Raw genomic sequence first — 57,671 nt, forward strand, 5'->3', positions numbered from 1 at the left:
CAGCTAAGAAAGCTCAAGAATCTGAAAAAACTACTTTAGGTGATATCGGAGGATTAGCTGAATTAAAGAGAAAAATGGAAGGAAAATAATTCTTGATTCTATTTAATAAAATCAAAACCACTACAAAAATGTAGTGGTTTTTTGTTTTTGAAATGTATAACTTGGTTTAAATTATACTTTGGTACTATATTTGTCGTTAAGAGTATCAAATTTAAAAATCTAAAAAATGAAAAAAATTTTATGCATTGTTGCTTTCGTAGCTTTTGCTTTTAATGGATTAGCACAAGATGGAAAATTAAGGATAGGTGCAAATATTGGTTTTACAACTGGAGGAAATAACTCTGAATTCGTTATTGGAGCAGATGTAGATTATTTATTTAACACAGAAAACAAAAGATTTGAAATAGGTGCTGCATCAGGTTTATTTGTAACAACAGAATCTAATGGAATTGTTTTACCTTTAGCTTTTGCAGGTAGATTTAACGCTACAGACAAGATAAATTTAGGTGTTGATACAGGTTATGGTATTGGAATGAATAATGCTAACAACGGTTTTTATTTTAGACCTATTTTTGAATATAAATTTGCTAGTAACATGGCTTTAAGAGCTTCCTATACAGGTGTAGGAGGTGGAGGGTATTTAAATGCTGGAATTATGTTCAATTTATAAGTATAACCCTTATCAAAACAAATAAAAAAAACACTGTTTATTCAGTGTTTTTTTTTGCTTAGAATTTAGATGTTTATATTTGTTGAAAACTGGAAAACAAAATATGACATTAATCAAATCCATTTCAGGAATTAGAGGTACCATTGGGGGAAATACAGGAGATAATTTAACTCCTATAGATGCAGTAAAATTTGCTGCTGCCTACGGAACCTTTATAAAAAATAAGAATAAAGAAAAAAGAGATATAAAAATTATAATAGGTAGAGATGCAAGAATTTCTGGTAAAATGATCAGTGGTTTAGTATCAGATACTTTAATTGGTTTGGGAATAAATGTTGTTGATTTAGGCTTATCAACTACACCTACAGTAGAAATTGCTGTACCTATAGAAAAAGCTGATGGAGGAATTATTTTAACAGCTTCACATAATCCAAAACAATGGAATGCTTTAAAATTGTTAAATGAGAAAGGAGAGTTCCTTAATGGTGAAGATGGTAAACAAATTTTAGAAATAGCGGATAATGATGATTTTGATTTTGCTGATGTAGATGATTTAGGGATTTACAAGAAAAAGAAAAACTATATCAAAAAACATATTAAGGAAGTATTAAAACTTCCTTTAGTTGATAAAAAAGCGATTAAAAAAGCGAAATTTAAAGTTGTTGTAGACGGTGTAAATTCAACAGGAGGTATTGCAATTCCTGCTTTATTAAAAGAATTAAGAGTTAAGTGTATAGAATTATATTGTGAACCTAATGGAAAATTCCCTCATAATCCTGAACCTTTAAAAGAACACTTAACAGATATTTCTGAGTTAGTAGTAAAAAAGAAGGCTGATTTAGGTATTGTTGTTGATCCAGATGTAGATCGTTTAGCCTTAATTTGTGAGGATGGTTCAATGTTTGGAGAAGAATATACTTTAGTAGCTTGTGCCGATTATGTTTTAAGTAAAAATAAAGGTGGAAATACCGTTTCTAATTTATCTTCATCTAGAGCATTAAGAGATATTACAGAATTTCATGGAGGAGTTTATACAGCAAGTGCTGTAGGTGAAGTAAATGTAGTTCAAATGATGAAAGATACAAATACTATAATAGGAGGAGAAGGTAATGGAGGGATCATTTATCCAGATTCTCATTATGGTAGAGATTCATTAGTTGGTGTAGCCTTATTTTTATCTCATTTAGCTCATAAGAAAATTTCATGTAGAGCTTTACGTGATAGCTATCCTAATTATTTTATGAGTAAAAATAAAATCCAATTAACTCCTGAGATCGATGTAGATAAAATCTTAGTAACAATGGCCGATAAATATAAAAATGAAGATGTAAATACTATCGATGGAGTAAAAATAGATTTTCCTAAAGAATGGATACATTTAAGAAAATCTAATACTGAGCCAATTATTAGAATTTATACTGAAGCTATGTCTCAAGAAAAAGCAGATGATTTGGCAGAACGTTTTATAAAAGAAATAAAAGAAATAATTTAATTTGAATCCCGCATAAGTGCGGGATTTTTTATTACCATACAAATTTAGTAGGATTGTTAAATATTGAATAAGAAATTTAACAATTAAAAAAAAATGTAGAAATTCGTATTATGAAGAGTAATGAAACTTTGACTTTAGAGCAGTATTTTCAAAAATTTAGAGATAATATAATTGGTATAGATCAAAAGTTTATAACACCTTATGGTGAAAAAAAACTTTTATATACTGATTGGACTGCAAGCGGACGTTTGTATAGGCCAATTGAAAATAAATTAATTAATGAGTTTGGTCCTTTTGTAGCTAATACGCATACAGAAACATCTACTTCTGGTGCAGCAATGACTTTAGCTTATCACGAAGCTCGTAATATTATTAAACGCCATGTAAATGCTTCTTCAGAAGATGTTTTAATTACTGAAGGTTCAGGTATGACAGGTGTTGTAAATAAGTTTCAACGTATTTTAGGTTTAAAAGTTTCTGAAAACTTAAGAGAACACACTACAATTCCAGATGAGAAAAGACCTATAGTTTTTGTTAGTCATATGGAACATCACTCAAATCAAACTTCATGGATTGAGACTATTGCAGATGTAGAAGTCGTTCCTTGTAATAACGAAGGATTGGTTTGCCTTGAGATGTTTGAAAAAGTAATTCAAAAGTATGAAGACAGACCTATAAAAATTGCTTCAATTATTGGAGGCTCTAATGTTACAGGTATAAAAACAGATTATCATAAAGTAGCTGCTTTAATTCATAAGTATAATGGTTTATGTTTCGTAGATTTTGCTTGTTCTGCTCCTTATGTAGATATTAACATGCATCCTGAAAATGAAGATGAATATTTAGATGCAATTTTCTTTTCTCCGCATAAGTTTTTAGGTGGGCCAGGAAGTTCTGGTGTATTAATTTTTAATAAAAAATTATATAAAAATGTTATTCCGGATAATCCAGGAGGAGGAACAGTAACTTATACAAATCCTTGGGGAGAACATGATTATATTGATGATGTTGAAACTAGAGAAGATGGTGGAACTCCTGCATTTTTACAAACAATCCGTATTGCTTTGTCGATGCAACTTAAGGATCAAATGGGAACAGCCAATATAAAATCTAGAGAAGATGAAATTAATGAAGTAATGTTTAATTGCTTAGAAAAACTAGATGGAGTACATATTTTAGCACCTAACCATAAAGATAGATTAAGTATTTTTTCTTTCTATTTCGAAAAATATCATTTTAATTTAGTTGTAAAATTATTAAACGATCGTTTTGGAATTCAAACAAGAGGAGGGTGTTCTTGTGCTGGAACTTACGGACATTTTTTATTGAATGTAGATCGTGAAACTTCTAAATCTATTGAACATCAAATTTTAGAAGGATGTAATATAGAAAAACCAGGTTGGATTCGTCTATCTATTCACCCAACAATTACAACTCAAGAATTAGAATTCATTTGTAATTCATTACAAGAATTATCACAGAATATTGAAAATTGGTCTAAAGATTATACTTATGATCCTATCAAAAATGATTATGTACATAATTCTGTAGCACCAATTGAAAAAGAACTAGTTAAAAATTGGTTTTCAATTTAATATGAATACAAGTATTACGATATCTTTTTTAGAAGAAATTTATCCAAAAATAAAAGAAGATAAATTATTTGGTAAATGGATTACACTTTCTGATATAGAACCTTTAGTTTCCTCTTTAAATAAAAATCTTTTTCAATTAGATTTACTAGGAAAATCTGAACAGAATAGAAATATTTTTAAATTGAAATTAGGCAATGGAAGAAAAAAAATAATGATTTGGAGTCAAATGCATGGTAACGAAAGTACCGGCACCAAAGCACTATTTGATTTATTTAATTTTTTTGAATCTTATTCCGAACATAATATAGCTAAATCAATTTTAGATAATTGTACTATTACATTTATACCGATGCTAAACCCAGATGGAGCTTTAGCATATACAAGAGTTAATGCTAAAAATATAGATTTAAATCGTGATGCTGTTGATTTACTAGCTTGTGAAAGTAAATTACTTCGTAATACATTAGATATAATTAATCCTAAGTTTTGTTTCAATTTACATGATCAAAGAACTATATTTGGAGTAGAAGGAAAAAACCAACCAGCAACAATTTCCTTTTTGGCTCCATCAGAAGAGGAATCTAGAAAAATTACTTCTGGAAGAAAAGAAACTATGAACGTTATTATCGCAATGAATAATTTATTGCAAAGTATTATACCTAATCAAGTAGGAAGATATACAGATGAGTTTTACCCAACAGCAACTGGTGATAATTTTCAGAAATTAGGTCACAATACAATTCTTATTGAGGCAGGGCACTATAAAGATGATTACAATAGGGAAGAAGTTCGTAAGTTTAATTTCTACTCATTATTGAAGGGATTATTACATATTTCTACATCAGATAATTTTTCTACTTACAAATCTTATTTTGATATACCGAACAATAATAAACAGTTTTTTGACGTAATTCATAGGTATAAAAACAAAGAGGATATAGCTTATCAATATGAAGATAAAATAATAGATAATCAATTCGTTTCTACGTTAAAAAAGCATCAAGAAGGAAATTTAAAAGAGCATATCGGACATAACGAAATCGTTTTCGAATATTAAAATTTTATTAAATGTTTAATTTTTCAAACACAATAGTTCTTGTTTGTTAAAAATAATTCATATTTTTGCCCGATACTATGAATAAAATTAAAAAATGAAGAAATTTGTATTAGACGAAATCGATCATCAAATATTAGATATTTTAATCGAAAATGCTAGAACTCCATTCACTGATATCGCAAAAAAATTATTAGTATCTGCTGGTACTATACATGTTCGTGTTAAGAAAATGGAAGATGAAGGAATTATACAAGGATCTACTTTAACATTAGATTACGAGAAAATGGGTTATGCTTTTATAGCTCATGTAGGTGTTTTCTTAGAAAAAACATCAATGACTCAGCACGTTATCGATAATTTACGTTTAATACCGAATGTAACCGTAGCTTATGTTACAGCAGGAAAATATAATATTTTCTGTAAAGTAAGAGCAAAAGACACTAATGATGCAAAAGATATTATTTACAAAATAGATGAAATTCATGGTGTAAACAGAACAGAAACAATGATTTCTTTAGAAGAAAGTATAAATGATAAAAAGCGTATGATGCATGCTATTTTTCAAGACTTCTAAATAAAACAACAATATAAAATTAAAGCCATCTATGAACTTGTTTTTTAGATGGTTTTTTGTTTTCAGTAGGTATAAAATTGTAAATTTGTCAATGAATTATTAAAAATAATCATGAGGAAATTTCCAGGTTTCTTATTCATTACTTTTATTATAGTTATTTTCTCATGTAAAAAAGAAAAAAAAAATGGTGATGTAAAGAATGATGAAACTAATTTTAGTTTAGAAGGAAAAATAATGCATAATCACTCGAATATTGTGTATTTATTGGATAAATCTTTTAATAAAATAGATTCAACTTTAATAAGAAATAACTCTTTTATATTTAACAGAAATGTTTTTAAGCAAGAGTTATTTTATTTAAATATCAACCAAATTTCATATCCTTTTATTATAGATTCTACCAGGTTTGTAGCTGTTTTAGATAAGTTTGAAGCTAAGATAATAGGCGGAAAATTAAATACATTACTTAATAATTATCGTTTTAAAAGCAATCAAATTAACAATTTAATCTCTGCTTATTATTCAAAATATGAATTTAAAGACATTTCATTAAGAACTCTTTTAAAAAGCATCGATTCCTTACAAAAAAATAAAAGCAAGGAAACTATGAATTTTATAATTAAAAATAAAAATAATATTTTATCTGAAATTGTTTTTAAAGAATCTAAAATGTCCTCATCAGAAGCTATACAATTAAATCATAAAATAATCAATTCAACAAATCAGAATTTATTAAACTCTATTCAAAAAAGAGTGAAACAAATGAAATTGTTAGAACTAGAAAAAAGTATTTCTAGAAGAAAAGTAGCTCCTAATTTTTTTGCTGTAAATCTAAGAGGTTCTAAAACAGAACTAAAAAGTTTATTAAAAGGAAGAAAAGCTTTATTGATAGATTTTTGGGCAAGTTGGTGTCCTCCGTGTAGAGCAGCATCACCAGAAATTAAATTTTTATATGAAAAATACTATCCTAAAGGATTTGATGTACTTTCTGTTTCAGAAGATAGATCAGTTTCTGATTGGAAAAATGGAATTTTGATTGATGGTTTAGAAAGTTGGAATCATGTTTACGATGATTATAATAGAGTGTCATCTTTATACGGGGTTAATGCTTTACCTCACATGGTTTTAATAGATCAAAATGGAAAAATTATTAAAAATAAAATATCAATGTCTGAATTAAAGTCAGAATTAAAAAACATTTTTGAATAATGAATGTGGAAATAATTTATGAAGATGAATATTGTATTGTAGTTACAAAACCAAATGATGTGGTTGTTCATCATGCTTATCATTCAAGAAATGTTAGAGAAGAAGATTCTTTATTACAATTATTAAATATCCAATTTCAACAAAAGTTTTATCCAGTTCATAGATTAGACAGAAGAACATCTGGAATTATTTTATTAACGAAAGAAACACAATATGTTTCTAAGTTTCAACAATTATTTACAGAAAATAATATTCAAAAAAAATATTTAGGTGTTGTTAGAGGTTTTTCTCCAGAAACTAAAATTATAGATTCTCCTGTTAAAGGAAAAGATAGCAAAGTTTATAAAGAAGCAGAAACACATTTAAAAACATTACAAAATGTTATTTTAAATGTTCCTGTAAAACCATATGATACTTCTAGATACAGTTTAGTTGAGTTATTACCTAAAACAGGACGTTTACATCAATTAAGAATTCATATGAATAAAATTAGCCATCCTCTCATTGGCGATGGTAAATATGGAGACAAAAATCATAATGCCATGTTTGAAGAAAATTTTAACTGGAAGAATTTATTCTTACATGCTATTTCTTTAGAATTTGAACATCCTTTTACAAAGGAAAAGTTAAACTTAGTATCAAGTTTACCTAAAAATTGGAAAGATTTATTTAATGAATTTAAATGGAATTATAAATAATTCTTACAACTTGAAATTTTGTGTATTTTTTGATAATAGCTTTTAATAAAAATTAAATGAATTAGAAGCTATATCATTAGTAGTATTAGAAAGGGAAGTAAACCTACAAAAAGAATCATTCGTCTATAAATAAATGATTTTTATCATTTAGAAACTTATATTGGATAGGTAATTTTACCAAAACAACTAATTTCTAAATGATATACGCAACTAAGTTTAATAATGAGTTAACTCCATGGTCTACTAACGATTATATTAATTTTGGTGATTATTTTCTTAGAAATAATGATTATTTACCACCATTAACTGTTAAAGAATATAAACATGTTTTTTCTTTAAAATTAGTTTTTACTGGTTCTTGTAAATGGAGATTTAGAGTGTATTGGGAAGACAATCTACTTGTAATTTGTGGAGAAAAAGAAAAAAATAAGACAAGTTTAAATCAAATAAGGCCTATTCAGGCTTTCAAACGTATCATAATAGTACCGAAAAATATAAAGCTTAATAATAAAATTGATTACGAATTCACTTCATGTCAACTAAAATTTAAACTTTTAAAAAAACATCGAAACTGATTATTATCATATTTATAAACAATTAGTTATTTTATTTTTAAGATATAAATTAATTAAATAAGAGGAAGGGTTTATTAATTTAATTAATTTTAGAGTTCAAAAACTCACTACTTACTGTTAAGCTTCTTTATTTTTGAATAGAGAAGCTTAATTTTTAAACTTTCCAAGTAAAACTAATTTTAGTTCCTTTTCCTATTTCAGAATCAACTGTAATTTCACCATTATTTTCTGAAACTATTTTTTTGACAATAGAGAGACCAACACCAGTGCTTTCTATTGAATCGTTAGTATTTAACTTACTGAAAATTTCAAAAATTTTATTATGATACTGAGGTTCAATTCCTGGTCCATTATCAGAAACAGTGAATATATATTTATCTTTAAATTTTAGAAAGGAGATGTCTATAATAGCTTGTTCTTTATCATTATATTTTATAGAATTACTAATCAAATTTTGAAAAACATGCTCTAATTCAATTTTATTTGTACTAATTTCTATGTTTTCCAATGGAATATTAATAATACTATTATTTTGATAATTAATTACACTTATAACATCATTTAATAAGTCATTCAAACGAAATAATTCCTTTTTTTTATTACCTCTAGATATTTTGGAGTATTCTAATAAACCGTTTATTAAAGCATTCATTTTTGAAATTCTTTCTTTTAGTAAATTAAAATGACTTTTAGCATTATCATCTAAAGTTGTATCTAAATCCTCTTCAATAAATGAAACTAATGAATGCATGGCTATAAGAGGAGCTTTTAAATCGTGAGATACAATATGATTAAAACTATCTAACTCTTTATTGAAATTTTTTAATTGTTTTAAATTTTCTTTCAATTTTAAATTTATATCAGACAATTGTTCCGACTTTTTAGTAATTTCTATCTTTTGCTGTAAAGCAAGTATTGTTGACTTTTCTAATTGTTCAAAAGAGTTAGAAAAACGAAGCATTAAAAGCATAGATAAAAGAAGAAAAACAGATACATAGCCAAAGTTTACATAAACAACTGCATTATCATTGTTTCCTAAAAAAACAAAAATATGAATATAAAAAACTATTGAGCCAAGTAATGTGCTTGCTAACATTAAAATAGAATCATGTAATTTACCAGATAACATTGTTCTTATAATAATGTAGGTAACATAGATTAAATTAATAATCATTAAAAATAAAAATGGAATTACTAACTGAGTGAAATATGGTGCTGGTAATAAAACTACAATAATGATTAGTAGTAAATTAACGTATTTTAATACTTTTTCATAATATCTATGAACATTACCTTTGAAAATGACTGAAAAAAATAGACTAGAACTAGCCCCAGCAACAAATAACGATATATATTCTATTTTAGTTAAGAAACTCCAGTTAATTGTTTTAAAAATTTCAGCTAATGGAGCATAACGATCACTAAGAGCCATATAAGCCAAAGAAATGCAAGCAATACCTAAATATAAAATGGCTTTATCTTTGTTCCAGTACAATAAGAAAAATATAATAAAAAAAGTGCCTATAAAACCTAAACAGCCTATAAAAAGCATATCCGCTACAATTCTTTTAGATTTTACATTATTTAAATGACGACTTGTTCCTAGTTTCAAAGGTTTATTTATCCCTCCTTTAATATGATAAAAGTTAGCAACTTGAATAACAATTTCAAAGTCAACTTCATGAGTGTTTAGAGGAATAATTTGGGTGTGCCTTCTGTGTAATGTTTTCTCTTTTGTTACAGAAACTTTTCCTATTTCAGAAATCAATTTACCATTTATCCATAATTTGGAAGAAGCATAAGCTGCAGGTATGTATAATGATAGATTTGGAGAGTCTTTAGAAACATGAAATTTTAGACGATATGTTGCATATCCAAATGATGGTAGTTTTTTTTTATTAAATGTAAAATTGGTCCAGTTTTTAAGTGAAACTAAAGAGGATAATTTATAATTATCAAAATTCCCAGGTTCAATTAATTCTAACCAGTAAAATTCCCAATTAGATTTAAGATCAATTTCAGGTTTGTTTTCAAAAGATATGTTTTTTAAATCAATTATATGATCTTTCTGTTCCTCTAATCCATAAGTATAAAAAGAGAAAAAGGTTAAAATGATAGATAAATAAAGCCATTTATGGTATAGCTGTTTTATATATCTCTTAGCCATTAGGGAAACTTTATTTTTTTCACAACTACATAATAATTCCAATTTACCAAATTAGTTAATATATGTGACTTTTAAAAAGATAAAGTAATATTTAATAAATATTGCTTAAAGTATTTAATACACTTTGTAGTTATAGTTTTATATTGAATATGAATGGGAATTATAACAATTCAATATTAATTAACGATGATTCAAAAGAAATGAATTCATCTATTTAAACTATGATTAGATATTTGACGTATCAAAAACAATTTATTATGATACCATCAGATATATTTTCTATTTCCGGCATGTTAGCTATGTTAATGTGGAGTTTAATGATTTTCTTACCTAAATGGAAGGTAACAAGAATTTTAATAGATTTTAAAATCATTCCTTTACTATTATCGATAATTTATATGATTTACATATTTATTTCTATAAGACAAGGAGGAATGATGGATTTTGGAAGTTTGACTTCTGTAATGAAATTATTTACAGTAGAAAATGCAGTTCTTGCAGGATGGATACATTATTTAGCTTTCGATCTTGTTGTTGGAATGTGGATGTTAGATCAAAATAAAGAACTAAAAATTCATCCAGTAATATTGGCTCCATGTCTGTTTGGAACATTTATGCTTGGACCAATTGGTTTTCTTTTATTCACAATTATAAAATCAATTAAAAAAGCATAATTATGAAAAAGTATTTAACACATGTTTTAAGTACAGTAAAGAAAGAAAGTCCGGTACTTTATAGTATTGTTTTAGCGCATTTAATTTTTGTTATGGTAGCTATAGTTGGGCTTTTAATTGATAATAGAGTTTTAATGGGAGTAAATGTTTGGATAAAACCTTTAAAATTCTTGATTTCTGGAGCAATTTATATTTTAACTTTTGGATATTTCATGTCATTATATCCTTTTTCAAAAAGAAAAAAAAGTATACTTAATAATATTGTTTCGTGGACTTTGCTAATTGAAATAGGAATTATTGTAGCACAAGGAATAAGAGGAGTTAAGTCACATTATAATCAATCTTCTTTATTAGATGGTTTGTTATTCGCTGCAATGGGAATTTTTGTTGCTATTAATGTTTTAATAATGATATTTTTCATTTTTGAAACAACTAGATTAAAACTTAAAGTTGAAAAATCAATTCAATGGGCAATATTAATGGGATGGATTATTATTGTTGCTGGAAGTTGGGTTGGTGGACAAATGATTAGTCAATTAGCACATAATGTTGGAGTAGCAGATGGAGGAGAAGGTTTACCATTAGTAAATTGGAGTACAATTGCTGGTGATTTAAGAGTAGCGCATTTTTTTGGTTTGCATGGCTTACAAATAATTCCTTTATTCGCATTCATACTTTCTAAAAAATGGAAAACAACAGATCGTAATAAAATTATTGTTGTTACTGTTTTCGGATTGTTATATGCTTTGTGGATTGCTTTTACGTTTTATCAAGCTAAACAAGGATTACCATTTATACGATTATAAATTATGAAATTGTTCGATAAAGAAAAACGTGTACTGTATTTAGGTTTTGATGACCTTTGGTTTAGTATTATAGGGATTGTTATTATAAGTTTTGTTACAAGCTTCCTTTTTAATGATATGTCATTTAATAATCCAATAATTATTTTATTGATAAGGTGGAGTTCTTCACTTTTTTTTACAATTTTTGATTGGTTAGTTATTAGAAGTATACTAATTTTTTTAAGAAAGAAATTCCCTGATTTTAAAGATGATACCAAACGGATAATAATACTTTTCATAGCAATTATTGCAGTGATTTTAATTGTAGATCTTTTCGGAAATAAATTTTTAACATTTTTCTTTAGTCTTTTTGGAATGCACTCCACATATGCTATGAATTTTAAAGTTCTTTTACCCATTATAATTATAGTCGTTATGGATATGGCTATTTATGAAGCTATTTATTATAATGTTCGTTTAAAGAAATCTATACGAGAAGAGGAACAAACGAAACAAGTTATGATTCAGGCTCAATTAGATACATTAACAAATCAAGCTAAACCTCATTTCTTATTTAATAGTTTAAATACATTACGAGATATTATAGAAGTGGAAGATAAAGAAGATGCAAAATTATTTGTAGATAAATTATCTGATGTTTATCGTTTTATTTTAGAATCTGGTAATTCTAATTTATTACAGCTTCATGAAGAATTGAAATTTGTTAAATCTTACATTCATATTCAAAAAGAACGATTTGGCGATAACTTAATTATTGAATGGGATATTTCAGAAGATAAACTATCAACTATGATTATTCCTATGAGTTTGCAACTTTTAATTGAAAATGCAATAAAACATAATATAGTTTCAAAAGCTAAACCTTTAATAGTTTCTGTAAAAACCAAAGAAAATCAGTTAATTGTGAGTAATAAAATTCAAAAAAAATCTACGCAATTACCTTCAACCAAAATCGGATTAAAAAATATCACAAAACGTTACAGTTTAGTATCTGATAAAGCCATAGAGATTAATAACGATGGAGAATTTTTCACTGTAATTCTACCTTTATTAAAAATAGATGATCAAAAATAAAACTATGAAAATATTAATTATTGAAGATGAACCACGTGCAGCAAGACAATTAGAGAACTTATTAAATAAAACTTCTTTTAATTACGAATTGTTAGATGTTATTGATACTGTTGAAGACACTGTTGTTTGGTTTACAGAGAACTCTGATCCAGATTTAGTATTTATGGATATTCAATTGGCGGATGGTTTGAGTTTTGAAATTTTTCAGAAAATAGAAATTGAAGCTCCTATAATTTTTACTACCGCTTTCGATCAATATGCTATTCAGGCATTTAAAGTAAATAGCGTAGATTATCTTTTAAAACCAGTACAACAAGAAGATTTAGAAACGGCATTAAATAAGTTTCAAAAGTCTAATACAAATTCTAATAATTTGTCTTCTGATGTTTTGAAAGAGTTATTAGGAAGTCTACAAACTCCACAGGAAAGAGCCGGAATTTTAGTCAAAGAAGGAAATAGTTTTGTACAAATTAGAATATCAGAACTTTTGTACGTGTATTCTCAAGATAGTATAACGTTTGGTGTAACTAATACAAAACGATATATTATAGATGAGACTATCGATCAATTATTTAATTCTTTAGATCAAACTAAATTTTATAAGATAAATAGAGGACAAATAGTCTCAAAATTTTCAATTCTAAAGATAGATCCTTATTTCAATCACCGTGTAAAATTAGTTTTATCTAATCCTAGAGATCAGGAATTTATTGTGAGCAGACAAAAAACAAGTGATTTTAAATCTTGGATGAATTCTTAATTCCTTTAGTTTAAAATGGTTTGAACTCCATTTTCTAAGTTATACAACGTTTTGATTTCTTTATCTGTTAAACTTCTATTGAAAATAGATAGTTCATCAAAAAGACCGATATAACCTAATCCTAAATAAATATTCGATTTAGATACATCCCATGTAAAAGGAGTGTCAATTTGTTTACGTGTTCCTTTAAGTTCTCCATTAATATATAGAGAAGCTTTTCCTTCTTTTGTATTTAAATCAGAAAAGTTAATTAAAATATGAGTCCATTTCCCAGTTTCAAAAGGTGGGTTTTTTACTCCAGTTAATCTTTTATTGAAAATAGGATTTTCGTTATCTGGTCCTTCAGGATTTGGATTCCAAACTTCTCGATCACCAATAACTCCTAATCTAAAATCACGCGGATTTTCCTTAGTAAAATCAACCCAAATAGCAGCATCATTATAACTAACATCTGTAATTTGAATCGGATCACAATAACCTGGTTTTAAATCAGTCGCTGGATCTAAACTTAACCAAAAAGAAACAGCTCCATTCCAATTTTCAGTATTATAATTAATGTTCTTTTCACTAGGGTAATAAATATTACCAGAACTACGTTCTGTGAATACTAAACCTGCTCCGTATTTTCCTTTTCCGTCTTGTCTTGTTATATCAGGTTTATGCAATCCAACTTTAGCAGAATCTACAGCTTTTCTATTCGGTACAGTATACATTTTTTTATCTCCAAGTGCAAAATCTGCTTCAATGCCATTATCAAAAGAACTATAAAAAGTTAGTGCAGCTTTTAAATCTGTTTTAGTAGTATCTTTTTCTACAACTTTTTTTTCTTTTTGTTCTTGTTTACAAGAAAATAATATTAGTGTTACACTAGCTGCAGCTATTAACTGTTTTAAGTTTAATGTAGATAAATTCATGATATATTGATTTGATAAATGAAAACATTTCTGCAATGTAAAGTTATGAATCTATTTTAAAATCTTATGTAACTGTGACATTTCAAGTTTAAAAAACTACAATTCAATAGAAACTAATGTCTTAAAGTTCAAAATTAAAGAATATTTGTGGTGTAATTATCTCTTTAAAAAATTATTACCATGAAAAAAATATTCTATATACTATCAATATTTATTGTAGTACAACTATCGGCTCAAAAGATTTTACCTGCTGAAGATTGGAGAAATGATCTTAAATTTTTACAACATAAAATTCATAAAGATTATGCTTCATTATTTGTTAAAACCACGGAAACAGACTTTGATGCAAAGATTGAAAAATTACACCAAGATATTCCAAATCTACAAGAGCACGAGATCATTGTTAGGATGACTGAAATTATAGCTTCTTTTGAATACGGACATACAGGGATATATTTTGGGTTAAATCCCATGAAATTTCATTCTTTTCCTTTCAATCTTTATGAATATAATGACGGAATTTTTATTGAAGGAGTTTCTAAAGCATATAAAAAAGCATTGGGTGCTAAAGTGTTAAAAATCAACAATGTTGATATATCAGATGCTTTAGAGAAGATCAAACCTGTTGTAAATTCAGAGAATAGTCAATATTTTAAAGCTTACGGAATTAATTATTTAACAATTGCTGAAGTATTACATGCAAAAAGGATTACAGATACACTTCAAAAAACTATAGAACTTACTTTAGAAAAAAATGGAAAAGTGTTTCAAATGGAATTTAATGCACTTCCAAAAGGAGAAACCGTACCTAAAAAATATAGTCATATACAACAAAATGAAGATTGGTTAACCGCTAGAGGTCAAAATTCAACACCTTTGTATTTAAAACATTTGGATAAAGTTTATTATCAAGAATATTTACCCAAGCATAAAGCTGTGTATGTTAGACACAGTAAAATTAGAGACGATAAATCTGTAAATACAGAAAACTTTTACAGAGGAGTTTTTGATTTTATAGAAAATAATGAAGTAGAAAAGTTAGTGATTGATTTACGATTAAATGGGGGAGGAAATAACTATTTAAACAAACCGATAATTAAAGAAATAATAAGATCTAATAAAATTAATAAAGTTGGAAATTTATATGTAATTATTGGTAGAAGAACATTTTCTGCTTGCCAGAATTTAGTAAACGAATTAGACAATTATACGAACGTAATTTTTGTAGGTGAACCAACTGCTGAAAACGTAAATTTTTGGGGAGATGCACGTCCAGAAATACTTCCAAATAGTAAAATACCAGTGTATTTATCATTTGCTTGGTGGCAAGATAAACCAGCTTGGGAAAACGAAGAATGGATTGCTCCACAAATTCCAGTCACAATGAGTTTCAAAGATTATATTACAAATCAAGATCCTGTATTACAAGCAGCATTAACTTTTAAAGCAGAAAATTTTATTCATAAACCAATGGATCATATAAGAAATTTATACGATACTAATCAATTAGAAAAATTAGCCACTGAAATTCCTAAAATGATACAAGACCCGAAATATTCATTTTTCGATTTCGAATCAGAATTAATAAAGTCTGGAAATCAAGTGTCTAATTATAACCCGCAAGCATCTGTTCAAATTTTTTCTTTTGTAACTCATTTATTTCCGAATTCAGTTAAAGCACTACAAGGTTTAGGAGAAAACTATATAAAACTAGGTTCTAAAAAAGAAGGAATAGAAATTTTACAAAAAGTAATAGCTATTGATAAAAATGGAGAAGTAGCAAAACAAGCAAAAAAACTATTAGAAAATATTTAACTCTATCTACTATTTTAAGAGATAAGCTTCAGTAAATTTTTATAATGTGACTTTAAATTTTTTTTATTGTCTAAATAAATGTGTTTTGATTGCTATTGGGGGATATGTAATGGATAAACACTAGTGGAGAAAATCTCAAACTTGAGGTTTTCTTCGCTTTACAATTATAAAATTCATACATCAAAAAAACAGTGTTTTTCCTGTTTTGTTTAACTTTAAGTTAAAAAAAGTTTAACTAAATTTGTTAATATCGTGATAAAGGTAGCATTAGCTTCATTATTAATATGTTACCATAGGTTTTCCAATTTATTTCACTATTGTTTGTTTTGGGGGAAATAACCAATAGTGTTACAAAACCTAGAAGATTATAAGAACTTCCGAAAAGATGGAAGTTCTTTTTTATTTATAAAAATTATGTAAAATAAAATTCAAGTTTCATTATCAATGTGGTATTTTCGTGTAAACAGATAGAATTTTTATGTCTAAATTACCTAATGTTACTTCAAGTATATTCTCTGTAATGTCGCAATTGGCGAATCAACATCATGCTATTAATTTATCTCAAGGATTTCCAAACTTCCCTGTAGATGAAAAATTATTGCAAATATCAGAACGTTTGTTAACAACAAATATTCATCAATATACACCTATGATTGGTTTACCAGCTTTACTTAAAAAAGTAGCTTTTCTTACTGAGAAAAATTATCAAAGAAAGGTAGATATACAATCAGAAATGTTAATTACTTCTGGAGCTACTCAAGGAATTTACACAACAATTAATGCTTTAGTAAAAAATGGAGATGAAGTAATTATTTTAGATCCTAGTTATGATAGTTATGTACCATCTGTTAAAGTAGCTGGAGGTCTACCAGTTAGAGTATCTTTAAATGAAGATTACTCTCCTAATTTTAATAAAATAGCAGCAGCAATTACTTCTAAAACTAAATTAATCATTATAAACAATCCTCATAATCCAACAGGAAAAATATGGAATGAAACTGATTTTACAGATTTTGAGGCTTTATTAGATTTGCACCCTAAAATCAATTTATTGAGTGATGAAGTTTATGAATATATTTCTTTTAAGCACCAACATATATCGGTTAACAACAGACCTAAACTAATTAATAGATCTATTATTGTTTCTTCTTTTGGAAAATCTTTGCACGTTACAGGTTGGAAAGTAGGGTATTTGATAGCTCCTGAAAACTTAATGAAAGAGATAAAAAAAATACATCAATTTCTAGTTTTTAGTGTAAATAGTATAGCACAACATGCAATTTCTGAATATTTAGATATTGTAAATTTTGAAAATATAGCTAAAATGTATGCTAAAAAGAAAGAGTTATTTCAAGAACAGTTAAAACATAGCAGATTTGAAATTTTACCTTCAGAAGGAACTTATTTTCAACTCGTAAATTATAAAAATATTAGCACCAAAAATGATGTCGATTTTGCAAAGGAATTAATTGTTAAGCATGGAGTAGCAGCAATACCAATCTCTGTATTTTATAAAAGTCCATCAAACAAATGTATACTGAGATTTTGTTTTGCAAAAACAGATACTACTTTAATTGAATCAGGTAAAAAACTAATTCAAGTATAGTTGTTGTTTTTAAAAAACTTGTAACATCGGTAACAAATAAAACTGTTGTAAAATTGTAATTTTGTATAATAATTGAATCTTTAATTCAAAGATTTTATTTTTTTTAATAACTTTTTCACTTAAAATCTTCAAAAATGATTAATGAAATCAAAGATATATTTGGCAATACACTAGAAGACGAATTATTATTTGAAATTAATCAAGTAGCTACATATAAAGAGGTTTTGGCAGGAAATAAGATTATTGAAATAGGTGATTATATTCGATCAATGCCTTTATTATTATCTGGAGCTATTAAAGTTTTAAGGGAAGATAACGAAGGAGATGAACTTTTATTATATTTTTTAGAAAGAGGAGATACTTGTGCAATGACACTTACTTGTTGTTTAGGTCAATCAAAAAGTAAAGTTAGAGCTGTAGCAGAAACAGATGTTAAACTTGTGATGATACCTATTAGAAAAATAGAAGAGTGGTCGGGTAAATACAGAAGTTGGAGAAGTTTTATTTTTGACAGCTATCATAATAGATTAAATGAAATGCTATATGCAATTGATAATATTGCATTTTTAAAAATGGATGAAAGATTACTTAAATACTTAGAGGAAAAAGCACGTATTTTTAAAGATGGTATTATTAAAAATACTCATCAAGAAATAGCTTATGAACTACATACCTCTAGAGTTGTTATTTCTAGATTATTAAAAAAATTAGAAAATTTAGGAAAATTAGAGTTACATAGAAACTATATTCTAATGAAATAATTCCTTATGTTACAAATGTTACTGAAATTCTTAAAAAGAAAAAATACTTTAGATAAAAATAAATTTATACTTAGTACTATTTTTAAGTTATAAAGAAAAATTATTTTTTTAAAAAATAGTACTTGTAACTATATTAAGAATTTAAATAAAATTTGGTTCCCTAAAGGTATGGTATGTACAATGATTGCTGAATCATTATCAGTTCCTGATTACATACAGCTTTTCCCCCAATAAAATAGTATATACCATAAAGGGAACTTAATAATTTAGCTTACAATAACAAACATTTCGTTTACAAACCACTTTAATATTTAAATTTTTAGGAAGTTACTTATGTGAATTTTCTCAATTATAATGAATTGTAGAAGAATGAACTGAAGATTAAATGTAATTAAAAAGATTATTTAAATGAAAGTAGAACAAATATATACAGGTTGCTTAGCACAAGGAGCATATTATATAGAAAGTAACAACGAAGTTGCTATTATTGATCCATTAAGAGATGTTTCTCCATATATTGAAAGAGCAAAAAAGGATAAAGCAAAAATAAAATATATTTTTGAAACTCATTTTCATGCAGATTTTGTTAGTGGGCATATAACTTTAGCAAAAGAAACGTCTGCACCTATAATTTATGGACCTAAAGCAAATCCAAGTTTTAATGCTATCATAGCAAAAGATAAACAATCTTTCAAATTAGGGAAAGTAACAATTACAGTACTTCATACACCTGGACATACTTTAGAAAGTTCTGTATTTCTTTTAAAAGATGAAAATGGTAAAGATCATGCTATTTTTACTGGTGATACTCTGTTTTTAGGAGATGTTGGCCGTCCAGATTTAGCACAAAAAGCTACAGATTTAACAAAAGAAGATTTAGCTGGTTTGTTATTTGAAAGTTTAAGAAATAAAATTTTACCATTAGCTGATGATGTAATTGTTTATCCCGCACACGGAGCAGGTTCTGCTTGCGGAAAAAATTTAAGTAAAGAAACAACAGATACTTTAGGTAATCAAAAGAAAACAAATTATGCTTTGCGTAAAAATATGAGTAAAGATGAGTTTATAAAAGAAGTTACGGATGGATTGTTGCCACCTCCAAAATATTTTCCAGCAAATGTAAAAATGAATAAGGAAGGATATGAAGATTTTGATCAAATTTTAAAGAGAAGTACTAAAGCTTTATCTCCAGTAGAATTTGAGTTTTTAGCTAATGAAACAGAAGCATTAATTTTAGATGTTCGTTATCAAAATGATTATGTAAATGGTCATATTCCAAGGTCTATTTTTATAGGTTTAGATGGAACTTTTGCTCCATGGGTTGGTGCATTAATTGCAGATGTAAAGCAACCAATTTTATTAGTAGCTCCATTGGGAAGAGAAGAAGAAGCTATAGAAAGATTATCAAGAGTTGGTTTTGATAATGTTTTAGGATATTTAAAAGGAAGTTTTTTGTCGTGGAAAAGTATTGGTAATGAGTTTGATATAGTTGTTTCTATTGAAGCAGAAAAACTTAAAAATATTCAAAATTCATTTGAAGAAATATCTGTTTTTGATGTAAGAAAATCTTCAGAATTTTTATCAGAACATATGATTGGAGCTAAAAATTCACCTTTGGAGTATTTAAATGACTATTTAAACAATTTCCCTTTAAATAAAACTTTTTATTTACATTGTGCAGGTGGTTACAGAAGTATTATAGCAGCATCAATTTTAAAAAGTAGAGGCATACATAATCTAATTGATATTAGAGGTGGGTTTAAAGCTATTAAATTGGCTGAAATAGAAGTGTCAAAATATATTTGTCCATCTAAATTATAAAAAAATCATGAAAAAATATACTATTGTTATTCAAAATTTAAAGTGTTCTGGATGTTCAAATACAATAAAAAATAAGTTAAATAAAGTGCACAATATTTCTGAAGTAAGTATCGATATTGAAAATTCTATAGTTAGTTTTCGTTATAAAAATGATAATGATATAATTTCGGTAAAAAAAATACTATCAAACCTAGGATATCCTGACGAAAACGATACCAATTCTATAGGTAAAAAAGTTAAATCATTCATTAGCTGTGCTAATGGAAAGATGAATAATTAAGTTTAACACTTAAAAAAAAGTGATGGTAAATTACCATCACTTTTTTTACTTTTTATATTTCAAATCATTAGCTTTTATATTCTTACTCCACAATTCATTTCCGTTTTTATCTAATATTTTGATATTTAAAACACGGTTTTTTCGTGGTCCACTAACATTTAACATTCCAAAGTTGTGTTTTCCAACTAACGTTTCCTCTAATTTATAAACATTGTTTTCTTCTTTGCTAGGATGAGACCCGGAAGTAAGAGGAGAACAAGTTAAATCATATAAAGGATAAACTCGATCACTTTCTTTCATTTTACTCAATCCAGTATGATGACGATCACCATCTAAAAAAATAACTCCTTCAATTTTAGCTTCTCTAATTTTTCTTATTAAATATGCTCTTTCTTCTGGAAAAGTTGCATAATTTTCATGCATGGCTTCAGAACTTAAAACTTGACAACCAATAGCGATAAACTTAAATGGTGCTCTACTAGATGATAAAGCATTAATTAACCAATCAATTTGATCTTTACCCAACATTTCACGTTTTTCAGTAAAGTTTTTATTAGCTGTTCTATAATATCGATTATCTAGCAAGAAAAAATCTAAATCTCCCCATTGAAAAGATCCAGTAATACCACCATTATTTAATGCGTCATAATTTGGATTTCCCCAAAAGAGTTTAAACATTTCTACTGCAGTATTTTTTAAAGGAAAGCTACCATCTGAATCATTAGGACCAAAATCATGATCATCCCAAATTGCATAATTATGTGTTGAAGCTAATAAAGGTTGTAATTCTTTTAAAGATCTTGTATGTGTATATCTATGTAAAAAACCAGTACGAGTATTCCAATCTGCTTCTCTCAAGTAAGTATTATCACCTAACCATAGCATGAAATCGGGTTTCTGTTTATAAATGCTAGTGAATATTTCGTAATTACTTCCGTAAGGTTTACCAGGCCTATCAAAACGAGGTTCGTTAACATAAGTACAACTACCAATAGCAAAATTAATTTCAGGAGGATCTGTTCTCCATTGCCAAAGTGTTTGAGACTGAAATTCTAGAGGATAATTTCTTTTAACTTTTTTACCATTTAAATATATTTCATAAATATATTGTTTACCTGGTAAAACTTTGTCAGCTATTAAACTAGCTACAAATCCATTTTTCTTTTCAGTTATATATTTTTCAGTTTGAAAGCGTTTTTTCGGATTTTCTTTATCGAAATATTCAAAATGAACTTCCGAAGATTTTTTTGTTTGTATCCATAATAGAACTTCTCTCATGGTAGAGTATCCTACCATTGGACCAGATTGAATTTTATCCTGTGCAAAACTTATTGAATTTATAACAAATACTAATACAATAAGTATAACTTTTTTAGTCATGAATAATAATGATTATTGTGCTTTAACAAAGTTAAATTTATTTGTGGATATATCATATTTTTATGAAGGTATGATTTTTAAAAAAACGCACAAAGACTAAGTTGAAATTTGTTTAATTAAATTATTTTTCTAAACCTCTGTTATTCAATACTTTAAATATGTGGTTTTACTAATAAAATTAATTATGTTTTTTTTATTTTTAATTTAAAAAGAAGTATTTTTGATAGTATAAATTTACGCCTATGTAACATCATTTTCTTTAATGCTACGAGCATAATTAACACTTAGTTTTTGCTAAAAGTTTCTTGGACTTGTTGTAGCTAATATCCAAGATCAAATTAAATTATAATTTAAAAAATAAAGAAAATGATGAAGTCAACAATTTTAAAATCAATTTTCACAGTATTTCTATCTCTAACTTTAATGGCTAGTGCTATTTTACATGATACAACAAACGATATTAAAGTAAAAGCTACTTTTGAAGGTTATGATGAAATGGGATATAATTTTTCATATAAAGTAAAAGAAATTCAATCAACATTAATTTTCGAGGAAATTAAAGAAGAATTTATAGAAAAATATGATTTAGAAGGAGAAACATATGTAGGTAAAACTTTTGAACTAAAATACGCAATAATTGAATCTACAGATGATGATTCTGATGAAGAAATTTTAGTATTAAAATCTCTAAAATTATTAGAATAAACCTTAATAAATAAAAAAACCTCGTTTATTTAATAAATGAGGTTTTATTACAAAACAAGAAATGCATACAATAATTATAAAAATTTCAGTTCTTTTAATAATACTTTTAACTATTATTAACATTACTAAAAAATTAACAAAAACCTATATAACTAAAAATGCTATTGAACCGCACAGAAGAAAACTAATTTTAAATTTATTTTATTTAGTTTATTTTTTATCGGCATTTTTTATCCTCTTACTTATTTTAGGAATAGAGTTTAAACAGTTTGGCGTTTTCGCTTCATCTATTTTAGCAGTTCTTGGAGTAGGTTTTTTTGCTCAATGGTCTATGCTTTCTAATTTGACTGCTAGTGTAATCCTTTTCTTTTATCATCCTATGCGAATAGGAAATACAGTTAAAATACTAGATAAAGAATATGATTTAACAGGAGAAATAAAAGATATTACAGGATTTTATGTATTACTTTATATTCCTGAAACTAAAAAACAAATAACAATACCCAATATTGTTATGTTATATAAAGGAATAGAGCTTAAAGGCAAAGATTAATAACAGAGAATAATATGAATTTATCTGTTAAAGCTTATCATTTAGAAAAACGATTAGAGCTTTCAGAGATTAGAGCTCTTTTCCCTAATTTTTTTATAGAAAAAAGGGAGCATACGTTTTTGTTATATAAGAGAGAATCAAACTCTTATATATACATAAAAGATTATGGAAGTATAGTCTTTTTTAATTGTAATGAATTATTAATAGTTCAAGTCATTCATAGAATCTTGAATAAAGAAATTGATATAAAAAAACTTCCTTCAGAAAGTTATAAATTGTCTTTATCCAGTGCAAATGATGTTGATTTTGGAATAATTAATGTACAAAAAATAAATTCAGACATTGTTCATATCATTTGTTTGAATTTAGCTCAATCTGTAGCTTTAATGAATTATGTAGATAAAGCTTCAGATTTACATGAAAAAACACTAGTATACTCTAAACAACTAGAACTTACAGGAACTTTTAAATTATCAAGAAAAAGAATGAGAAAATTTATTGGTAAAACAATGAATATGAAAAATAATATAGCTGAAGATTTATTTGTTTTTGAGGTTCCAGAATTAGCTTGGAATGATAAAAACCTTTCTTTATTAGATTATAAATTAAGAGATGAATTAGATATAGTTAAAAGACATCATGGAATTATTAATAGCTTAGATGTAATTAAAGAAAACTTAGATTTATTTAGAGATATCTTAAATCATCGATATAGTAGTATGTTAGAATGGATTATTATCATTTTAATTTTGTTCGAAGTAATTAAAATGCTTTTCTATTAAACAACTTTATAAATTAACTAGGAGGGAAGCCTCAATTTTTTTAAGAATATTATACTTATTTTCAATCTAAATAATAGTCAATAATTTAAATTGTAAACTAATTAATAATAAAAGCTTAAATTTAGAAAAGCTGGAAATCTAATTTTATCTGTTGGATAAAAGTTAAAAATGATTATTAATTATTGATGCTTTTAAGCGATGAAGTTTTTATCATGCAAAAGCTACAAATTAAAAATTTAATACATGAATACTAATTTTCACATATCATTACCTTGTAAAAATTTAAAAGAAACCATAAAATTTTATACTCAAGATATAGGAATTGAAGAGGGTAGAAGTAATGGAGAATGGGTTGATTTTAATTTATATGGATGTCAATTAACATTTGTAACTGTTGATAGTTTCAAATTTGATTATCCGTATTATAAATTAGAAAATGAAAAATTGCCATCTTTTCATTTTGGAGTCATTTTAGATAGTGATGAATGGGAAATGCTACATGATAAAATTAATAGATGGTCTATGGATACCATCGTAAAGAAAACTTTTTTTGAAGATAAAAATGGTGAGCAAAATTCATTTTTTGTAGAAGACCCTAATGGTTATTTTATAGAATTCAAAACATTTAAAGAACCAGATGAAATTTTCATATAATTTTATATAAATGCTAAAAAATGAAAAACATTTTAATTCCTTATGATTTTTCGGAAGCTGCAGTTAATGCACTTAATTATACAAAGAAATTCTTTGAAATAGAAAGAGTAAATGTTTTTTTATTAGATGTTTACATAGGAGAAAGATCTTATTTACTGAGTGAAGAATATAATAAAGGTTGGTTTAACCAAATGGATGATAAAATTGAAGATGAGTTAAAATATTTGGTTGAAATTCTAAACAGAGAAAGTAAAGGTATTAATTATCATGCTATTGTAGATTCAAATTCTTTAACTAATGCAGTGAAAGAAGCTATTAGAGAAGAAAAAATAGATTTAATTATTAGTGGAACAAAAGGAGCCAAAAGTTTAGCACAAACTTTTATAGGAACTAATACTGTTAAAATAATTAATGCTATTAATACCACACCAATATTAGTTATACCAACAAATTATAAATACAAAAAAATTGATAGAATTATATTTTCTACAAACTATAAAAGAGCTTTTAATAAAAAAGAACTTTTTGCTTTATTAAAGTTTAGTAAAATGAAACAATGTGCTGTAGAAATTGTAAACCTTTCAGTAGAAGAAGCACTAACAAACAAACAGCGAACACATAAAGTAAAATTAAGAGAAATATTACAAGATGTTAATACATCATTTGTAAAATTAGATTGGGAAGATTCTGAAACAGAAACTATACAAAAATATGCTGAAGAATCTAAAGGTCAGTTATTAGCTTTTATTAATCATCACTATAACTTTTTTAATAATTTATTGAGCGAAAATGTTATTAAAAAAATAACATTTTCAAGTCATATTCCTTTGTTAATTTTACCAGAAATATAATGAAAAGCGTATCATTTACTAAAGATTTTTACATTGCAATTTCAAATTTATTTTATTCATTTTCTATGATAGATAATACAATGTCTGTTAAAGAAAAAAAGGAAATTATTTGGGCGGTTAAAGAAGAATGGGCTACGAATGAATATGGTTTTGATAGTGAAGAACTTATTTATGAAACCATAAGAAATCTAATTAAAAACAAAGTTTTAGCTGAAAAAGCATTTGATCATTTTAAAACTTATTTTATAGCAAATGAAAAATTATTTTATAAAGAAATTAATCATGAACTTTTAGAAGATTGCCATAAGATATGTAATGCAGATCATGGTAAAAATAAGTCAGAATTAATTCTATTAACTAAACTACATAAATTAGTTCAGATCAGAAATGCAAAGAAATATATTAAATGAGATTTGTAGTCGAACAAAAAAATAAAGCAGATATTCCTGGAAAACCAATTTTTATAGGTGTAAAAAAACAGAATGAAATACAGATCGACTTAATTGCTTATAATGAAGAAAAATTTGTTGAAGTAGAAATTGAAGATATTTCAGAAATTTCTACTTATTTATCGATTTATAAGAATGTGTGGATAAATGTTAATGGTATACATGATGTAGAACAAATAAAAACAATTTGTACATTATTTAATATTCATACTTTACGAATAGAAGATATTGTGAATACTGGATCACGATCAAAATCTTACTTTGAAGAAGATTATATTTTTACTTTAATAAAAATGATGTTTCTAAATAAAGATCAAACATTACATGCAGAACAACTCTCCTTAATTTTAACACAACAAGTTTTATTAACATTTCAAGAAAAAGAAGGAGATGTTTTTGATCCTATTAGAGAAAGAATTAGAAATAAAAAAGGAAGAGTTAGAAGTACTAGTTTAAGTTATTTAAAATATTGTTTATTAGATGTTATTGTAGACAATTACAATAGTTTAATTGAAATTTTTGGAGAAAATGTTGAAAATTTAGAGGATCGTATTTTATTACATCCAAGTAAACATATTCTTGAAGATATTAATAAAAACAAGATAGAACTTAATTATTTTAAGAAAAATATAAGACCAGCTAGAGAAACCATAAGCAATTTTAAGAATTTTAAATCACATTTAATTACAAAAAAAGAACAACCATACTTTAACGATTTAAATGAGCTTATACATAGAGTATACGATACTTTAGAAAATTATAAGAATATGTTAAGTGAGCAGTTAACAGTGTATTCAACTAATGTTAATTTTAAACTTAATGAAATTATGAAACTCCTAACCATATTTTCCGTTGTATTTATACCTATAACATTTATTGTTGGAGTTTATGGAACAAACTTTAATAATATTCCCGAGTTAAAACTAAAATATGGTTATTTCCTAATGTGGGCAATAATAGTAATAGTGACAGTCTCTATGTTAATTTTTTTTAAAAAGAAAAAATGGTTTTAACAACATTATAACAAAGTATTGACACTTTGACAGTCTTTCATTTTCAGATTTTAATTGGCATAAAATTAGTCCTTTTCAAAAAAAATGATTTACTAATTTTTAAAATTTAAATTCTTGAATTATGAAAAAAACTAAAGTAAAATTTCTAGGTAAGGAAAAAGGAAATTTTAAAATAAAATTTCCATATTTAAAAGTACCAGTAATAGTTAATGAATATTATTATAAACGAATGTTAAATAGTGACGAGTTCAAATTTATTTAGTTTTTCAAATTAGTTGTCTCTAAAGATGTTTAGAGATTTTTAGAATTGTTTTTTAATAATTCTTTCTCTAAACCTCACTAATTATTAGTGAGGTTTTACATTTCTTAATAAAGAAATCTTAATCCGTGAGAATCGCGTATTTGATTTTTTAATTACTCAAATACTGAATATTAAAATGAATTACATCAGTTTATGGGATTTTTTACATAGTATTGAGAATTTATACTTACGAATAAACTTAACGTGTCGTAAAATGGCTGTAACATAATTACTCACAGGTTTATATTGTTTTAGAGGATTTCGTGAATCTCCTAAAGCCGATTTGTTTGACGATATAAAACACTAGCGTGTTAGTTATATCTACAATTATGTTAAATACACAGTATACGCCATTATACTTATATAATAAATTTGCACTATAATGTTCTGCGTTATGTTACTTTGCTTTGGGAAAAAGCTTTTACAAGCAATATTTTTCTTGGATTTTTTTTCTTTCTAAAAGTTTCTTTAAAAATGTAATGGAATACTCTTTTTGCAGAAAGGGCATAGGAGTGGAGGCAAAATGTGTATGGAATGGTTTTATTTCTTGCCTGTTGAATAATTAACTCTCTTTTTAAAATCTATAATCTCATCTTTGAGTTTTTTATTCGCGTTTTCTATGAGCTCATTTTGGAGCTTCATAACTCTAAGTAAATCGTGAATTGCGTTTAAATTATCTAATTGAGTGTAAACAACACGTTCTAAATCTGCTTTTGTATATCTTGAATTACCCATAAGTTGTATCTTTTTAAGATTAAATGTTCTGTTTTTCGGAACAAATATATCAAAAAACAGACAAAATAAAAATTAACTGTTTAGAAAATCGGAATAAACTGTCTTAATTTTTACATTTATAATCTAAAAAACGGACAAAAATGACTGATTTAGGACTTTATTTATCAAGGAAATCTGTAAACAGGTCTGATGTATCTCGGAAAACTGGAATCAGTAAAACGAGATTGAGTGAATTGTCAAATAATAAAAGGACAAAACTTAGAGCTAGTGAATTGTATTTAATAGCATTGGCTATTGATGTAGAGCCTTGCGAAATATTTGAAGAAGTCTGTAAAAAATTAAAACTTGTCGAGAAATAACTATGGATATTTTAATTGAAGACAAATTACAATTAAGTACTGACTTAAATAATACCTCAAGAAATATTCTAGGATGTGATATTTTTAGTGGGGCAGGAGGGATGAGTCTCGGTGCAGAGATGGCTGGAATTAATATTTCTTTTGCTGTTGAAAATGATAAATATGCAGCGGATACTTTCATTAAAAATCATAAATCATCGAAAGTTATTGTAGAGGACATAAGAAAAGTTAAACCAACAGAATTAATTTCTAAAAATCCATTTGTTTTATTTGGAGGACCTCCTTGTCAAGGTTTTTCTTTATCCAATACAGTTACCAGAAATTCTAAAAATGAAAAGAATAGTTTATTTGAGGAGTTTTTAAGATTTATTGAGGAGCTAGAGCCACAATGGTGTGTTTTCGAAAATGTTGAAGGTTTCAGAAGTTTTCAAAAAGGTAAGGTCGTTAAAATTTTAAAGAAACGGTTGGAAGACTTAGGCTATACTGTAAATTTCGATGTTTTATTAGCATCAGATTATGGTGTCCCGCAAGACAGAAAACGCTTTTTTATGGTAGGAAATAGAAAAGGAATAAAGTTTGACTTTCCAGAACCATTGACCAATAAGTTTACAGTTGCAGATGCAATATTGGATTTACCAAGCTTACAAAATGGTGATTATATAGCATCATTACCTTATAAGAGTTTAGCAAATAATGAGTTTGCAGAAGCTATGAGAACGAATTCTAATTTTTCGACACAAAACTATGTTTCAAGAAATAGAGATTATGTTTTAGAGAGATATAAACATATTAAGCAAGGTCAAAATTGGAAGGCAATTCCAGATGAATTAATGAAAAACTATGCCGATAAAAATAATTGCCATTCAGGTATTTATAAACGTCTAGATTCTGAAAAACCATCTATAGTGATTTCAAATTACAGAAAAAATATGTTAATACACCCTTTTGAAAATAGAGGACTATCAGTTAGAGAAGCAGCTAGATTACAAAGTTTTCCTGATAATTTCATCTTTGAAGGAACACTAATGTATATGCAACAACAAATAGGAAATGCTGTACCTCCTTTACTTGCAAAAGCATTGTTTGAACAGATAAACCAAATGAGTTAATGTCATTAAAAGAAGAGAAATCTATTAAATTTAATTTCGATGTTAGTGCATATAGGCTAATTGGGAGAGAGCTTATTACTGATAGAATAACTGCGTTATTTGAATTGGTTAAGAATGCTTATGATGCAAATGCTGAAAATGTTACTGTAGAGTTTATTGATATAAATCCTCTAACTCCAAATTCAAAAATAGTTATTAAAGATGATGGGATTGGAATGCAGTTTTCTGATATCAAAAACAAATGGATGGTTATTGGGACAAGTAGTAAAAGACGAGAAAGATTATCTCCAGCTCCACACAAAAGAAAAGTTGCAGGAAAAAAGGGAATAGGTAGGTTTGCAGTTGATAAATTAGGAGATAAATTAATCCTAAAGACTCAGAAGAGTGGTAGTTCAGATATTTTGTGTTTAGAGACAGATTGGTCACATTATTCTAAGCTTGAAGATTCTCAACTGAAATTAAGTTTTGAAGATGAAAAGCCTTTTTTTACTGATGTTGAAAATAAATATTGGTATGACACTGGAGACAAAGGAAAACAAGGTACAACATTAGAGATTTCTCAGGTAAATGAAATTTGGACTGAAAGTGATATTAGTAGAGCATTTAAAGAATTATCGAAGTTAGTACCTCCTAATTCAACTATTGCCAATAATTACCCTTTTAACATTACAATAAAATCACCCTATTCAGAATTTGAGAATGTCAAAGTAAAAACTCAATTAATAGATTTTGCAACTAAGAAAATTGAGTTGACGTTTGATAAAAAGAATAAAACTCAGGAGATATTACAATACAAAAAAGGGACTTTAAATAAAATAAATGTTCCTGAAAGACCTTGTGGACTTTTAAAATTAACACTGTATTATTTTGACCTACCTGCAAAAAGGAAATATAAAAAACATTTCAACTCAGAAATTGACGGAATCAAGATATATCGTGATGGCATAATCACTACACCTTTTGCTGAATATGTGGCAGACCAAAACAAACAAAAAGATATACTTGGAATTGATAAAAGAAGATGGTCTGGTTTTTTTGATAGGTTTGGAACAAGAGATTTACTTGGTTATGTAGAGATAACAGATGAAAATAATCCTGAGATAATAGAATCTACTAATAGGCAAGGTTTTGTCGAAAATGAAGCTTGGGAAGAATTAAGGAAGTTTATCATTGAACAAATTGTTCAGTTAGAATCTTATTTTAAAAATGTCAAAAAAGTAGAAAGAGAAAACACTAAATCAAGTTTAGGAACTGCTAATCAGGATCTCAAAACATTAAAAAAAGAAATCGCATCTGTAAAAAAAGATGCTTCTCCTGAAGTGCAGGCTAAACTTAGAAGTATTGAAGCAAATTTAGGTAAGATACAAGGAAGTGTTACAAAAAGTATTAAAGACTATTCCAAATTAGAAAAAGAAAGTAAACAACAAGAAAACTTGTTTATGAGTTTGGTATCACTACAAACCTATGCTGCAATGTTTTCACATATGACAAAGCATACTCTAGGTCATATTTTAACGGGTGCCGAATATTTTTATAATAACTATCCAAATCCAAATTTAGAGAGTCGCTTTATTAGTATATCTAAAAGTATTTATAAAGAAATGCTAAAACTAAGAAAAGGAGTAGATTTTATGCTTAAATATGCTAAATCAGATACAGAACTTGAAGAAATAAATTTAAGAGAATTAATATCTAACCTTTTTAATAACATCTATTATGATAGGCTAATTGAACAAGGCATTAAGACAACCATAGAAATAAAAGATAACTTAATACTAAATTATAATAGAAAAGCTTTAGAAGATATTTTTGACAATCTAATTTCTAACTCAATTAAGGCATTAAAAAATAAAAAAGATAAGGTTATAAAGTGTAGTAGCTTGACATCTAAAAATGAAGTAACTATTTTGTTTTCGGATAATGGAATTGGAATAAAAGAAAAAGATAAGCATAGGATTTTTGATATTTTTTTCACTGATACTGCTGAAGAAGGAGGAGCAGGGATGGGGCTATATATGGTCAAAACAAGAGTAGAAGCTATGCAAGGGAGTATTGAAGTGGTAGATAATGAATTAAAGCCAACAGGCGCAACATTTAATATCACTTTACCCTTTAAAAAATAATAATAAATGGAAGTAACATTTGTAATAATAGATGATAATAAGGAAATTCAAGAGCATCCTTTACTATTTACAATAGAAGATAAATTTAACAACGTTAGGTTTTTTTCTAATCCGCAGGAAGGTTTAGACTATATCAAAGATAATTTAGAAATAAATTTAATCGTCTTATTAGATATTGAATTCTCTAAAGATGATATTTTAAATGGTCACGACTTATTGAAAGAAATTTACTCTAGCTCATCTTTAATCCCTGTTATTCTTTGGAGTGGAATTAATCAAGCAAATGAAGAATTTAGTGACTTTATAAATAATCGAGCTTTTGGTTTTTTAAGTAAAGATTGTTCTATAGCTGAAGCTATGGAAATAATTAACAAAGCATATTTATTTTTAGAAAAAAGCCTGGAAAATTCAATTGAAGATTGGATAATTGAAAGTCCAGAAGATAAAGACAAGCCTATTTATTTTTCTACAGAGGGTGACGCATACTCACTAAATGATATTCTTTTTGAAGTGAGAAATCAAACAGAAATAGGTAAGGACTTTGCACAGAGATTAAATGCACTTACAATCGATTTATTATTAAGAGGTAAAGAGAAGTTATAATGGCGGATACTTTACTTATTACTGACGAAAATGATGTCAGAGCTGGTTTCTTTTTTAACCTATGTAAAGAAGTAATTGAAGATTATTTTGTTAATAATGGAATTCAATTTTCTTCATTAACTAGTCCACAAATACATCATACAGGTATTACTGCATTTGCAAACCCTAAAGAAAGATTTATAATTGGGGCTTTTTCTCACGGTAATTCTGATGCTTTAGTAAGGGGAACTCAGGAATATATTTCAACAGATTTAAACGGTGTAGCTCTTTCTGGGGGGTTTATCTATACATTTGCCTGTAGCACAGGATTAACGCTAGGAGCAGACCTGACAAATGAAAATGGTGTTTTGTGTTATATTGGCTATAAGAAGAAAATTTGGATATGGGATAATAAGTATTTAGATGCTTTCGTAGGTTCTGCAACTATTGGGTTAATTGAATTTTTTAATGGACAAACTACTTATGAAATAATTAACCTAATTAAAGAAAGGATTAATGTAGAGATAGATAAAATCTACAAGTTAAATTACGCAGTAGCTGCAGATTTAAAAAAGAATAGAGATGCATTAGTTATACATGGGATAAATGTATCAATTAACGATTTTTAATTGTATCATATTATGTAAAATAGAGCTTGTTTTATCTGGATGTAGCATTGGCAAAACGGCCTCAGAGAATTTTGGTGAAAACAATAGGTGAAATGAGCGTCCATATTTTAGAGTTTTAGTAATACATATTCTTAATTAATACAAACTTTAAGGCTAATTCAGAACAAGATTAACTAGTTAGAATGTTTTCTAAAATATAGCGAATGAACCGTAATTGTTTCCAAAATTATCTGAAGCCTTGAATTTTTGTTTCTTTTGTTTCAAGACAAAAGATAATGCAAGAAATTAAAAATGCTTAATTGGAACCAAAATGTTAGCAAGTGTATAGAAATTTTAGTGTGGATGATGCGGTAGGAAAATTTTATACTCTTGCGTATAGTTTAACGAAAAGCTCCTGAAAAAAATTACAACGAGAATTCCATATTCAACGAAAATTTAATTTAAAAACGAAATGTAAGCTTTTTGTGCGGCTGTAAGCGTTGGAAAATTGTGTTTAAAAAAATTACTGCGACAGCATAATTATTTTTAAAAAGCAATACATGCGTTTGCGTGCGGCAATTTAACATAGCGGCCAATTATAGTACAAACGAACGAAATGTTTATTGTTAGCAGAAAACCGAACCAATGTTAAATGACCCGAGTACTGAACAATCTTTTAGAAACGTTAACATTCTGGGCTATTTATACATAATATAGAATTATAGCTTACAAATATTTTTGTACTATAATTTATATTATGTTAAATAAAAAATATAATAACATTAATTTTAATAAGAAAAATCCCATGTCAAAAAACAAATAGTTTTGTGTATGAGATTCTTATAAAATTTAAATCTATGAAATAATAAAAGTTAATCAGGTAAAATTAAAAAAGGAATTTTAGTATGGTACCCCATTTTATTTACAACAGATTCGTTCATCCAATTATATAAATCATCATGTTTATAATTAACCATAATTAATAAATCATAAGTTATATTACTTAAATAATCTCTAATATCTTTTTCTGTCGATTTATTTTTTGTAATTAAATTTATTGAATAATTGATGTTTTCAAGATTATATTCTAATACTTTACGATTCTTATTTTCATTATCTGTGAATTCTTTTAAGTTATCAATGTGAATAATCTCTAAATTACATTTATATAATTTACAAAATTCCTTTAAATATCTTAATGATCTTTCAGAATATTCATTTTTAAATGAAGTTGCAAAAGCGATATTTTTGAAATTAAAATTATTAATTTCTGTTGGTACTATCAACAAAGGAACATCAAAAATAGATTTTAATACTTTTACAGTATTACTACCCATAAACATCTCTTTTATACCACTAGCTCCTTTTGTTCCCATCACTACTAAATCAATAGATAATTTTTGAATGGTCTTTTGTACAGATTCAACTAAAGGTTTAGTTATAGCTAATGTCTCGAAAATATGTTCAGAACCTTCAGAAATTCCAGAAATACTTACTAAAATTTCATTTAATTTCGTATTAATCTCCGTTAATTTCTCTTCGTATCTTATTTTACCATCTTTTTTTGAGTTTTTAGTAGTAAAGATTGGATTTTCTACCTCAAATGAATGTAAAATATAAAATTTACATCGCTCATTTTTAAAAAGTTTAATGGTATAAAATAATGCTTCATGTGCATTTATAGAAAAATCAGTGGGTATTAATATTTTCTTCATTTTATTCTTTTTGTTGAAACAAAAATATTTTCGATAACCTTAATTTACAATGATATAAATCATATCGAACAGCTGATTTATATCATTTTACAGCCTTCACATTACTAATAAATTTGTTTTAAACGGAAGATTAATGATTAAAAAATTCACACTTTAAAAATTATATCATGTTAAAATTTAGACATTTAATAATAATGCTTTTTCTATTGAGCTGTTCACTTAAGTCAGAATATTCATTGCCTAATAGTGAAGAAATTAATATTGACTTAATAGGAACATGGACAACACCTTGTATTAAAGGTTTTGAAGGTGATTCTTTAAAAATAAAAGCTTTAAATAAAAAGAAATACAAATTGATTTTTGATTCTAATGAAGAACTTATTTCTTATTCTATTAAAATTAAAGGTCAAGAAATCATGAATATTATTTCAAATACAGGTAATATGAATACTTTTTATGGTTTTGATGTAGAAAACGATACACTTAGGTTTTATGAAGTGAATCCTGAAATACTTAAAAAAGATATCACATCTAAAAAAGAATTACTCGACTTTTTTAAAAATAATATAAATAAAGAGAACTTCTTTATTAATGCTTGTATAATGCTGAAAAACAAGAAGTAAAATGATATCTGTCATAGTTTATTTATTATAAACTACATACATTTATAAAAATTAAATACCACTATTATGAGTACGAAATTACAATTAAAAACAAATTGGAATCATGAAGAACTTAAAGCTTATTTCTTTATCTACGCGATGAATGCTGATTTAAAAGAATCTGAGGAAGAATTGACTCTAATTAAAACTAAAGTTTCTGAATCAATTTTCAATAAAATGCATCTAGAGTTTAATTCAGACAATGATTATGAGTCTATTCATAAAATAAAAAACACACTACAAGATCTTAATTATTCTACACATCAAATTCAATTACTTTTTAATGAGATGAGAGATATTTTTAATGCTGATAACGATTTTTCTGTATTGGAAAGAAATTTAGCTTTAGGATTAAAAAGAATTACAGATTAATAAGTTCATATGAAAAAAATCATTCTTTTAGGAATACTATTATTATTTAATATTAGCTGTGTAAGCAATAAACTGGTTCAACAATATAAAAACCCTGATATAGGATTTTTTCATGCAAATAAAGTATTAATAATTAGTTTGAACACCAATACTGAATCAAGACAAATTACTGAAAACAGTATAGAAAAAGCTTTAAAAAATCAAGGTGTATTTGTTGAGAAAAGTATTGATTTTTTAAATACTCCTTTTATTAAAAAAGAAATATCTAAAACTGAATTTCAAAAAATTGAAGACGATTTATTAAAAAATGATTTTGATGCAATTTTGGTAACCAAAATAATAGGTAGACAAAAAAGATATCATACCACAAGTTTACTTTATCAGTACATGAAAAGTAATCAAACTTTTGAAGAATATTATTATGGAAATCAGTATAATTATATGATTGAAAAAGGAAAAAAAGAGGATTATGTTATTTTAGTTTTTGAAACGTCTTTATATTGTATTTGTCCGGATAAGGAAAGAGAACTGATATGGAAAGGTCAGTTTGAAATAAAAGATCAAGACAACATGGAAAAAAACATTAATAAATTAAAAAAGCAATTAATAAACTCTTTAAAAAATAATGACCTTTTAATTGAGCATTAAAATATATTTTCAAACTTTAAAAATTAGTTGTTCATCAAAGGCATAAACTTTATTCTCTTCTTGACTAAACTTTGTATTTAAACCTGTAAATAAGCTAAACGCTGGTAAAATTAACTGATGTTTACTTACCAAATAACACGGTAACTTTACATATTGATTTCCTTTGAATTTAATACGAACTCCAGGATGCATATGACCACAAATTATAGATTCTCCTTCAACTGCATCATCTAAATCATGGCGAAAAGTGAGTCCGTTTTCTCGTAAAAAAGTGACGGTTTCAAAACCGAGTTTTTGTATTTTCTTTTCAGACATTTTATCGTGATTCCCTTTGATCAGAACTTTATCAACATTTGAAATTGAAACTAACCACTCTTTAAAAGTCTCGATATTAGAATTGTATTTCGCATGAAATAAATCTCCAACCACAATAATTCTTTTTGGAGAAAAATGAGTGATTAAGGTTAATAAGCGTTGTAAGTCTTCATGTAAAACAGTGTCTGCAACAGCAATTCCATGTTGTCTAAAATGTGCTGTTTTACCAATATGAATATCAGATAAAATTAATGTTTCTTTGTCTTTCCAATAGATAACTCGTTGATTTGTTAAGGTCAATTTAGTATTGGAAAACTCAATATCTTCTGTTAAAATATTCACTGAATCAGTTTATAATGTTGTTTTTGTAATCGCAAAATACGATCTGCTAATTTCTCATTACTCATAGTATCTCGTAAACTATCAACTTTTATAGGAAAACTCAAAGGAGTATAGCCTCTCGCCTCTTTTAAAATGATTTTACTTTTCGAAATACGATCGAAAGCTTCAAATAAGCGTGCTTGTTCTAGCTGTTCATTAAACACTTCTGTATAGGCTTGTCGTAATAACAAATTATTTGGTTCATGATCTTCTAAAACTCTAAAAATTAAGCCTGATGACGATTGTAAACTCTTATTTGTTTTTCTTGCTCCGGGTTGCGACTGTACAACCAAACCAGCAATTACAGCAATATCACGAAACTTCCTACTAGCCATTTCAGAAGCATTTACACTTGCTATGGCATCTTCCATAAGATTTTCTTTGGACAATATACGATCTAAATTTTCTTCAAAAACAGGAATTTCTTGATCACTCAATAAATCAAATCCATAATCATTCATCGCAATTGTAAATGTAATTGGTTTCAATTTACTGATTCTGTAGGCAATTAATGATGCCATTATTTCATGAACCAAACGACCTTCAAAAGGATAGAAAAACAAGTGATAACCTTCTTTAGTTTTTATTTTTTCTACTAAAAATTCATCCGATTTTGGAATATGAGAATTACTATTTTGCGTTGTTAGCAACGGATTCAAAAACTTTAATTCTTTCTCTCTAATTCCAGGGTGCAAAGCATCATTAAGTTTTAATCGTAAATAATGACTCAAATATGAAGTTAATGGTAGCCTCCCTCCTTTCCAGCTTGGTGTAATTGCTTTTTTAGAATTACTTTTTTTCACAAAAACGGTCATGTCTTTAATATGAACGATTTCTAAAACTCGACCAGCTAATACAAATGGAGTTCCGTTTTTTAATTTAGAAATAAAGAACTCTTCAATCATACCAATAAATCCGCCTTTCATAAAACGAACTTTCAACATGGCATCACTTACAATAGCACCAACATTCATTCGATGTAACATGCTAATTCTCCTACTGGTAACTTTATATAAATTGGTTTCTTCTTCAAAGACTACTTTATGAAATTCCTCGTAAGTCTTTAAGATATTTCCGCCTTGCGTAATAAATTGCATTACCCAACTAAAATCTTCTTCAGTAAGTTCAGCAAAAGCATGTGTTTGCTGAATTAATTCAAAAGTTTCTTTCCATTGAAAACCTTCTCCTACAGCTAAAGACACTAAGAACTGAACTAAAACATCGTACGCTAAGACCACAGGAATTCTAGCTTCGACATCTTTTTGTTTTACGGCTTCTTTTAATGCAGAAACTTCAATTAATTGTAATGTATGAGTTGGTAAACAATACACTTTTGATACTTCGTTAGGTGAATGTCCACTTCTTCCCGCTCGTTGCATAAAACGTGCGATTCCTTTAGCAGAACCAATTTGTACTACACAATCTACAGGTTTAAAATCGACACCTAAATCTAAAGAAGAAGTACAAACTACGGCTTTCAATAATCCATCATTAATAGCGTCTTCAATCCAATTTCGTAGTTTTTTATCGATGGATCCATGATGAATCGCAATTTGCCCAGCCAAATCTGGATCAGTATCTAACAATAATTGATACCAAAGCTCTGATTGACTTCTAGTATTAGTGAAAATTAGTGTTGTCGTATTTTCATAAATAATAGGCAATACTTTTTTCACCAATTGTCCACCTAAATGACCAGCCCAAGGCAGTAATTCCACTTCATCAGGTAATAAAGAAACAATTTTAAGTTTCTTCTTTTCTTTGGAAGTGATGATTGTCGTTTTCAATTTTGGGTTTGGTAACAAAACTGTTTTTGCTTCTTCTAAATTTCCAATAGTTGCTGAAATTCCCCAAACTCTCAAATCTTTGGTTAACGATAGAATTCTAGCTATGGCTAACTCTGTTAAAACTCCACGTTTTGTAGCCAAAAGTTCGTGCCATTCATCAATTACAACACAGCGAATATTCTTAAACCATCTAGAATTTTTCTTTTGTGTAAACAACAAATGCATGGTTTCTGGAGTCGTTAACAATACATCCGGCATTTTTCGTTCTTGTTGTCGACGAATATTTTGAGGTGTATCGCCATTTCTAACAGCTGCAATCCAATCTAAACCAATTTCATCAATTGCAGCTTGCATTGCTTTTTGTAAATCTTTTGCTAAAGACCTCAGGGGACTTATCCATAATAATTTACAGCCTTTTTTATATTGATCAGAATGATTTAAATAATCTATCAAAACAGCTAAAAACAAGGAATAGGTTTTACCAAAACCTGTTGGTGCAACGACTAATCCACTATAATTTTGAGCGTATTTTTTCCAAGCTTTTAATTGAAAATCAAAAGGTGAAAAGTTTTTAGAAGACAACCAATCTTCAATAATTTTATATCCTTCAGTTGTTTCTATACTCATTGATTAAAAATTAAGTCTTTTACAGATTCTATAGTGTCGATATCAGCTACTGTTTTATCTTTTCGCCAACGTTTAATTCGAGGAAAACGAAGTGCAACACCAGATTTATGTCTATTACTTAAAGCGATTCCTTCAAAAGCAATTTCAAAAACCAATTCTGGTTTCACAGTTCGAACTGGTCCGAATTTTTCTGTAGCATTTTTAGTTACCCAACGGCTAACTTCAGTTATTTCAGCATTTGTAAGTCCGGAATAGGCTTTAGCAATCGTGACTAAACTATCGTCTTTTTTAACTGCGAACGTATAATCTGTGTATTTGGAACTTCTACGGCCACTACCCTTTTGTGCATAAATCATAACTACATCAATCGTTAATGGATCTATTTTCCATTTCCACCAAGTTCCTTTTTTTCGACCAATATGATACTCCGTATTTTTAGATTTCAACATTAATCCTTCAGCATTTATTTTTCTAGAATCGTTTCTAATTTCATCTAGTTTATTCCAAGAGTCTAATTTAATTACACTTGATAATTGAATAGAGTTAGTCTTATTATTTTGAAATATTCTTTCTAATTTCTTCCTTCTTTCATCAAGGCTTTCTGATCTAATATCTTCATTTTGATACTCTAACAAATCATAAGCATAAAATCCGATCGGAATTTCTTCTAATAGTTTCTTAGTAACATTCTTACGATTTAATCGCTTTTGTAAATCATTAAATAACAACACACTACTATCTTTAATAGCTAAAATTTCTCCGTCTAAAACAAAATCTTCTTTCCAGGTAGAAAATGCTTCTACGAGTTCAGGAAACTGATTTGTTACTAGTTCTTCTCCTCTACTCCAAATAAACAATTCACTATTTCGTTTTACAATTTGTCCACGAATTCCATCCCATTTATGTTCTATTTGCCAATCGTCTATATCGCCTAATTCTTCAAGTTCTTTCTCTAAACTGTATGCTAGAGCAAACGGATATGGTTTAGAATTATCATAGTTTATATGAGTTCCTGATAACAGTTCATCAAAAGAAATCGTATTGATATCCCAATTACCAATAATACTATGCATCAATTTATTTACATCGATATTCGTCAACTTTGCTAAAGCATTGACTAATGTTTTTTTAGAAACACCAATTCGAAAACTACCACCAATTAATTTATTGAAAATCAATCGTTCTTGCATCTGTAATCCGTTCCAAGCATTGATTACATATTCTTTTTTTTCTTCTTCACTTTTAGGTTTTAAAGCAATTAATTCAATCATCCATTCATGTAACGACTTTTCAATTGTTGCTTCTGGTTCAGATAATAATAAGGCTAAAGTCTCCCCTAAATCACCAACTGTACTATAACTTTCTAAAAACAACCATTCTGGGAGTTCAGAAATCTCTGCACACCATAATTTCATTAACGAAGATTTTACAGGTCGTGAAGGTCTTTTTCCTGTGAATAATGCAATCATCCAAAGTTTATCTTTGTCTGGTGCTGTTGCGAAAAAATCAACTAATGCATCAATTTTTGCATTGGTTTTATTTGTGATTTCTATTGCATTTATAAGTTCGGCAAACTGTTTCATGAAGTTGATTCTTGGGTTACAATTTGCTTTTCTTCTGATTCTATTTGATCGTTACCATATTCGGTAATAACTTCTTCAGATTCGATTCCGATTTCATTTAAATAACGAGAAAAAATAGCTTGAGATCCGTGAGTTACATAAACTTTCTCTGCGTTTGTTGCTTTTACAGCTTTAAGTAACCCATCCCAATCGGCATGATCACTTACTACAAAACCCGCATCTACGCCTCTCCAGCGTCTGTTTCCTCTAATTTGCATCCAACCAGAGCAAATTGCAGTAGCTACATTCGGAACTCTTTTCAGCATTTTACTTCCAAGCAAAGCTGGCGGCATAATGATAATTTTATTCTGAATATCAGCTTTTTTAAAATTTCCATCTAAGCGAATAGTTTCTGGAATTTTGACTCCTGAGGCTGTAATTGCAGTATTTATATGATGAATTGCATTATGAACATAGATTTCATCTAATCCTTCTAAAAGTTTCATAATACGTTGTGATTTTCCTAACGAATAACCAAAAAACACACTTGTTCGATTATTGGCTTTGTTTTTTGCCACCCAATTATGGATTTGTGACTGAATCGCAGCTTCTGTTTGCCATTTATAAATTGGTAATCCGAAAGTACTTTCAGTTATGAATTCGTGACACGTAATTGGTTCAAAAGGAATAGTTAAATTATCTTCTTTTATTTTATAATCTCCAGAAAAAACTACAACTTTTCCTTTGTATTCTAATCTAACTTGAGAAGATCCGATAATATGTCCAGCAGGATGAAAACTAACTTTAACTCCATTAATAGTTTTAGATTCATTGTAATTGAGTGTTTCTACAGAAATATCTTGACTAATACGTTGTTTTAAAATATTTTTAGTGTGAGTATGACAAAGATAATGTTTCATTCCCCAACGTGCATGATCTGCATGTCCGTGTGATATCACTGCATAATCTACAGGATGCCAAGGATCGATATAAAACTTTCCAGGAGTACAATAAATGCCTTTTTTGGTGAAACGAATTATTTTCATGTTTAACAAATTTAATAAATTATTAAACAAAAAAATAATTATGATGAGATTATTAAAGTTTATTTATTTTCTTTAGACCAAGCTAAATAACCTCCATTTAAATCATAAATTTTTTTAAAACCTAATTCATTACATATTTCAGAGGCTTTGCCGCTTCTTTTTCCACTTCTACAATACAAATAAATTGGTTTCTCTTTATTTAATTTATTTAATTCAGTTTTAAATGATGATGAGAAATAATCTAACGATTTTGCATTCGTAATATGACCTTGATTAAATTCTTTGGAAGTTCTAACATCTATTAATTGAATATCTTCTTTAGAAATGTATTCTTTTAATTGAGATGCATTTAATTTAATAATATTAGAGGTTTCTTGAGTATTACAAGCTAACATTATTATTAAAATCATTACAGTAAATATTGGTTTCATAATAATTATAAAGTTACACTATTAAAAAATATATAGTAAATATAGGATAAAAATAACTCTTAATTTACTGAATAAAAGCTTATAAACTCTACCTTGATTTTTACCTGTTAATTACACGTTAAACTTTATTAAAATAAGTTAATTAGGATATCTAATTTTTAGTTTTACATGCTCAAAAATGATTAATAAAATCTACCATTAAGTATAAAAATGAAATACCTAATAACTGTATGTTGCTTATTATTCTTGCAACATTCTTTCGCGCAAATTCTAAAAGGAAAAATAGTATCGCAAAATGATATCCCAATAGTAGAAGCCCATATTTTTAATTCAGATGATGAACATCATACGCATAGTAATCATAGAGGTACTTTTGTTTTACATCATGTAAAAGTTGGAGACACATTAATTGTGAGTCATATCAACTACAAAAAGAAACAAGTCATTATAAAAGATTTAAAGTCAATTACAATAATTTTAGAAGAAAACTTAGTCTCTCTTGAAGAAATTACCATTGCTAAAAAATTAAATGCTTTAAATGTAATTGCAGATGTAGACATACAAGTTTCACCAGTAAATTCGTCACAAGAAATTCTACAAAAAGTTCCTGGTTTATTTATTGGTCAGCATGCAGGTGGAGGAAAAGCTGAACAAATTTTTCTTCGTGGATTTGACATCGACCATGGAACTGATATTACAATAACAGCAGATGGGCTTCCTGTAAATATGGTATCTCATGCACACGGACAAGGATATGCAGATTTACACTTTGTAATTCCAGAAACCGTTGATAAAATAGATTTCGGTAAAGGTGCGTATTATGCAGATAAGGGAAATTTTAATACGGCAGGATATGTAAACTTTAAAACCAAAGAGAGATTAAGCAATAATTTATTAAAGCTAGATGTGGGGCAATTTAACACAAAACGTTTATTAGGAATGTTTAATATTGTGAATAACAACAAACAGAGTGCTTATGTTGCTTCAGAATATATTTTGACAGATGGATATTTCGAGAGTTCTCAAAATTTCAATAGACTAAATATTTTTGGAAAATACAGTTTAAATGTAACTGACAATGATAAAGTTGGATTAACTGTTTCTCATTTTACAAGTAAATGGGATGCTTCTGGGCAAATTCCTCAACGTGCTGTAGATAGTGGATTAATAACTCGTTTTGGTGCTATTGACGATACTGAAGGAGGTTCTACAAGCAGAACTAACGCTTTACTTACTTACAACAAGATAATTTCTGAAAATGCTTCTATTAAAAACAAAGTTTTTTATAATCGTTATGATTTTGAGTTGTTTTCTAATTTCACTTTTTTCTTAGATGATCCTGTTAATGGTGATCAAATTAAACAAAAAGAAACTCGAAGAATTTTCGGTGCAACAAGTGATTACAAACAAAATTTTACTTCATTTGACGGAAGTTTTTCTGCCGGAATTAGCTTGCGAAATGATCGAAGTTTTGGTAATGAATTAGCAAATACAGTAAATCGTAAACAAACTTTAAATCGAATTCAGTTTGGTGATATCAATGAAACAAACCTTGGAAGTTATGTAAGTGCTAATTTTAACTTCGGAAAGTTTACTATAAATCCAGCTTTACGCTTAGATTATTTCAATTTCCAGTATAATGACAATTTACAAACGAATTACGAAACACAGTCTGAAACAGCTAGCATTGTGAGTCCGAAATTAAACATTTTCTACAATCATAATGACAATACTCAGTTCTATTTAAAAACAGGTAAAGGTTTTCATTCAAACGATACTCGAGTAGTTGTTGCTCAAAATGGAAATACAATTTTACCTGCTTCTTATGGATTTGATGCTGGAATTATCTGGAAACCTATTCCTAAAGTTTTAATTAACACAGCATATTGGTATTTATTCTTAGAACAAGAGTTTGTGTATGTTGGAGATGCAGGAATTGTAGAACCTAGCGGAAAAACTAACCGTCAAGGAATTGATTTTAGTTTAAGATATGAACCAATTGATCAACTTTATTTCAATTTTGATGCAAATTATACACACGCAAGAGCTTCAGAAGAATTAAAAGGACAAGATTTTATTCCTTTAGCTCCAGATTTTACATTAACAAGTGGATTAAGCTATAAAAGTAAATCAGGATTTTTTGGAAGCGCGCAACTAAGATATATTAAAGATAGACCAGCAAATGAAGATAATTCTATTGCTGCAGAAGGTTACACCGTAACAGATTTAAATGTTGGTTATGAGTATAAAAACATCACATTTGGTATACAAGTGAAAAACCTTTTTAATACAGAATGGAATGAAACTCAATTTGCAACAGAATCTCGTTTGCAAAATGAAGTAAATTCTGTTGAAGAAATTCATTTTACACCTGGAACTCCTTTTTTCTTAACAGGAACTATTTCTGTTAGGTTTTAGGGATTTAATCTAATTTCAAAAATCATTTAAAAAGACTCGATTACAATATTGAGTCTTTTTTATTTTACAATTAGCTTATATCCAACTCCGTGAACATTGGTAATTTTTATGGTTTCGTCTTCAGCTAATTTCTTGCGTAATTTAGAGATATAAGTATCTAAACTTCTACTAACAACTACTCCATTATCTTCCCAAACTTTCTTAGTTAGTTCTTCTCTTTTTACAGTTTGATTCAAATTTTCTACAAGAATTAAAAGTAAATCACATTCTTTTTTAGATAAGTTCAATTCACTAGAGTTTCTAATAAGAATATTCCTATCTGGTAAAAAAGAATAATTACCTATAGTTAATTTCACTTCTTGTTCAACTACTATATTTTTATTTTTTTGTTGTTTCTTTTTAAATAGTAGTAAGAGAATAATAGTTACTACAATTAATAAAACTACTATGAAATAAAGACTTTTATAATTAGATGAGCTTGTTGTTAAGTCTCCTGTAAAGTTTATTCTAATCGTATAACAACTTTTAGCTAAAATTCTATTGGCACAAGGAATAATACCTTCTTGTATTTCTTGTTGCATTAAATAACTATAAGCAACTTCGTTATCAATACACTGAAATACTTGTACAATGTAAGCTTCTGGTAATTTTGCCTTTTTAAAATTCGTTTCAATAAGTTTTACCAGCTTACTGGGTTCGATTTCTATAGTATTGGGAAATGCTAATTCATAAGTTGTATCATCAATTTTTTTCACAGGTAAAACAGGAGATGTTAAATCTTTATTTGCAATAAGTAATTCGTGACCAACTTGTCTTAATGACACTTTTACTATTTCTGAAAAATAAGATTCTGAAGATGAATTACACGAAATCAAACTAATTAAAAATAGCAAGACAATTGTTCGTATTAAGCTTGAAAAAAGTTTTTTACAAATCATTACAACAAATAACATATAATTTTACCAAAATTTATAGCTTTTGACACTTCTTTTACACTCTTTTGACACTTTTTGGAAAAGCATACTCTAACTTTGAGATATAAAAATGAAATAAAATTTCGCGATATTTTCTCATAAATTACTAATTATTAAATCAATAAAAAAATGGTTAAATATATAATCTTAGGTTTTACTTTACTTTTTACAATTTCTTGTAAAAAAGAAAATAAAGTAGAAAAAAAACAAGATAATACAATTGCTGAAACAGTAAAAACGAACAATTATATTAGTCCTTATGACAGTTTTGTTTACGATTTTTCAAAAAATATCAATCTGTATGAATTAACTATGAAAACTTTTCAAATTGATAAGGATAAACATAGTTTTGAAATAGACATAAAATTGATTCAAGGAGCATTTTTTGTATCCCCTAAATCTAAAGGAGATTTTAAAGGAAAATTTAGAGTAGAAATTAGTGATAATAAACATATCGCTATAGAAAAAGGGATTACTGAAAGTCCATTATCTAAAGAAGTTTTCGATTCTCATCCATTTGTAAATGGTTATGTAAATTGGGTTAAAGAAAATACAATTTACAATAAGAATTATAAAATAAAAACACCAAGAGAAAACTTCACTGTAACAGGAGTTATAAAGTTTGTCATAGAACCTCGTTGTACATTAGAAGAAATTCCATTTATTATAGTTCATGAACGTGGTGAATTAAGAGTTCGTAGAGATGATTGTTAATAGTTAATGATCAGTTAATAATATATTATTCATTGCTTATTGATAATTGTTCTCTAACGTTTTTTTGATAATTTTGACAATCTTATGCATTCAAGAAATTTACATAAAGATTCAGCTTACGATTTTGAAAAATTATCAGATGTAAATCCTGATTTAAAATCTTTTACTTTTAAAAACGAATATCATACAACTACCATAGATTTTGGAAATCCAAAAGCTGTGGTAGCTTTAAATAAGGCGATTTTAATCGCGAATTATAATGTATTAAACTGGGAATTACCCGAAGGATATTTATGTCCACCAATTCCTAGTAGAGTTGATTATATTCATCATATAGCTGATATTCTTCATAAAAATAAGGAAGTTAGAGGCTTAGACATTGGCGTTGGTGCAAATGCAATTTACTGTATTTTAGCAAGTCAAGTTTATAATTGGAAAATGGTAGGATGTGACATTAATGCTGAAAGTATTAAAATTGCTCAAAAAAATATTGATTTTACCCCCCAATTAAAGAAAAATGTAAGTTTAATTTATCAAACTAATAATGCAAACATCTTTGAAGGCATCATAAAAACTGATGATTATTTCGATTTCTCGGTTTGCAATCCTCCTTTTCATAGTTCAGAAAATGAAGCAAAAAAGGGAACACAACGTAAACTTAACAATTTAAATAAAAAAGAATTTGAGCTTAATTTTGGTGGTCAAGCAAACGAACTATGGTGTAATGGTGGTGAAGCTTTGTTCTTAAAAAGAATGATTAAACAAAGTATTTTATTTAAAAATCAAGTAGGATTTTTTACGAGTTTAATAGCTAAGAAAGAAAATTTAACTAAACTAGAAAAACAACTATCAAAATTAAAAGCAAAACATAAAATTATTCCAATGCAACATGGAAATAAAATAACAAGAATTTTAGTTTGGTCTTTTACCAAAGATTTATAAGTTCTAATTATTCCGTAATTACACCAGAATATTGAATTGGAAACCTGTGAGTTGAATTAATATCCATTTTAGTTTTCAAGTTCTTATAAATCACTAAAGTTACATCATAACTTTCTGTATTTGAGTTTTTATCTCGAATTGTAAATTTAATTTGATGATTATCTCTTTTAGTCTTAGAAGTTTTATAGTTTGTTATTTTAGCATCAAATTCAATTCCAATATTTGTACTGTTATAATTTCCAGCGAATTGACGTTCACCATAGTAAGGTAAATTACCTTTAGTTATAGAATCTTTATTAAATTTAAAAACACTTCCATGACCAGTGATATCTATCATATTTATAGTATTTCCGTTTGGTAAAAGTACATTAGCAGGTAAAGAATTTAAAGCGGCGGTTATTCTTGGAAAAGCTTTTCTAGAATCAATACGAAACGGTTTTCCTTCTACTATTTCATTAAACTTTTTCAACTGAACAGCAGTGTAATTTTCTTTGGTAGAAGCACAACTAGTTATTAAAACTATCACAAACAAAAAATATAATACTCTTTTCATAATAAATGCTTTCTTATAAAATTACGAAAAAAGATTATAATTACCTGATAACATTACGTTAAAACTATATTTTACAGAATTAAAAATAAAAAGAGAGACAAAAACGTCTCTCTTTAATCAATCTTAACTAATCTCTATTTATGGCATCCAGAATGAAGAAATTTTATCATTCCAAGATACTCTCCAAAACCATGTTCCAGATAAAGTGTGATGCCTTAAATTACTTTCCCCATAAAACTGAGATGTATGGTATTTATTAAATGTTAATCTTTTTCCTGTGTAACAGCTATGTTCATAAAAACTAACTTGTTGAAATTCATTAGATCTCATATAAAAAGAACTAATTCTGTCATTATTATGCCCTAAATATTGCTTACCATAAGTCCTTTTATTTAAACCTCTAATATCTGTTAATTCCCATGCGTAGTTAATATCTTCGAAAAATCGGATTTCATCATTTCCAGGTAAATCAATATCAAAGCAATTATTTCTCGAAGCTAATTTTCCCTTAATAGGTTCTTTTGTTGGTTCTGTAACTTGTTCTTCCTTTGTGTATTCATCTATTTCATTCACTGTATCGAAGATTTTCATAGTAATTTCTTTATAATTTCCTTCTTCTTTCACATTTAAAACTAAAGTTCCTTGAGGCCCTTCTTTATCTTTTCCAAAAATTTCTTTGGCAATAGCATCATCTCCATAAGCATCTATTAATTCTTGAGTTTCATTATTGAATACATATGTTATTTGGAATTTTTTCCCATAATAATCGTATTTGTGATTTATGTTTATAATTTCATTTGGAAATTCCTTTGTAGAAAAATTTGTTTTAGATTTTAAATCTGTATTATTTTCGACAATTTCATCATTATTCTGACATCCAATAATTAAAATACTTAATGCAATTACTATGTAGTTATAAAATACTTTCATTCTTTAAATTTTGTGTTTTATTCATTTTAGTTAGATCGTTATGTAATAGCTATTGTTTGATCATGAAGCAAAACTAGTATCAGTAAAAAAATATCTTATAAGGGGTTTTCCCTTTTTTAGTTCAGGAAAAAAAGGAAATAACTCAGTTGTTATACTAGAAATTTAAAAATTGAAAACTTGATATTATAACACAAAAAAGGATCATGAAATTTTCATGATCCTTTCAAAGTACAGTTGATTTTTAGTTTATTTCGTCTTTTCTAAAACTAAATATTGCCAAGGTTGTAATTCGACCTCTGTAGTTCCTTTAAATTCTTTGTTCGTAAAGTAATCTTTTTGAGTTGCTTCTGAAGTTAAAGTAACTTTCTGACTTTCTTTAGATAAGTTAGCAACAAATGTTAATTTATCTCCTTCTTTTGCTCTTGAAAAAGCTAACACATGATCATTTTTAAGATCTATTTTAGTATAATTTGCTTTTTCTTTTCCTCCATGCATCGCTTTATTAGTTTTCTTTAAGTTAGCTAATTGTTCTAATAAAGTCCACTCTGTACCTTTAGTTTTTGGAATAGAATCTTTTTCGAAAAACTTTAATCTATGACTTAAACCATATTCTTGCCCTGAATAAATTAAAGGCATTCCTGGTGTTACATAATTTAATACAGTAAATGCACTAGCTCCTTCTCCCATTCTTTCTTTAATAGTTCCATTCCAAGAGTTTTCATCGTGATTTGTAACAAAATTCATAATAATATCGTCAGCTGCATAACGCTCTACATCTTTATCAAAAGTAGCATACCAATCATCTACTTTTTTCTCACCTTTAGCAACATGGTTCATTGCATGATGACGATCCCAACCGTACCCCATATCAAATAATCCATCTTTTAATAATTCTGGCTCCCAGGCTTCTGCTAACATAAAAATGTCTTTTTTAGCTCTTAATTGTGGAATAGCTTCTTGCCAAAAAGCAGTAGGAACCTGTCCAGCTACATCACAACGGAAACCATCAACATTTTCGTTAACAATCCAGTGGCTCATATCTGCAATCATTTGTTTGCGTAAATCCGGATTTTCATAGTTTAAATCGGCAACATCTGTCCAGTCAGTTCCTTCAGGATGAACAACTTCTCCTTTGTCATTTTTTGTGTAAAAATCAGGATTAGTTGTTAACCAAGTATGATCCCAACCTGTGTGATTAGGAACCCAATCTAAAATCACATAAATACCGTTATCATGAGCAGTTTTTACTAATTTTCTAAAGTCTTCAATAGTTCCGAACTCTGGATTAATTTTTTTGAAATCAGACACAGCATAATAACTTCCTAAGTATTTTTTTCTTTCAGCTTCGGGAAACTCAGAAGCAAATTTACTATCCTTTCCTCCTGTAGCTTTTCGTTTCGTTTCAGAAATTGGAAATACTGGCATTAACCAAATAATTTTCACTCCTAACTTCTTTAACTCAGGAATATCTTTTGTAAAAGCATCGAAACTACCTTCTGGTGAATATTGACGAATATTGGCTTCATAAATCACCGCAGTTTCTAAAACTTCTTTAGAAATTGGTTTTAACTTTTCAGTAATTATTTTTTCTTCATTATTTGCTAGCTTTTCTTCTTTTTTAACTTCTTGTTTACAAGAAAGAAGTAATAGTCCTATAGATAGTATACTTAGTATTTTTTTCATGGTTAAATCTTTTCTAATAAAATTGTTTTTAATGGTGAGTTTAGTGTTACTTTTCCTTCGTTAACTATTACTTTCTGACCAGAATAAGCATCTTTTAACTTGTCTCCATTTTCGAAAACTGATGTTACATCAATTATTTTTTCGCCTTGGTTTAAATCAACTCCAATTACAACTTTGTCTGTAAATGTATCTTTACTATAATTTCTAGAGAAAACATATGGTGACTCAGTTATCACAGAATGAGTTCCTGCTCCAACAGCTGGATGATTTTTTCTGAACTGACCTAATTTTTGCCAATGTGCTAAAACTTCTTGTGTTTTTTGATCATTTTGAATGGCATCCCAATTCATAAATGAACGTAAAGTAGCGTCACCTTCAGTTCCTTCGATAATTAAAGATCTAGCAGATTCATCTCCATAATATACTTGAGATGTACCTAAACCTAATAATAATCGATTTGCTGTTTCAAAAGTTTTTTCTCGAGCAGGATCATAAGGCATTCCATCATCATGAGAACTCATGTAATTCAACACTCCATATCCTTTTAAATCGTTGCTTAAAACTTGATTATATTTTTCATTAAAGTCTTTAAAAGATAGTTGTTTAGCATTCCATTTAAATTCAAAATTGATTAAACTATTAAATGCATTATCGAAATAATTCACTTCTTTATCTCCAAAATTGAATTGTTTTCCGTTTGAAATACTGTAATTATACACCTCTCCAACTAAATAAAATCCATTGTCATCTAACACTTTAGATGGATTATTCTTTTTCCATTCCGCAAATGTATAATCACACTCTTTTCTAAATTCTTGCCAAACATTTTCTTCTGTATGCTTAACGGTATCAACTCTATAGCCGTCAATTCCATATTCTGTGATATAATCAGTTAACCATTTCATGATATGAAAACGAGGCGCTCTTGGATACTCTGTTCTTGTAAAGAATTCATCTAATTCTTTTACTTCTTGTTCGTAACGCCCTTCTTTCTTCCACTTTTCAACTAATTGCGGTGGTAAGGCAACTTCTTCGTTACTTTCGGTTTTAATATCTGGTAAGTTTTTTACTAAAGTACAAGTGATTGTATTTTCATAATTATCATATTTACACTGTGGATCTGTACGAACCCATTCGTCTGGCCAAACAGGATCTTTATCTGTTACTGGACCAGTATGATTAATTACAGCATCAAGTAAAATTCTAATGCCATGCTTATGTGCTGTTTCTACTAATTCTTTTAAATCCTTATCAGTTCCATAATTAGGATCAATTTTAGTCCAATCTTTAGTCCAATACCCATGAAAACCATAAGTAATTCCAGTTCCTTCATCAGTTCCTCCATGAATTTGTTCTACAACAGGAGTCATCCAAATCGCATTTATTCCTAATTTATCGAAATAACCTTCAGAGATTTTTTGAGTAATTCCTTTTAAATCTCCGCCTTTAAATCCACGAAGTTTTGCCGTTTTCTTAGAACGATCGAAGTTGATATCGTTAGAAGTATCACCATTATTAAAACGATCTGTAAGTAAAAAGTATAAATTCGCTCCGTTCCAAACAAAAGGAGTTTCTTTTTTTTCAGCTACTGGTTTTTCTTCTGCTTTATTTTGCTCTTTGCAACTAACAATGATTAAAGCAAAAAATATTATTAAATATAGTTTCTTCATTACTATAATTTTATAGTGATTTTATTTGATTTTGAAGTGTGCCATTGTACAGGAATTACTAATTGGTTTTTAGTAGAATCCCAAGTAAACTCGACCTTCTTGTTGTTTGTTTTTACCTTTTTAGGTTTTGATTTAATATTATGAACTATTAAATTGATTTCTTTTTTACTTTTCTTGAAATTTTCTCCAATTTGTGCTTTTAATTGGATTGAAATTGATTTCTCTTTAGCTTTTGATGAAAACTTTAAAATTTCATACTGTTTTTTTTCAAAAGCATTTGCAGTAACTCCATCATCATTGTACAATTCTCTATTTGATTTTTTTACTGAAACATGATGATAATAATGTAAATCAAATGTATGTAAAGAATAATCTTTAGTTGTTTGTACAATACTCGTTAAAGGAATAAAACTCCCTGCCTTTACATAGGTTGGAATGTTTTCTTCTGTAGTTTTAACATCCTTTGACTTTCCTCCTTCTTCAAGCTCATCAGAATAAAAATTAAACCAATAATGATTTTTAGGAAAGTATACTTTTTGCTCGGTTTGTTTAGCTTTTAAAATCGGACTAATTAAAAAATCATTACCCCATAAATATGAAGTTGAATTTGTAAAAAGTGATATAGTATTATCTTCAAAAAACAAAGGACGCATTAACGGTTTTCCTTTCTGATTGTTTTCAAAAACTAAGTTATAATTATAGGGTAATAATTGATAACGTAATTCAATTGCTTTTTTAGCGAGTGCCTTAGCTTTATCTGCTCTAAAAATAGGTTCACTAGGAACTTCTTCTTGTGCATGAGGTCTGAAAATAGGTTGAAAGACACCATATTGTAACCAACGTACATATAATTCATCATCTAAATTAGCACCTGCAAATCCGCCTAAATCAGAATGCATATAAGATAATCCTTGCATTCCCATTTGTAAAGCAATTTCTGGTTGACTTTGTAAACCACCCCAAGTTCTATTAACATCACCAGACCAAGGAATTAATCCAAATCGTTGTGAGCCAGAATATCCTGCTCGCATTAAAATAAACGGACGTTCATTAGGATAGTTTGTTTTATAACCATCATAAATTAATTTTGCCCAATCGTGACCGTAAATATTATGAACTTCATCTGCAGTTCCTGTAGCGTGTAGCAATTTAGAAGGATGAACTTCTGGTTCTCCTAAATCTCCCCAGAAACCTTCAACTCCCATATCTTTTAAGCCTTTATAAATATTCCAAAACCATTTGTTCCCTTCAGGATTATAAATATCAATTAAACCTGTATTTCCAAAATAGAAATCGTAGGTAAAAGGATTTCCAGCTTCATCTTTACCTAAAATTCCTTTAGATTTAGCTTGATCCCATTTTTTAGATGTAGTTAAAATAAACGGTTCAGTAATTAAAACAGTTTTTACACCTTCTTTCTTGAAATCACTGACCATTTTCTTCATATTAGGAAAAGAATCTTTAAAGACTTCTAAATTTCCCATAGTACCTTTTATATCTTTTCCGAACCAATATAAATCTAAAATAACAGCATCTACTGGAATCTTCTCATTTTTAAAAGCTTGTATTGTATTTCTAGTTTCTTTTTCTGAATGATATCCAAATCTACTAGAAAAATTTCCTAAACTCCAACGTGGAATCATTGGTTGTTTCCCAGTTAAATCTGTATAATTGTCTAATAGTTCATACCAAGTATCACCAACAATAACCTGATATGTTTTTCTACCAGAAATTGTTTCATAAGTCAACGAATTATTCTTTTCACTATCTAAATCTAAATATCCAATTGGAGCGTTATCAAAGTGAATCATATATTTCTTTGAAGAAACTACCACTGGCATGGTAAAATTCATTAGCTCTGATCGAGTTTCATAACCATAATGAGCTCTGTTGTATAATTGTAACTTATTTCCTCTTCTATTCATTCCTAATGCTCTAGCACCTGTTCCATATAAAACTTCTTCTGAAGTTAAATTCAATTCTATAGCATCATTATTTTCTTTTTTATGAAAACCTTTTTTTTCTGAAGTTATTAAGTTTCCGTTGTAGTAATATTTTATCTGAAAAGGAGATTTAATAATTTCTACAGTAGTTGTTTTGGTTTTAAAAATAACTTTTTCACCAGAATCATTTAAATAGATATCTACATTATCAGGTTGTTTGATTACAGCATGAGATGCTGAAGAAAAAGTTTCTTCTTTTGGAATAAAATTAGTTTCTATTATTTGATTAGAATAAAAACGAATTTTGTAGGTGCCATCATTAACTTTAACAGTTAAAATATCACCATTCTGTACAAAAGCTTCTTTAAAAATTCTGTTACTATTTTGCGCGTATACAAACGTTTGTATACAAAATAAAATGAAGAAAAGTTTTTTCATTATTTCTTTAATAAAAATAAAAGAGGAATATCTAATCGTTTAGCCCAAGATATTTCTGAATGATCTGTTCCTTCAAAAAATAAATTCTTAGCATTAACTGTATATCCTTTTTGCTTTAAAATTTCGTCTACTTTAGGAGCATACTGAGGATAATGCCGATCTAAAGTTTTATTTCCGTAATCGAAGTAAATTTTATGTGTTCCAGAATTTGGTAAATTCTGAGTCATATATTTAAATATTGCATCTGGAAAAGGATTTTCATCCATTGGCATTGCGCCTACCCAATGTGTAGACAAACAAGCTGCTCCTCCAAATACTTTTGGATATTCACTGACTGCATACATAGACATTAATCCACCCATACTTGAACCCATAACAAACGTATGATCTTTATCTGTATAAACGGAATAATTACTATCAATAAAAGGTTTTAGTTCTTTTACTATGAAATTCAAATAATTATCACCATTTAAAGTAAAATCACTTGATCCGGAGATACTTTTTAATAGTTTTTTAGATTCTTCATCTATAAAATTATAAGCTTTTTGAGGAAATAAATCTTGCCATCTAATCTTTGGAATATTATGTATTCCAACAACAATAAAGTCTTTAATTTTTTCTTCTTTAACTAGTTTTGATGACCATTCATCAACTTTCCATTCTTGTTTATTCCAAGTTTGAGTACTATCAAAAAGCATTTGACCATCGTGCATGTACAAAACATTATACTTTTTTTTATTAGAATAATCTTTTGGTAACCAAATATCTACAGGTCTTTCTTTAATAAATTTAGAAGAAAAATGTTCTAAACGTTCTAAAGTCCCTTCAAATAAAGTAATACTTGTTTGCTTGTTAATTACAAAATTCTCATTCTTTTGAGCATTACTTTTAACTTGAGTATTACAACTCAACACTATAAACAAAACTATAAGGTGTAGAACATTTTTCATACTTAAATTTAACGAACTTAATTACTATACTGTTACTAAACTGTTAGGTTTTACCAGTATTTTATTATTATTTACCAGAAGTTCTAATTCTTTATTTCCTTCTAGTTCAAATTCAGTTCCTTTCTTTGAAACATTTACTTTTAATATTTGATTTCTGAAGTTTATCTTAAAAGAAAATGCATCCCATTGTTTAGGAATTTGTGGTGTAAAACTTAATAATCCGTCTTTAATACGCATTCCACCAAAACCTTCAACAATACTCATCCATGTACCTGCCATGGAAGTGATATGCAAGCCTTCTTCTACTTCTTTGTTATAATCATCTAAATCTAAACGAGAAGTTCTTAAATAGAACGTATAGGCTTGATCCATTCTTCCTAGTTTAGCCGCTTGAATACTGTGAACACAAGGAGAAAGAGAACTTTCATGAACTGTAAAAGGTTCATAAAAATCGAAATGTCTTTCTAATTCTTCTGTTGTAAAATGATCTTCAAAGAAATAGAATCCTTGTAATGTATCTGCTTGCTTTATGTAAGGTGAACGTAAAATACGATCCCAACTCCACTTTTGATTAATTGGACGTTGTGATTGATCTAAATCTGCAACGGTAATTAACTCTTTGTCTAAAAATCCATCTTGTTGTAAGTAAACTTGATGCTTTTCAGAATATGGGAAATACATATTGTCTGCAACTTTCTTCCAATCCGCTAACTCTTCAGCTGTAATGTTTGTTTTAGTTGCAATTCTATCATAATCAGTAGAAAAATCAGATTTAACAATCTCTATATTTTCCAAAGCATAATCGATACACCATTTTGCTATGTAGTTTGTGTACCAATTATTGTTGATGTTGTTCTCATACTCGTTAGGACCAGTTACACCTAACATTACATATTTTTGTTTATCCTCCGAAAAGTTAACTCTTTGGTGCCAAAAACGTGCAATTCCAATAAGAACTTCTAGTCCCATTTCTGGAATGTAACTGTAATCATTTGTGTACCTATGGTAATTGAAAATAGCAAAAGATATTGCTCCATTTCTATGAATTTCTTCAAAAGTTATTTCCCATTCATTATGACATTCTTCACCATTCATAGTTACCATAGGATATAAAGCTGCTCCGTTTTTAAAACCTAAGTTTTTCTCAGCATTTTCAATGGCTTTATCTAACTGATGGTATCGATACGTTAGTAAACTCTTGGCAACTTCTTGATTTTTAGTAGCCATATAAAATGGTAAACAATATGCTTCGGTATCCCAATATGTACTACCTCCATATTTTTCACCTGTAAATCCTTTCGGACCAATATTTAATCGAGCATCTTTACCTAAATATGTGTGGTTTAATTGCATGATATTAAATCGAATACCTTGCTGAGCTTTTACATCTCCTTCGATAGTGATATCTGCCATTTCCCAAATATTAGCCCAAGCTTTTTTTTGCTGAGATAATAATGTTGAAAATCCTAAATCTGTTGCTAATTTTAAGGTGTTTTTAGCAGCTGTAATCAATTGATTTTTATCGTGGTTTCTATCTACTACATAACCTCCAAACTTATGAATACTAGCAGTCTCATTCGTTTTTACTTGAGTTACATACTTGAAAGAAACTTTAGTTGCTGATTTTTCAATTTCTGGATTTAGCTCTTGCTTTTTAGTGTTTACAAAAACTTCAGATTGCATAAAAGTACAAGTATGAAAATTAGTTTTCATTGTATGTGCTTCTATAAATGCTTGATCATTTTCTGTTGAAACATTTATCGTGTTCCAAAATTGATCATCCCAATTACTGTCTTCATTTTGAATACCACTATCTAAATAAGGCTCAAAAATAACTGTAGCATCACCAGAAATAGGTGTTATATTATAAGAAATTGCTCCTACTTCATCTAAATCGATACTTAAGAAACGTTTTGTTTCTACTTTTACTTCAAGTCCGTTGGCTAATGTAGCATTGAAACTACGTGATAACCAACCTTCTTTCATATTTAACTCTCTTCTAAAATTAGATATTTTCTTACATGTATTTAAATCAAGTTCTTCTCCGTTGATACATACATTAATTCCTATCCAATTTGGTGCATTTAAAACTTTAGCAAAATACTCTGGATATCCATTTTTCCACCATCCTACTCTAGTTTTATCAGGATAATAAACT

General features: G+C 27.7%; 55 protein-coding genes (2 of these 55 cut by a window edge). 37 read left to right on the plus strand and 18 right to left on the minus strand.

Annotated elements, in window-relative coordinates; genetic code table 11:
• The 9 genes from rpsA to ACSIGC_RS01935 form a co-directional block, all read left to right on the plus strand.
• A protein-coding gene (gene rpsA, locus ACSIGC_RS01895; protein WP_442266486.1) for a 30S ribosomal protein S1 crosses the window boundary here: on the plus strand, positions 1 to 89 show its 3' end. The gene continues 1,684 nt to the left of window position 1, outside the view; the window shows 89 of its 1,773 coding nt (coding positions 1,685–1,773); its start codon lies off the left edge, out of view; the stop codon is at positions 87 to 89.
• Between the two features lie 137 nt (positions 90 to 226).
• The gene (locus ACSIGC_RS01900) at positions 227 to 670 is read left to right on the plus strand and encodes a hypothetical protein (protein WP_442266487.1); all 444 of its coding nucleotides are present in this window, start codon (positions 227 to 229) and stop codon (positions 668 to 670) included.
• Positions 671 to 773: 103 nt separating this feature from the next.
• Entirely contained in the window at positions 774 to 2,162 is a 1,389-nt protein-coding gene (gene glmM, locus ACSIGC_RS01905; RefSeq protein WP_442266488.1) for a phosphoglucosamine mutase, read from the plus strand.
• A 110-nt stretch (positions 2,163 to 2,272) separates the two neighbouring features.
• Positions 2,273 to 3,757, plus strand: coding sequence for an aminotransferase class V-fold PLP-dependent enzyme (locus tag ACSIGC_RS01910; RefSeq protein WP_442266489.1), 1,485 nt, complete (start codon positions 2,273 to 2,275; stop codon positions 3,755 to 3,757).
• Position 3,758: 1 nt separating this feature from the next.
• Positions 3,759 to 4,814, plus strand: coding sequence for a M14 family zinc carboxypeptidase (locus ACSIGC_RS01915; protein ID WP_442266490.1), 1,056 nt, complete (start codon positions 3,759 to 3,761; stop codon positions 4,812 to 4,814).
• Between the two features lie 94 nt (positions 4,815 to 4,908).
• Positions 4,909 to 5,388 carry an Lrp/AsnC family transcriptional regulator gene (locus ACSIGC_RS01920; protein ID WP_442266491.1) on the plus strand — a complete coding sequence of 160 codons (480 nt, stop codon included), beginning with the start codon at positions 4,909 to 4,911 and terminating at the stop codon, positions 5,386 to 5,388.
• 111 nt (positions 5,389 to 5,499) lie between these two features.
• Complete coding sequence (locus tag ACSIGC_RS01925) at positions 5,500 to 6,597, plus strand: redoxin family protein (protein ID WP_442266492.1); 1,098 nt, start codon at positions 5,500 to 5,502, stop codon at positions 6,595 to 6,597.
• Positions 6,597 to 7,295, plus strand: a complete 699-nt coding sequence (locus tag ACSIGC_RS01930; RefSeq protein ID WP_442266493.1) for a pseudouridine synthase — start codon at positions 6,597 to 6,599, stop codon at positions 7,293 to 7,295. The genes ACSIGC_RS01925 and ACSIGC_RS01930 overlap by 1 nt, the downstream gene beginning before the upstream one ends.
• Before the next feature lie 197 nt (positions 7,296 to 7,492).
• A complete protein-coding gene (locus tag ACSIGC_RS01935) occupies positions 7,493 to 7,870 on the plus strand; it encodes a hypothetical protein (protein WP_442266494.1) in 378 nt (125 codons plus the stop codon).
• Positions 7,871 to 8,024: 154 nt separating this feature from the next.
• Here ACSIGC_RS01935 and ACSIGC_RS01940 read toward each other — a convergent pair whose 3' ends face one another.
• On the minus strand, positions 8,025 to 10,037 hold the full coding sequence (locus tag ACSIGC_RS01940; protein ID WP_442266495.1) for a sensor histidine kinase: 2,013 nt from the start codon (positions 10,035 to 10,037) through the stop codon (positions 8,025 to 8,027).
• A gap of 257 nt (positions 10,038 to 10,294) precedes the next feature.
• On the opposite strand from ACSIGC_RS01940, the gene ACSIGC_RS01945 reads away from it, so the two are divergent.
• From ACSIGC_RS01945 to ACSIGC_RS01960, 4 genes are read left to right on the plus strand one after another with little or no spacing between them, the layout of a single operon-like run.
• A complete protein-coding gene (locus ACSIGC_RS01945) occupies positions 10,295 to 10,711 on the plus strand; it encodes an ABA4-like family protein (protein WP_442266496.1) in 417 nt (138 codons plus the stop codon).
• A gap of 2 nt (positions 10,712 to 10,713) precedes the next feature.
• Entirely contained in the window at positions 10,714 to 11,517 is an 804-nt protein-coding gene (locus tag ACSIGC_RS01950; RefSeq protein ID WP_442266497.1) for a hypothetical protein, read from the plus strand.
• A gap of 3 nt (positions 11,518 to 11,520) precedes the next feature.
• Complete coding sequence (locus ACSIGC_RS01955) at positions 11,521 to 12,591, plus strand: sensor histidine kinase (RefSeq protein WP_442266498.1); 1,071 nt, start codon at positions 11,521 to 11,523, stop codon at positions 12,589 to 12,591.
• 4 nt (positions 12,592 to 12,595) lie between these two features.
• Positions 12,596 to 13,351 (plus strand): LytR/AlgR family response regulator transcription factor, encoded by a 756-nt coding sequence (locus tag ACSIGC_RS01960; RefSeq protein ID WP_442266499.1) that lies wholly within the window; start codon positions 12,596 to 12,598, stop codon positions 13,349 to 13,351.
• A gap of 5 nt (positions 13,352 to 13,356) precedes the next feature.
• Here the strand turns inward: ACSIGC_RS01960 and ACSIGC_RS01965 are convergent, their stop codons facing one another.
• Positions 13,357 to 14,265, minus strand: a complete 909-nt coding sequence (locus ACSIGC_RS01965; RefSeq protein ID WP_442266500.1) for a LamG-like jellyroll fold domain-containing protein — start codon at positions 14,263 to 14,265, stop codon at positions 13,357 to 13,359.
• A gap of 180 nt (positions 14,266 to 14,445) precedes the next feature.
• Between ACSIGC_RS01965 and ACSIGC_RS01970 the strand changes: the two genes are divergently transcribed.
• The 5 genes from ACSIGC_RS01970 to ACSIGC_RS01990 all read left to right on the plus strand — a co-directional run bounded on the left by ACSIGC_RS01970 (position 14,446) and on the right by ACSIGC_RS01990 (position 20,548).
• Positions 14,446 to 16,080 (plus strand): hypothetical protein, encoded by a 1,635-nt coding sequence (locus ACSIGC_RS01970; RefSeq protein WP_442266501.1) that lies wholly within the window; start codon positions 14,446 to 14,448, stop codon positions 16,078 to 16,080.
• A 478-nt stretch (positions 16,081 to 16,558) separates the two neighbouring features.
• On the plus strand, positions 16,559 to 17,686 hold the full coding sequence (locus tag ACSIGC_RS01975; RefSeq protein ID WP_442266502.1) for a methionine aminotransferase: 1,128 nt from the start codon (positions 16,559 to 16,561) through the stop codon (positions 17,684 to 17,686).
• Positions 17,687 to 17,820: 134 nt separating this feature from the next.
• Positions 17,821 to 18,447, plus strand: coding sequence for a Crp/Fnr family transcriptional regulator (locus tag ACSIGC_RS01980; RefSeq protein WP_442266503.1), 627 nt, complete (start codon positions 17,821 to 17,823; stop codon positions 18,445 to 18,447).
• Positions 18,448 to 18,855: 408 nt separating this feature from the next.
• Complete coding sequence (locus ACSIGC_RS01985; RefSeq protein WP_442266504.1) at positions 18,856 to 20,268, plus strand: MBL fold metallo-hydrolase; 1,413 nt, start codon at positions 18,856 to 18,858, stop codon at positions 20,266 to 20,268.
• Positions 20,269 to 20,275: 7 nt separating this feature from the next.
• Positions 20,276 to 20,548, plus strand: a complete 273-nt coding sequence (locus tag ACSIGC_RS01990) for a heavy-metal-associated domain-containing protein (RefSeq protein ID WP_442266505.1) — start codon at positions 20,276 to 20,278, stop codon at positions 20,546 to 20,548.
• Between the two features lie 45 nt (positions 20,549 to 20,593).
• Here the strand turns inward: ACSIGC_RS01990 and ACSIGC_RS01995 are convergent, their stop codons facing one another.
• Positions 20,594 to 21,928, minus strand: coding sequence for an alkaline phosphatase D family protein (locus ACSIGC_RS01995; RefSeq protein ID WP_442266506.1), 1,335 nt, complete (start codon positions 21,926 to 21,928; stop codon positions 20,594 to 20,596).
• A gap of 366 nt (positions 21,929 to 22,294) precedes the next feature.
• On the opposite strand from ACSIGC_RS01995, the gene ACSIGC_RS02000 reads away from it, so the two are divergent.
• The 8 genes from ACSIGC_RS02000 (at position 22,295) to ACSIGC_RS02035 (ending at position 27,197) form a co-directional block, all read left to right on the plus strand.
• Positions 22,295 to 22,633: a hypothetical protein gene (locus ACSIGC_RS02000; RefSeq protein WP_442266507.1), complete on the plus strand. Its 339-nt coding sequence runs from the start codon at positions 22,295 to 22,297 to the stop codon at positions 22,631 to 22,633.
• Between the two features lie 61 nt (positions 22,634 to 22,694).
• Positions 22,695 to 23,186, plus strand: coding sequence for a mechanosensitive ion channel domain-containing protein (locus ACSIGC_RS02005; RefSeq protein ID WP_442266508.1), 492 nt, complete (start codon positions 22,695 to 22,697; stop codon positions 23,184 to 23,186).
• Between the two features lie 14 nt (positions 23,187 to 23,200).
• The gene (locus ACSIGC_RS02010) at positions 23,201 to 23,968 is read left to right on the plus strand and encodes an RMD1 family protein (RefSeq protein WP_442266509.1); all 768 of its coding nucleotides are present in this window, start codon (positions 23,201 to 23,203) and stop codon (positions 23,966 to 23,968) included.
• Positions 23,969 to 24,211: 243 nt separating this feature from the next.
• Positions 24,212 to 24,622: a VOC family protein gene (locus ACSIGC_RS02015; protein ID WP_442266510.1), complete on the plus strand. Its 411-nt coding sequence runs from the start codon at positions 24,212 to 24,214 to the stop codon at positions 24,620 to 24,622.
• A gap of 20 nt (positions 24,623 to 24,642) precedes the next feature.
• Complete coding sequence (locus ACSIGC_RS02020; RefSeq protein WP_442266511.1) at positions 24,643 to 25,473, plus strand: universal stress protein; 831 nt, start codon at positions 24,643 to 24,645, stop codon at positions 25,471 to 25,473.
• Complete coding sequence (locus ACSIGC_RS02025; protein WP_442266512.1) at positions 25,473 to 25,883, plus strand: hypothetical protein; 411 nt, start codon at positions 25,473 to 25,475, stop codon at positions 25,881 to 25,883. Before ACSIGC_RS02020 ends, ACSIGC_RS02025 begins: the two co-directional genes overlap by 1 nt.
• Entirely contained in the window at positions 25,880 to 26,935 is a 1,056-nt protein-coding gene (gene corA / locus ACSIGC_RS02030; protein ID WP_442266513.1) for a magnesium/cobalt transporter CorA, read from the plus strand. The genes ACSIGC_RS02025 and corA overlap by 4 nt, the downstream gene beginning before the upstream one ends.
• Before the next feature lie 121 nt (positions 26,936 to 27,056).
• On the plus strand, positions 27,057 to 27,197 hold the full coding sequence (locus tag ACSIGC_RS02035; RefSeq protein WP_442266514.1) for a hypothetical protein: 141 nt from the start codon (positions 27,057 to 27,059) through the stop codon (positions 27,195 to 27,197).
• Positions 27,198 to 27,776: 579 nt separating this feature from the next.
• Here the strand turns inward: ACSIGC_RS02035 and ACSIGC_RS02040 are convergent.
• On the minus strand, positions 27,777 to 27,971 hold the full coding sequence (locus tag ACSIGC_RS02040) for a hypothetical protein (RefSeq protein ID WP_299886925.1): 195 nt from the start codon (positions 27,969 to 27,971) through the stop codon (positions 27,777 to 27,779).
• A gap of 140 nt (positions 27,972 to 28,111) precedes the next feature.
• Here ACSIGC_RS02040 and ACSIGC_RS02045 point away from each other — a divergent pair, with 140 nt between their 5' ends.
• From ACSIGC_RS02045 to ACSIGC_RS02065, 5 genes are read left to right on the plus strand one after another with little or no spacing between them, the layout of a single operon-like run.
• Positions 28,112 to 28,330: a helix-turn-helix domain-containing protein gene (locus ACSIGC_RS02045; RefSeq protein ID WP_442266515.1), complete on the plus strand. Its 219-nt coding sequence runs from the start codon at positions 28,112 to 28,114 to the stop codon at positions 28,328 to 28,330.
• Between the two features lie 2 nt (positions 28,331 to 28,332).
• The gene (locus tag ACSIGC_RS02050; RefSeq protein ID WP_442266516.1) at positions 28,333 to 29,439 is read left to right on the plus strand and encodes a DNA cytosine methyltransferase; all 1,107 of its coding nucleotides are present in this window, start codon (positions 28,333 to 28,335) and stop codon (positions 29,437 to 29,439) included.
• On the plus strand, positions 29,439 to 31,562 hold the full coding sequence (locus ACSIGC_RS02055; protein WP_442266517.1) for a sensor histidine kinase: 2,124 nt from the start codon (positions 29,439 to 29,441) through the stop codon (positions 31,560 to 31,562). Before ACSIGC_RS02050 ends, ACSIGC_RS02055 begins: the two co-directional genes overlap by 1 nt.
• Positions 31,563 to 31,568: 6 nt before the next feature.
• Positions 31,569 to 32,165, plus strand: coding sequence for a response regulator (locus ACSIGC_RS02060; RefSeq protein WP_442266518.1), 597 nt, complete (start codon positions 31,569 to 31,571; stop codon positions 32,163 to 32,165).
• Positions 32,165 to 32,773, plus strand: coding sequence for a hypothetical protein (locus tag ACSIGC_RS02065; RefSeq protein ID WP_442266519.1), 609 nt, complete (start codon positions 32,165 to 32,167; stop codon positions 32,771 to 32,773). Before ACSIGC_RS02060 ends, ACSIGC_RS02065 begins: the two co-directional genes overlap by 1 nt.
• An 851-nt stretch (positions 32,774 to 33,624) precedes the next feature.
• Here ACSIGC_RS02065 and ACSIGC_RS02070 read toward each other — a convergent pair.
• Positions 33,625 to 34,467 carry a universal stress protein gene (locus ACSIGC_RS02070; protein ID WP_442266520.1) on the minus strand — a complete coding sequence of 281 codons (843 nt, stop codon included), beginning with the start codon at positions 34,465 to 34,467 and terminating at the stop codon, positions 33,625 to 33,627.
• Between the two features lie 167 nt (positions 34,468 to 34,634).
• Between ACSIGC_RS02070 and ACSIGC_RS02075 the strand changes: the two genes are divergently transcribed.
• The 3 genes from ACSIGC_RS02075 (at position 34,635) to ACSIGC_RS02085 (ending at position 36,149) form a co-directional block, all read left to right on the plus strand.
• The gene (locus tag ACSIGC_RS02075) at positions 34,635 to 35,090 is read left to right on the plus strand and encodes a hypothetical protein (protein ID WP_442266521.1); all 456 of its coding nucleotides are present in this window, start codon (positions 34,635 to 34,637) and stop codon (positions 35,088 to 35,090) included.
• 66 nt (positions 35,091 to 35,156) lie between these two features.
• On the plus strand, positions 35,157 to 35,501 hold the full coding sequence (locus tag ACSIGC_RS02080; protein ID WP_442266522.1) for a hypothetical protein: 345 nt from the start codon (positions 35,157 to 35,159) through the stop codon (positions 35,499 to 35,501).
• 9 nt (positions 35,502 to 35,510) lie between these two features.
• Positions 35,511 to 36,149 carry a hypothetical protein gene (locus ACSIGC_RS02085; RefSeq protein WP_442266523.1) on the plus strand — a complete coding sequence of 213 codons (639 nt, stop codon included), beginning with the start codon at positions 35,511 to 35,513 and terminating at the stop codon, positions 36,147 to 36,149.
• Between the two features lie 9 nt (positions 36,150 to 36,158).
• Here ACSIGC_RS02085 and pdeM read toward each other — a convergent pair whose 3' ends face one another.
• The 5 genes from pdeM to ACSIGC_RS02110 are packed head-to-tail and all read right to left on the minus strand — an operon-like array spanning position 36,159 to position 42,298.
• A complete protein-coding gene (gene pdeM / locus ACSIGC_RS02090) occupies positions 36,159 to 36,806 on the minus strand; it encodes a ligase-associated DNA damage response endonuclease PdeM (protein ID WP_442266524.1) in 648 nt (215 codons plus the stop codon).
• Positions 36,803 to 39,259: a ligase-associated DNA damage response DEXH box helicase gene (locus ACSIGC_RS02095; RefSeq protein ID WP_442266525.1), complete on the minus strand. Its 2,457-nt coding sequence runs from the start codon at positions 39,257 to 39,259 to the stop codon at positions 36,803 to 36,805. The genes pdeM and ACSIGC_RS02095 overlap by 4 nt, the downstream gene beginning before the upstream one ends.
• On the minus strand, positions 39,256 to 40,842 hold the full coding sequence (locus tag ACSIGC_RS02100; protein ID WP_442266526.1) for an ATP-dependent DNA ligase: 1,587 nt from the start codon (positions 40,840 to 40,842) through the stop codon (positions 39,256 to 39,258). The genes ACSIGC_RS02095 and ACSIGC_RS02100 overlap by 4 nt, the downstream gene beginning before the upstream one ends.
• A complete protein-coding gene (locus tag ACSIGC_RS02105) occupies positions 40,839 to 41,867 on the minus strand; it encodes a ligase-associated DNA damage response exonuclease (RefSeq protein ID WP_442266527.1) in 1,029 nt (342 codons plus the stop codon). The genes ACSIGC_RS02100 and ACSIGC_RS02105 overlap by 4 nt, the downstream gene beginning before the upstream one ends.
• A gap of 59 nt (positions 41,868 to 41,926) precedes the next feature.
• Positions 41,927 to 42,298: a rhodanese-like domain-containing protein gene (locus ACSIGC_RS02110; protein ID WP_442266528.1), complete on the minus strand. Its 372-nt coding sequence runs from the start codon at positions 42,296 to 42,298 to the stop codon at positions 41,927 to 41,929.
• Between the two features lie 210 nt (positions 42,299 to 42,508).
• On the opposite strand from ACSIGC_RS02110, the gene ACSIGC_RS02115 reads away from it, so the two are divergent.
• Positions 42,509 to 44,716: a TonB-dependent receptor gene (locus ACSIGC_RS02115; RefSeq protein ID WP_442266529.1), complete on the plus strand. Its 2,208-nt coding sequence runs from the start codon at positions 42,509 to 42,511 to the stop codon at positions 44,714 to 44,716.
• A 59-nt stretch (positions 44,717 to 44,775) separates the two neighbouring features.
• Here the strand turns inward: ACSIGC_RS02115 and ACSIGC_RS02120 are convergent, their stop codons facing one another.
• On the minus strand, positions 44,776 to 45,540 hold the full coding sequence (locus tag ACSIGC_RS02120) for a winged helix-turn-helix domain-containing protein (protein WP_442266530.1): 765 nt from the start codon (positions 45,538 to 45,540) through the stop codon (positions 44,776 to 44,778).
• A 279-nt stretch (positions 45,541 to 45,819) separates the two neighbouring features.
• Between ACSIGC_RS02120 and ACSIGC_RS02125 the strand changes: the two genes are divergently transcribed.
• Positions 45,820 to 46,404 (plus strand): hypothetical protein, encoded by a 585-nt coding sequence (locus tag ACSIGC_RS02125; protein ID WP_442266531.1) that lies wholly within the window; start codon positions 45,820 to 45,822, stop codon positions 46,402 to 46,404.
• 84 nt (positions 46,405 to 46,488) lie between these two features.
• Entirely contained in the window at positions 46,489 to 47,346 is an 858-nt protein-coding gene (gene rlmF, locus ACSIGC_RS02130; protein WP_442266532.1) for a 23S rRNA (adenine(1618)-N(6))-methyltransferase RlmF, read from the plus strand.
• Between the two features lie 7 nt (positions 47,347 to 47,353).
• On the opposite strand, the gene ACSIGC_RS02135 is transcribed toward rlmF, so the two are convergent.
• The 7 genes from ACSIGC_RS02135 to ACSIGC_RS02165 all read right to left on the minus strand — a co-directional run.
• Entirely contained in the window at positions 47,354 to 47,899 is a 546-nt protein-coding gene (locus ACSIGC_RS02135; protein WP_442266533.1) for a DUF4251 domain-containing protein, read from the minus strand.
• 138 nt (positions 47,900 to 48,037) lie between these two features.
• Positions 48,038 to 48,829, minus strand: a complete 792-nt coding sequence (locus tag ACSIGC_RS02140; RefSeq protein ID WP_442266534.1) for a hypothetical protein — start codon at positions 48,827 to 48,829, stop codon at positions 48,038 to 48,040.
• A 246-nt stretch (positions 48,830 to 49,075) separates the two neighbouring features.
• Positions 49,076 to 50,512 (minus strand): alpha-amylase family glycosyl hydrolase, encoded by a 1,437-nt coding sequence (locus ACSIGC_RS02145; protein ID WP_442266535.1) that lies wholly within the window; start codon positions 50,510 to 50,512, stop codon positions 49,076 to 49,078.
• A gap of 2 nt (positions 50,513 to 50,514) precedes the next feature.
• The gene (locus tag ACSIGC_RS02150) at positions 50,515 to 52,182 is read right to left on the minus strand and encodes an alpha-amylase family glycosyl hydrolase (RefSeq protein ID WP_442266536.1); all 1,668 of its coding nucleotides are present in this window, start codon (positions 52,180 to 52,182) and stop codon (positions 50,515 to 50,517) included.
• 2 nt (positions 52,183 to 52,184) lie between these two features.
• Complete coding sequence (locus ACSIGC_RS02155) at positions 52,185 to 54,563, minus strand: TIM-barrel domain-containing protein (protein ID WP_442266537.1); 2,379 nt, start codon at positions 54,561 to 54,563, stop codon at positions 52,185 to 52,187.
• Positions 54,563 to 55,513 (minus strand): alpha/beta hydrolase, encoded by a 951-nt coding sequence (locus tag ACSIGC_RS02160; RefSeq protein ID WP_442266538.1) that lies wholly within the window; start codon positions 55,511 to 55,513, stop codon positions 54,563 to 54,565. Before ACSIGC_RS02160 ends, ACSIGC_RS02155 begins: the two co-directional genes overlap by 1 nt.
• Positions 55,514 to 55,537: 24 nt before the next feature.
• Positions 55,538 to 57,671, minus strand: partial view of a glycoside hydrolase family 65 protein gene (locus ACSIGC_RS02165; protein WP_442266539.1) — the 3' portion only. The gene runs 176 nt beyond the window's last position; the window shows 2,134 of its 2,310 coding nt (coding positions 177–2,310); the start codon falls outside the window, past its right edge; its stop codon occupies positions 55,538 to 55,540.

Origin of the sequence: Tenacibaculum aquaeponti (genome assembly GCF_052084715.1) — a bacterium.
Classification (GTDB): domain Bacteria; phylum Bacteroidota; class Bacteroidia; order Flavobacteriales; family Flavobacteriaceae; genus Polaribacter.

Coding starts and splice junctions, on each gene's coding strand:
- ACSIGC_RS01975 (WP_442266502.1), top strand. CDS start 16,559: ATGTCTAAATTACCTAATGTTACTTCAAGTATATTCTCTGTAATGTCG.
- ACSIGC_RS01995 (WP_442266506.1), bottom strand. CDS start 21,928: ATGACTAAAAAAGTTATACTTATTGTATTAGTATTTGTTATAAATTCA.
- ACSIGC_RS02065 (WP_442266519.1), top strand. CDS start 32,165: ATGGCGGATACTTTACTTATTACTGACGAAAATGATGTCAGAGCTGGT.
- ACSIGC_RS02050 (WP_442266516.1), top strand. CDS start 28,333: ATGGATATTTTAATTGAAGACAAATTACAATTAAGTACTGACTTAAAT.
- ACSIGC_RS02005 (WP_442266508.1), top strand. CDS start 22,695: ATGCATACAATAATTATAAAAATTTCAGTTCTTTTAATAATACTTTTA.
- ACSIGC_RS01960 (WP_442266499.1), top strand. CDS start 12,596: ATGAAAATATTAATTATTGAAGATGAACCACGTGCAGCAAGACAATTA.
- ACSIGC_RS01980 (WP_442266503.1), top strand. CDS start 17,821: ATGATTAATGAAATCAAAGATATATTTGGCAATACACTAGAAGACGAA.
- ACSIGC_RS01900 (WP_442266487.1), top strand. CDS start 227: ATGAAAAAAATTTTATGCATTGTTGCTTTCGTAGCTTTTGCTTTTAAT.
- ACSIGC_RS01925 (WP_442266492.1), top strand. CDS start 5,500: ATGAGGAAATTTCCAGGTTTCTTATTCATTACTTTTATTATAGTTATT.
- ACSIGC_RS02070 (WP_442266520.1), bottom strand. CDS start 34,467: ATGAAGAAAATATTAATACCCACTGATTTTTCTATAAATGCACATGAA.
- ACSIGC_RS01935 (WP_442266494.1), top strand. CDS start 7,493: ATGATATACGCAACTAAGTTTAATAATGAGTTAACTCCATGGTCTACT.
- ACSIGC_RS01955 (WP_442266498.1), top strand. CDS start 11,521: ATGAAATTGTTCGATAAAGAAAAACGTGTACTGTATTTAGGTTTTGAT.
- ACSIGC_RS02135 (WP_442266533.1), bottom strand. CDS start 47,899: ATGAAAAGAGTATTATATTTTTTGTTTGTGATAGTTTTAATAACTAGT.
- corA (WP_442266513.1), top strand. CDS start 25,880: ATGAGATTTGTAGTCGAACAAAAAAATAAAGCAGATATTCCTGGAAAA.
- ACSIGC_RS02080 (WP_442266522.1), top strand. CDS start 35,157: ATGAGTACGAAATTACAATTAAAAACAAATTGGAATCATGAAGAACTT.
- ACSIGC_RS01950 (WP_442266497.1), top strand. CDS start 10,714: ATGAAAAAGTATTTAACACATGTTTTAAGTACAGTAAAGAAAGAAAGT.
- ACSIGC_RS01940 (WP_442266495.1), bottom strand. CDS start 10,037: ATGGCTAAGAGATATATAAAACAGCTATACCATAAATGGCTTTATTTA.
- ACSIGC_RS02140 (WP_442266534.1), bottom strand. CDS start 48,829: ATGAAAGTATTTTATAACTACATAGTAATTGCATTAAGTATTTTAATT.
- ACSIGC_RS02000 (WP_442266507.1), top strand. CDS start 22,295: ATGATGAAGTCAACAATTTTAAAATCAATTTTCACAGTATTTCTATCT.
- ACSIGC_RS01985 (WP_442266504.1), top strand. CDS start 18,856: ATGAAAGTAGAACAAATATATACAGGTTGCTTAGCACAAGGAGCATAT.
- ACSIGC_RS02125 (WP_442266531.1), top strand. CDS start 45,820: ATGGTTAAATATATAATCTTAGGTTTTACTTTACTTTTTACAATTTCT.
- ACSIGC_RS01970 (WP_442266501.1), top strand. CDS start 14,446: ATGAAAAAAATATTCTATATACTATCAATATTTATTGTAGTACAACTA.
- ACSIGC_RS02040 (WP_299886925.1), bottom strand. CDS start 27,971: ATGGGTAATTCAAGATATACAAAAGCAGATTTAGAACGTGTTGTTTAC.
- ACSIGC_RS02105 (WP_442266527.1), bottom strand. CDS start 41,867: ATGAAAATAATTCGTTTCACCAAAAAAGGCATTTATTGTACTCCTGGA.
- ACSIGC_RS02020 (WP_442266511.1), top strand. CDS start 24,643: ATGAAAAACATTTTAATTCCTTATGATTTTTCGGAAGCTGCAGTTAAT.
- ACSIGC_RS01910 (WP_442266489.1), top strand. CDS start 2,273: ATGAAGAGTAATGAAACTTTGACTTTAGAGCAGTATTTTCAAAAATTT.
- rlmF (WP_442266532.1), top strand. CDS start 46,489: ATGCATTCAAGAAATTTACATAAAGATTCAGCTTACGATTTTGAAAAA.
- ACSIGC_RS01915 (WP_442266490.1), top strand. CDS start 3,759: ATGAATACAAGTATTACGATATCTTTTTTAGAAGAAATTTATCCAAAA.
- ACSIGC_RS02115 (WP_442266529.1), top strand. CDS start 42,509: ATGAAATACCTAATAACTGTATGTTGCTTATTATTCTTGCAACATTCT.
- ACSIGC_RS02145 (WP_442266535.1), bottom strand. CDS start 50,512: ATGAAAAAAATACTAAGTATACTATCTATAGGACTATTACTTCTTTCT.
- ACSIGC_RS01965 (WP_442266500.1), bottom strand. CDS start 14,265: ATGAATTTATCTACATTAAACTTAAAACAGTTAATAGCTGCAGCTAGT.
- ACSIGC_RS02015 (WP_442266510.1), top strand. CDS start 24,212: ATGAATACTAATTTTCACATATCATTACCTTGTAAAAATTTAAAAGAA.
- ACSIGC_RS02025 (WP_442266512.1), top strand. CDS start 25,473: ATGAAAAGCGTATCATTTACTAAAGATTTTTACATTGCAATTTCAAAT.
- glmM (WP_442266488.1), top strand. CDS start 774: ATGACATTAATCAAATCCATTTCAGGAATTAGAGGTACCATTGGGGGA.
- ACSIGC_RS02085 (WP_442266523.1), top strand. CDS start 35,511: ATGAAAAAAATCATTCTTTTAGGAATACTATTATTATTTAATATTAGC.
- ACSIGC_RS02110 (WP_442266528.1), bottom strand. CDS start 42,298: ATGAAACCAATATTTACTGTAATGATTTTAATAATAATGTTAGCTTGT.
- ACSIGC_RS02100 (WP_442266526.1), bottom strand. CDS start 40,842: ATGAAACAGTTTGCCGAACTTATAAATGCAATAGAAATCACAAATAAA.
- ACSIGC_RS02095 (WP_442266525.1), bottom strand. CDS start 39,259: ATGAGTATAGAAACAACTGAAGGATATAAAATTATTGAAGATTGGTTG.
- ACSIGC_RS02045 (WP_442266515.1), top strand. CDS start 28,112: ATGACTGATTTAGGACTTTATTTATCAAGGAAATCTGTAAACAGGTCT.
- ACSIGC_RS01990 (WP_442266505.1), top strand. CDS start 20,276: ATGAAAAAATATACTATTGTTATTCAAAATTTAAAGTGTTCTGGATGT.
- ACSIGC_RS02055 (WP_442266517.1), top strand. CDS start 29,439: ATGTCATTAAAAGAAGAGAAATCTATTAAATTTAATTTCGATGTTAGT.
- ACSIGC_RS02060 (WP_442266518.1), top strand. CDS start 31,569: ATGGAAGTAACATTTGTAATAATAGATGATAATAAGGAAATTCAAGAG.
- ACSIGC_RS02160 (WP_442266538.1), bottom strand. CDS start 55,513: ATGAAAAATGTTCTACACCTTATAGTTTTGTTTATAGTGTTGAGTTGT.
- ACSIGC_RS01945 (WP_442266496.1), top strand. CDS start 10,295: ATGATACCATCAGATATATTTTCTATTTCCGGCATGTTAGCTATGTTA.
- ACSIGC_RS01920 (WP_442266491.1), top strand. CDS start 4,909: ATGAAGAAATTTGTATTAGACGAAATCGATCATCAAATATTAGATATT.
- ACSIGC_RS02150 (WP_442266536.1), bottom strand. CDS start 52,182: ATGAAGAAACTATATTTAATAATATTTTTTGCTTTAATCATTGTTAGT.
- ACSIGC_RS01930 (WP_442266493.1), top strand. CDS start 6,597: ATGAATGTGGAAATAATTTATGAAGATGAATATTGTATTGTAGTTACA.
- ACSIGC_RS02035 (WP_442266514.1), top strand. CDS start 27,057: ATGAAAAAAACTAAAGTAAAATTTCTAGGTAAGGAAAAAGGAAATTTT.
- ACSIGC_RS02075 (WP_442266521.1), top strand. CDS start 34,635: ATGTTAAAATTTAGACATTTAATAATAATGCTTTTTCTATTGAGCTGT.
- ACSIGC_RS02010 (WP_442266509.1), top strand. CDS start 23,201: ATGAATTTATCTGTTAAAGCTTATCATTTAGAAAAACGATTAGAGCTT.
- ACSIGC_RS02155 (WP_442266537.1), bottom strand. CDS start 54,563: ATGAAAAAACTTTTCTTCATTTTATTTTGTATACAAACGTTTGTATAC.